The 41545-nt window shown below is 50.0% G+C and carries 36 protein-coding genes and 1 pseudogene; 17 read left to right on the top strand and 20 right to left on the bottom strand.

Going from position 1 to position 41545, the window contains the following annotated elements:
* Window positions 1–725: 725 nt before the first annotated feature.
* The 9 genes from AC1S52_RS27740 to AC1S52_RS27700 all read left to right on the top strand — a co-directional run bounded on the left by AC1S52_RS27740 (window position 726) and on the right by AC1S52_RS27700 (window position 7386).
* A complete protein-coding gene (locus AC1S52_RS27740; protein WP_482032283.1) occupies window positions 726–905 on the top strand; it encodes a hypothetical protein in 180 nt (59 codons plus the stop codon).
* Between the two features lie 34 nt (window positions 906–939).
* On the top strand, window positions 940–1833 hold the full coding sequence (locus AC1S52_RS27735) for an alpha/beta fold hydrolase (protein ID WP_482032282.1): 894 nt from the start codon (window positions 940–942) through the stop codon (window positions 1831–1833).
* A gap of 91 nt (window positions 1834–1924) precedes the next feature.
* The gene (locus tag AC1S52_RS27730) at window positions 1925–2551 is read left to right on the top strand and encodes a Tll0287-like domain-containing protein (protein WP_482032281.1); all 627 of its coding nucleotides are present in this window, start codon (window positions 1925–1927) and stop codon (window positions 2549–2551) included.
* A 75-nt stretch (window positions 2552–2626) separates the two neighbouring features.
* Entirely contained in the window at window positions 2627–3106 is a 480-nt protein-coding gene (locus AC1S52_RS27725) for a DUF3122 domain-containing protein (RefSeq protein WP_482032280.1), read from the top strand.
* A gap of 73 nt (window positions 3107–3179) precedes the next feature.
* On the top strand, window positions 3180–3662 hold the full coding sequence (locus AC1S52_RS27720) for a DUF4079 domain-containing protein (RefSeq protein ID WP_482032279.1): 483 nt from the start codon (window positions 3180–3182) through the stop codon (window positions 3660–3662).
* Window positions 3663–3840: 178 nt separating this feature from the next.
* Window positions 3841–4320, top strand: a complete 480-nt coding sequence (locus tag AC1S52_RS27715) for a Dps family protein (RefSeq protein WP_482032278.1) — start codon at window positions 3841–3843, stop codon at window positions 4318–4320.
* A gap of 166 nt (window positions 4321–4486) precedes the next feature.
* Window positions 4487–4990, top strand: coding sequence for a DsrE family protein (locus tag AC1S52_RS27710; RefSeq protein WP_482032277.1), 504 nt, complete (start codon window positions 4487–4489; stop codon window positions 4988–4990).
* A 265-nt stretch (window positions 4991–5255) separates the two neighbouring features.
* Complete coding sequence (locus AC1S52_RS27705) at window positions 5256–5810, top strand: hypothetical protein (RefSeq protein WP_482032276.1); 555 nt, start codon at window positions 5256–5258, stop codon at window positions 5808–5810.
* A gap of 88 nt (window positions 5811–5898) precedes the next feature.
* Complete coding sequence (locus AC1S52_RS27700) at window positions 5899–7386, top strand: MBL fold metallo-hydrolase (protein ID WP_482032275.1); 1488 nt, start codon at window positions 5899–5901, stop codon at window positions 7384–7386.
* Here the strand turns inward: AC1S52_RS27700 and AC1S52_RS27695 are convergent.
* The 3 genes from AC1S52_RS27695 to AC1S52_RS27685 all read right to left on the bottom strand — a co-directional run bounded on the left by AC1S52_RS27695 (window position 7376) and on the right by AC1S52_RS27685 (window position 11135).
* The gene (locus AC1S52_RS27695) at window positions 7376–9835 is read right to left on the bottom strand and encodes a hypothetical protein (RefSeq protein WP_482032274.1); all 2460 of its coding nucleotides are present in this window, start codon (window positions 9833–9835) and stop codon (window positions 7376–7378) included. The genes AC1S52_RS27700 and AC1S52_RS27695 overlap by 11 nt on opposite strands.
* A 106-nt stretch (window positions 9836–9941) precedes the next feature.
* Window positions 9942–10763, bottom strand: coding sequence for a hypothetical protein (locus AC1S52_RS27690; protein ID WP_482032273.1), 822 nt, complete (start codon window positions 10761–10763; stop codon window positions 9942–9944).
* Between the two features lie 78 nt (window positions 10764–10841).
* Window positions 10842–11135: a hypothetical protein gene (locus tag AC1S52_RS27685; protein ID WP_482032272.1), complete on the bottom strand. Its 294-nt coding sequence runs from the start codon at window positions 11133–11135 to the stop codon at window positions 10842–10844.
* Between the two features lie 358 nt (window positions 11136–11493).
* Between AC1S52_RS27685 and AC1S52_RS27680 the strand changes: the two genes are divergently transcribed.
* On the top strand, window positions 11494–12018 hold the full coding sequence (locus AC1S52_RS27680; RefSeq protein ID WP_482032271.1) for a GNAT family N-acetyltransferase: 525 nt from the start codon (window positions 11494–11496) through the stop codon (window positions 12016–12018).
* Window positions 12019–12092: 74 nt separating this feature from the next.
* On the opposite strand, the gene AC1S52_RS27675 is transcribed toward AC1S52_RS27680, so the two are convergent.
* From AC1S52_RS27675 to AC1S52_RS27650, 6 genes and pseudogenes are all read right to left on the bottom strand, one after another.
* Window positions 12093–12494 carry a rhodanese-like domain-containing protein gene (locus tag AC1S52_RS27675; protein WP_482032270.1) on the bottom strand — a complete coding sequence of 134 codons (402 nt, stop codon included), beginning with the start codon at window positions 12492–12494 and terminating at the stop codon, window positions 12093–12095.
* A complete protein-coding gene (locus AC1S52_RS27670; RefSeq protein WP_482032269.1) occupies window positions 12487–12657 on the bottom strand; it encodes a hypothetical protein in 171 nt (56 codons plus the stop codon). The genes AC1S52_RS27675 and AC1S52_RS27670 overlap by 8 nt, the downstream gene beginning before the upstream one ends.
* On the bottom strand, window positions 12657–13337 hold the full coding sequence (locus AC1S52_RS27665) for a class I SAM-dependent methyltransferase (RefSeq protein WP_482032268.1): 681 nt from the start codon (window positions 13335–13337) through the stop codon (window positions 12657–12659). The genes AC1S52_RS27670 and AC1S52_RS27665 overlap by 1 nt, the downstream gene beginning before the upstream one ends.
* A gap of 215 nt (window positions 13338–13552) precedes the next feature.
* Window positions 13553–14309 (bottom strand): IS1 family transposase gene (locus tag AC1S52_RS27660; RefSeq protein WP_482032267.1). Its coding sequence is split into 2 segments (ribosomal slippage): window positions 13553–14050 and window positions 14052–14309, totalling 756 coding nucleotides; the frame shifts between segments, so codons are not numbered across the junction.
* Between the two features lie 95 nt (window positions 14310–14404).
* Window positions 14405–14666, bottom strand: a pseudogene (locus AC1S52_RS27655) (IS1/IS1595 family N-terminal zinc-binding domain-containing protein); the annotation flags it as partial.
* Window positions 14667–14724: 58 nt separating this feature from the next.
* Window positions 14725–15822: a precorrin-8X methylmutase gene (locus AC1S52_RS27650; RefSeq protein ID WP_482032266.1), complete on the bottom strand. Its 1098-nt coding sequence runs from the start codon at window positions 15820–15822 to the stop codon at window positions 14725–14727.
* Window positions 15823–16010: 188 nt separating this feature from the next.
* On the opposite strand from AC1S52_RS27650, the gene AC1S52_RS27645 reads away from it, so the two are divergent.
* A complete protein-coding gene (locus AC1S52_RS27645) occupies window positions 16011–17972 on the top strand; it encodes a heavy metal translocating P-type ATPase (protein WP_482032265.1) in 1962 nt (653 codons plus the stop codon).
* Window positions 17973–18025: 53 nt separating this feature from the next.
* Here AC1S52_RS27645 and AC1S52_RS27640 read toward each other — a convergent pair whose 3' ends face one another.
* Window positions 18026–18229 (bottom strand): hypothetical protein, encoded by a 204-nt coding sequence (locus AC1S52_RS27640; RefSeq protein ID WP_482032264.1) that lies wholly within the window; start codon window positions 18227–18229, stop codon window positions 18026–18028.
* Window positions 18230–18267: 38 nt separating this feature from the next.
* Between AC1S52_RS27640 and AC1S52_RS27635 the strand changes: the two genes are divergently transcribed.
* Together AC1S52_RS27635 and AC1S52_RS27630 are read left to right on the top strand one after the other, a co-directional pair.
* Window positions 18268–20976 carry an FG-GAP repeat domain-containing protein gene (locus AC1S52_RS27635; protein WP_482032263.1) on the top strand — a complete coding sequence of 903 codons (2709 nt, stop codon included), beginning with the start codon at window positions 18268–18270 and terminating at the stop codon, window positions 20974–20976.
* A 293-nt stretch (window positions 20977–21269) separates the two neighbouring features.
* A complete protein-coding gene (locus AC1S52_RS27630; RefSeq protein ID WP_482032262.1) occupies window positions 21270–24935 on the top strand; it encodes a hypothetical protein in 3666 nt (1221 codons plus the stop codon).
* A 1-nt stretch (window position 24936) separates the two neighbouring features.
* Here the strand turns inward: AC1S52_RS27630 and AC1S52_RS27625 are convergent, their stop codons facing one another.
* Complete coding sequence (locus AC1S52_RS27625) at window positions 24937–25770, bottom strand: S8 family serine peptidase (protein ID WP_482032261.1); 834 nt, start codon at window positions 25768–25770, stop codon at window positions 24937–24939.
* A gap of 138 nt (window positions 25771–25908) precedes the next feature.
* Here AC1S52_RS27625 and AC1S52_RS27620 point away from each other — a divergent pair, with 138 nt between their 5' ends.
* Window positions 25909–29016: a two-partner secretion domain-containing protein gene (locus tag AC1S52_RS27620; RefSeq protein ID WP_482032260.1), complete on the top strand. Its 3108-nt coding sequence runs from the start codon at window positions 25909–25911 to the stop codon at window positions 29014–29016.
* Window positions 29017–29046: 30 nt separating this feature from the next.
* Here AC1S52_RS27620 and AC1S52_RS27615 read toward each other — a convergent pair whose 3' ends face one another.
* The 6 genes from AC1S52_RS27615 to AC1S52_RS27590 all read right to left on the bottom strand — a co-directional run bounded on the left by AC1S52_RS27615 (window position 29047) and on the right by AC1S52_RS27590 (window position 35374).
* Window positions 29047–29241: a choice-of-anchor Q domain-containing protein gene (locus tag AC1S52_RS27615; protein WP_482032259.1), complete on the bottom strand. Its 195-nt coding sequence runs from the start codon at window positions 29239–29241 to the stop codon at window positions 29047–29049.
* An 80-nt stretch (window positions 29242–29321) separates the two neighbouring features.
* Complete coding sequence (locus AC1S52_RS27610) at window positions 29322–29507, bottom strand: hypothetical protein (protein ID WP_482032258.1); 186 nt, start codon at window positions 29505–29507, stop codon at window positions 29322–29324.
* Window positions 29508–29621: 114 nt separating this feature from the next.
* A complete protein-coding gene (locus AC1S52_RS27605) occupies window positions 29622–30377 on the bottom strand; it encodes a DUF928 domain-containing protein (RefSeq protein ID WP_482032257.1) in 756 nt (251 codons plus the stop codon).
* A 48-nt stretch (window positions 30378–30425) separates the two neighbouring features.
* Window positions 30426–32831: a CHASE2 domain-containing protein gene (locus tag AC1S52_RS27600; protein ID WP_482032256.1), complete on the bottom strand. Its 2406-nt coding sequence runs from the start codon at window positions 32829–32831 to the stop codon at window positions 30426–30428.
* Between the two features lie 117 nt (window positions 32832–32948).
* Window positions 32949–34109, bottom strand: coding sequence for a DUF1822 family protein (locus AC1S52_RS27595; protein ID WP_482032255.1), 1161 nt, complete (start codon window positions 34107–34109; stop codon window positions 32949–32951).
* Window positions 34109–35374 carry a sigma-70 family RNA polymerase sigma factor gene (locus tag AC1S52_RS27590; protein ID WP_482032254.1) on the bottom strand — a complete coding sequence of 422 codons (1266 nt, stop codon included), beginning with the start codon at window positions 35372–35374 and terminating at the stop codon, window positions 34109–34111. The genes AC1S52_RS27595 and AC1S52_RS27590 overlap by 1 nt, the downstream gene beginning before the upstream one ends.
* Before the next feature lie 52 nt (window positions 35375–35426).
* On the opposite strand from AC1S52_RS27590, the gene AC1S52_RS27585 reads away from it, so the two are divergent.
* Window positions 35427–38039, top strand: a complete 2613-nt coding sequence (locus AC1S52_RS27585) for a CHAT domain-containing protein (RefSeq protein ID WP_482032253.1) — start codon at window positions 35427–35429, stop codon at window positions 38037–38039.
* A gap of 335 nt (window positions 38040–38374) precedes the next feature.
* Here the strand turns inward: AC1S52_RS27585 and AC1S52_RS27580 are convergent, their stop codons facing one another.
* Window positions 38375–38701, bottom strand: a complete 327-nt coding sequence (locus AC1S52_RS27580; protein ID WP_482032252.1) for a hypothetical protein — start codon at window positions 38699–38701, stop codon at window positions 38375–38377.
* Window positions 38702–38938: 237 nt separating this feature from the next.
* Here AC1S52_RS27580 and AC1S52_RS27575 point away from each other — a divergent pair, with 237 nt between their 5' ends.
* On the top strand, window positions 38939–39208 hold the full coding sequence (locus AC1S52_RS27575; protein ID WP_482032251.1) for a hypothetical protein: 270 nt from the start codon (window positions 38939–38941) through the stop codon (window positions 39206–39208).
* Between the two features lie 10 nt (window positions 39209–39218).
* Here AC1S52_RS27575 and cysK read toward each other — a convergent pair whose 3' ends face one another.
* On the bottom strand, window positions 39219–40193 hold the full coding sequence (gene cysK / locus AC1S52_RS27570; protein WP_482032250.1) for a cysteine synthase A: 975 nt from the start codon (window positions 40191–40193) through the stop codon (window positions 39219–39221).
* A 115-nt stretch (window positions 40194–40308) separates the two neighbouring features.
* Entirely contained in the window at window positions 40309–40656 is a 348-nt protein-coding gene (locus tag AC1S52_RS27565) for a hypothetical protein (protein ID WP_482032249.1), read from the bottom strand.
* Between the two features lie 112 nt (window positions 40657–40768).
* Here AC1S52_RS27565 and AC1S52_RS27560 point away from each other — a divergent pair.
* Window positions 40769–41535, top strand: a protein-coding gene (locus AC1S52_RS27560) for an IS1 family transposase (protein ID WP_482032248.1) whose coding sequence is annotated in 2 segments (ribosomal slippage) — window positions 40769–41203 and window positions 41206–41535 — 765 coding nt in all. Because the reading frame shifts where the segments join, the coding sequence is not laid out codon by codon here.
* The last annotated feature ends 10 nt before the right edge of the window (window positions 41536–41545 follow it).

Raw genomic sequence — 41545 nt, 5'->3', positions numbered from 1 at the left:
CGGCGACAGTCGCTGACTACCGATTTGACAATATTGGGAAACGACGATAGCATCAGACAGAATTTTTTATTTGATAGGGGTCAGAATACTATTTTCTGACCCCTTTTTTCTTGTCTTAAGCTTTCTTTCAACACTTCTGTGCTAAACCATTCTCTGAGGGGTGCGATCCGTGCTCTGCACAAGGCAAGCCAGCGCTTCCGAGATAATTGTTATGAGAAGAAGATGGGCGATCGCCTAGTGACTCGCTAGAGGATTGATTTAAACATCCTTTTAACTTGTTTGGTGAATCATCTATTTCTCTTACTTTTTGTATCGTAGTTAATCAATTCATCCAAGAATTCAACTAACAGGCTGTCACGACGGCAATAAAAACTAGAGCTATTAGTTTGGTTCAGGCAGTGTTCTTAGCCCCGCTAGGAATACGTCATTGCCCTACAAAACAAGGCTAAAGTAAATCACTACAGGCATTGCAGAGGATATAACAGATGAAGTTAACAAGAATTGTTGATTCGCTCTATTGGTGATCATGGCGATCACCATTTCAACAAATGACTAAAACTACTGTTTTTCCTGAACCTCTTCCTCAAGGAATAGTTAATTCAGAGATAACTCAAGTATGGTTATGGTGCAACTTAAACGCACCAAAGTTGTTAACTTATTTCAAGCTATCTTCTCTTTTTTAGCCGCAGTAAGTATCACAAACCATCTGAGAAGTCAGTATTCTTTTGCTGAATAACTACGCGATCGAGCCAGAAATGTACGTCAATGTTCCTGGCGATTTGCGAGAGCAAGCAGCCCAGGAAGTAGCAGAACATACCCATGAGATGCAGGATTTATCTGAGGATGAGAGCGGTAAATTGACCACAGAACATGATTGGCGGCACAAAGGTCCAGGCTTGATTTAGCGCACGCAAGATATTCAACCAGGATAGAGAACTGATGTTTATACCTCGCGGTTTTGGTGAATGCTCGATCACAACTAAACTGGGCAGAATGGTCTACTATACGGCTCAAGGAGAACCGTGGGATAAATGTAGATCAAAAGAAACATTAGTCTTCCTGCACGGCTTTGGTGGTGGTTCCTCTGCTTACGAATGGTCAAAAGTTTATCCAGCTTTTGCCGCAGAGTATCACGTCTTAGCCCCCGATTTGATTGGCTGGGGGCGATCGGATCATCCTGCCCGCAGCTACACAGCCGAAGATTACATCGCGATCGTCATAGAATTCATGGAGCAGACCTGTCCTGTTCCCACGACGGTCACTGCCTCAGCCTTGACGGCGGCATTCACCATTCGTGCCGCGATCGAACGCCCTGACTTATTCAAGTCATTAATTGTCACGACCGCTGCTGGTTTAGCTGAGTTTGGACAAGACTATCGCCGCAGCGGTTTTGCCCAGTTTGCTCAGTCTGTGAAGATACCATTCCTCAATCAACTACTTTACGGTACAGGCGTGGCAAACAGCTTTGGCATTCGTAGCTTTTTAGAGCAACGCCAGTTTGCGGATGCAGCGCGAGTTTATCCCGAAATTGTCGAAGCCTATCTGCAATCGGCTCAACGCCCCAATGCGGAGTACGCGGCACTTTCATTTGTGCGGGGAGATTTGTGCTTTGACTTGTCTCAATACATCACCAAGTTGACGGTTCCCACTGCCATGATTTGGGGCAAAGGCAGTGAGTTTACCAGCCCTGATATCGGTCGTAAACTGACTGAAATGAATCCTCAAGCCATTCGTCGCTTTTACTATCTGGACGATGTGGGATTTACGCCTCAGCTAGAGCAACCTGCGGTGACGATCGGGCTAATTCGCCAGATATTGCCCTTACTGGAGTAGAGGTTTAACTAGCCGGAGGTGACGATCGATCCTGAACTAGACCTGACATAACGTATTCCATTCAATCAACTTATTTCAGGAGTAAGAACCGATGCACAAGTTATCTCAGTATGTTCTAAGTCTTGTACTGATGATCAGTGTCAGTCTGCTGCTGCTCAGTTGGAGTCCGGCAAATGCTTCAGCCGCTCCAGTCATTCCTAATCCTAACGAGTTGGCGCAAGCTGTCGAAGACATTGAATCCCTGGATACCATGCGTACTGGGTTAGCCTCTTCCCTGGAAGGCAGTACCGAAGTACCCACGATGCAAACGATGAAAGAGGTTTGCCGTCCGGTCGGAATGCGAGCTATCCAGCTTAGCCAGGAGAATGGCTGGCAGGTCAAGCAGATTGCTAAGAAATATCGCAATCCAGATCACGCCCCAGGCAACTTGCACGACCAAATTGCGTTGGCAAAATTTAACCAAGAACCGGAGCTAGTTGGTTTTTGGGATCGAGAAACCCTGGATAAACAGATAGGAACACGCTACTACCGCCGCATTGATGTAGAAGCCAGTTGCCTTGCCTGTCATGGCTTGAAAGATCGTCGCCCGCAGTTTGTCAAAGATGGCTACCCTCAAGATTTAGCGTATAACTTCAACGTGGGAGACCTGCGCGGGATGTATGCCGTTTTCATTCCCGATGATATGCAAAAAGCAATTCAAAATGCTGTCAATGAATGATGATCCTAATTAATTCAAAGAGTCGTGCAAATGAAACCTGTTTTACGTTTTATCAGATCAACATTCATACTCGGAATGCTAGTCTGGGCGCTGACGATCAATCTGGCGATCGCTCCAGCTCAGGCTGCCATTCGTCAACTTGAAGAAGCACCGGGGCAGATGGTTTACCAGTCTCGCCAAACCCTCAAAGATCAGCAGGGCAGTAGTTGGCAAGCGATCGCCTTCAAACGCATTCGCCCCGATGATACATCCGTGATCTACTTGCGTCTCGTTGGGTTTCCAGGCACCGCAAACCTCGATCACTCGCAGCCGCTAACGCTCACCAACTCGATGGGCAAAACATTGACCGCTGCCGATGTATCCCACGATATGTTTACGGATCAAACCCAAATGGAACCTGATGTCGGACAGTATGATCTACAGCCGATCTTGATGCAGCTAGAGTTATCGATTCCGCTACGACTCACCCTTGCAACCCTCGACCAGTCAGAGATCACCCTGAATGTCTCTCCTGCTGTGGTTGAAGAATGGCGATCGCTGACTGGTCAAAAATAAGCACTCTATGGCTAGGCAGCCATAGAACGATAAAGCGATTTTAAGATATGCTAATACTTTGGAGATAATCATCATGAGTCCAGACAGTCTAGCCGCTCTCAAGCCCTATCTCAGCTTTTTCCACCCGATTACCATGTGGATCTTGTTGGCGGTTGCGCTCTATGTAATGTATCTGGGTGTGCAAGTTCGGCGGGCGCGGTTGGCAGACGGGGAACTCAAGAAAGAACTGGTAAAGGGTCGGTTTGCGATCCGCCACCACCAAATTGGCTCCATCCTCCTGGCACTGATGGTGATAGGGGCGATCGGCGGTATCACTGTGACCTACCTCAACAATGGCAAGATTGTGATTGGTCCCCACCTGTTTGCAGGGTTAGGAATGGTGGGGTTGGTTTCCACCTCTGCCGCGCTGGTTCCCTTTATGCAAAAGCATGACTGGGTTCGCAGCATCCACGTTTCGCTAAATCTAATTCTGTTGGGATTGTTTGGCTGGCAGGCTATAACCGGGGTGCAAATTGTGCAAAAGATTTTAAGTCAGATGATGCAGGCTCCTGCGTGACTATGATTCACAAAGACACCCTAGCGAATAGAATTCGCGGCTATACAAATCAAGCCCGCCTAAGCGGACTGAGGATTTTGAAACCCGCTCAGGCGGTTTTAGATTGTGTAGGTGCGGTTTTAACCGCCGCTCCCTCAAACGTAAGATACGCCCGTTCAATAATTTGGAGACCAACGGTATGCAGACCATGCCCATCAACATCGGAATTGAGGAAAAGGATCGTCGCGAGATTGCTCAAGGGCTTTCCAACCTACTGGCGGATACTTACACCCTGTACTTGAAGACCCATAACTTCCACTGGAATGTCATAGGACCGATGTTTCGGACATTGCATCTCATGTTTGAAGAGCAGTATAACGAGTTGGCTTTGGCAGTGGATCTAATCGCTGAACGCATTCGAGCGATCGGGTTTCCGGCTCCAGGCACTTACAAGGAATTTGCCAAGCTCTCTTCAATCAGCGAAGAGGATGGTGTTCCGAGTGCTGAAGACATGATCCGCAAGTTAGTGGAAGGTCAGGAAGCCGTTGTCCGCACAGCGCGATCGCTCTTCCTTGTGTTGGAAGGCTCGCATGACGAGCCAACCGCAGACTTGCTCACCCAACGCATGCAGGTTCATGAGAAGACGGCTTGGATGTTGAGAAGCTTACTGGCAGAGTAGCGCTGAATGCGCGATCGCCTAGCCTAAACCATAACTTTGACCACCCGTCTTTTGACAATCCTATTGCGAGGAGCTATTAAACACTCGTACAGATTCAGACTAAAAAACTGGAATCTGCATCAGTTCCAAAGCTTTGTTTATTCATCTGTGTTTGAGGTAAGCATCCGTGAAAAATATCCGGCTTGGTCTTGCATCTGGAGCAATTGCTGTTTTGAGTACTGTCCTGGTTCCTGTTTTAACCGATATTCCCAGGGCGTTTGCTCAGCATCGTGAGGCGATGCCCCAGTCCACCACAGTGGGTCAGGGCCAGACGATTGTGATGCACTTGAACCACAGCACGGATGATCTGCATGCTGCATTTATGGCACTAAAGTTAGGGACAAACTTGCGGAAGCAGGGCGCACAGGTGATGTTGGTGTTGACTCTGGAAGGAGTTCGTATTGCTGACAAAAATCAACCGCTTGATTTACGTTGGGGAAGCAATCCCATGACCCTTGCCGAACTCTATGAGCAGTTTGTTGCGGCTGGTGGCAAAGTGATGGTGTGTCCCATGTGTGCAGAAGCCGTTGGCATCGGTGCAGATGACTTACGTACAGGTGCCCAGTTAGCCCAGGGAAACCAGGATATTGCCAACCTGATTCTGGCTGCCGATAAAGTTGTAGATTTCTAGTCAGGTTTGATACTGCTGAGCGATCGCCTAAACCATAGCTTTGACCATCCGTCTTTTGACAATCCTGTTCAGACGTTATGCCGGTTATCGGTAGGAGTGCAACTGTAAAGCTGTCTGTAGGATGTGATCGCACTCAGGTTCAGCATTAGATAATATTAAAAAGCCTGTGTGATTCTCCAGCATCGTACTTGAGTAACTCGGTAAATGTCTGAGTCAAGTCTGAATACTGGCTAGATAGGCGAAAAGCCATTGGGGAGATAGATTGGTGAGTGATCCAGGCAATGAGAAAAAAGGCAATTTCTGGACGACCCTCCCTGGAATTCTAACTGGGTTAGCTGCACTGATTACCGCAACTGCGGGGTTCTTAGCAATTATAGATGGGAAGAATCCTCAGCCTAATGGCCAAGAGTCTCCGACCTCAAAGCCTTCCAATTCAGGGAACTTACCTTCGACAACTCTCTCTCCTGAATTCACTCAAACCCCTAATCCTGAAACTACTCCTGCTTCAGTAGCAGGCAACTGGGAGTGGGAAGGAGTTGGAGCCACGACTCTGCAACAGAATGGCAATGAAGTCACGGGTCTTGTGCGCTACTATGAGCCTCCTGTGCCTGGACTGACTGCCTCCCTGCAAGGCAACTTCAATCAGCGCGAATTGACGTTTGTCTGGTGGTTTACGCAAGGACCCAGTAGTCCACAAAATCCCCAAGGAGAGGGCACGCTGACTTTGAGTGCAGATGGTCGAACCCTCAATGGAATGTTTACCGATCGCGCCAAGGGTGCTGTTCGTTATCCCTGGACTCTGAAGCGCTTTTCCCCCTAAGCTCCCTGGAGAAAGATAGATCTTATTGCTATGGAGAAAATTTGCTGTTACTTAATCAGAAGTTACAATTGCCGAGAGAGGTATATCTATGTCAAACCAGCATAATCCTGAAGCATTGAGCGTAAAGCACATAGCCGCTTGCGCTCTCAATAAACGAATTCCTCTCTCATTGACAAACGACATCTACAATAATGGCAAACCGAATGAGCCTTCTCTCCGGAAGCAGTTGGAGTTTATTTACAATGAGTGGAAAAAGAAAACAATAGTGGATGCTCGTTGGTTAGGGGCTGCCGGTGTGGAGTTTTGTTTTGACGGCAAGGCTTTCTTGGTAGACCCTTACTTGACCAGAACCGTGACTTCTACTGACGCTGCAGTAGAGGGTTTGATTGATACCTTGGGAGAATTAGGTGACTCGGCGGCAGAGTGGGTAAGTGGCGAAATAGAGCGTGCGTTCGGTGGCAAGGCAGATAATATTTTTGAACGATTTGGGAAAAAGGCTAAGCGCTTTCTAGAAAAGACCATAGGGTTGCCAGCCAAAGATGCAGCAAAGTGGATACGTGAAAATCCAGGGGAAGCAGTAGGTGTATTAGTCGGATCTCCAGCCAGCCTATTAGACTTAGGGTTTGAATCAGGATACGCTGGAATAGCGCTGGGCTTAGATTGGGGAGAAGAATTATTAAGTGATGTCGGTATGGTCAATCCCGAAACCTATCTTTGGCCAGTTCAAAAATATGTTCAGCAATTGAAGCAAAGCAGAACACCAATCTACGCCATAATGGTCGGACATACCCACTGGGATCACTGTGCAGATGTTCCATTCCTCATGAAAGAGCACCAGGCACAGTTTCGTTCTATGCCCAAGGTATGGGGAACGGTCAGTATGAAAAACCTGCTGACACATTTTCATTATGATGGGGCCTCAATTTTTAGATTGGTCGAAATTGATGCTCCTTTGCTGGAAGGAACGACCTCTACCATCTACATAAATGAAGACAGAAGCAAGTCAGTGGAGATGACTCCCTACCTGGCGACTCACAATGATCCTGTAACCCTGACTGGCAATATCAGCGCTGACAAAAAGCCGGAACGGGTCAGGGAATACAAGCTGGGGGAGATGATCTCATTCAAACTGAAATTCCAGGATGGATGTAAGGTCACAACTATATATGTTGGTCCAGCTAGCAATCATCCTGCCTTAGCAACGGTCAAGAAAGATGCTGAAAAGATCGATGCAGCCTTTTTGTCTGTCACCGATTGGATCAAATTTAATCGGGATCCATCCGGAGAGCAGGCTGGGGTGAATCAAGTTTTAGAACATCTCGCCCCAGCCACTCTGTATCCGATCCACTTTGACGATGCTCTGGTTAAACTTCCCTCGCCCCCATTACGTGCATGGCGGGTACCCAAGGATATTCCCTATGGATTTTACTTTGGTTTGGGAGTGACCGGTTTAGGAGACGAGGACGCCAATAAAGAATTCAAGCGCTTTACGGATCAGATCTCACAGAAAGTCACGCTAAAAATACCAACGATGTTCACATCCTTTCCTGTCATGGGTCAAATAGTTAAGGATTAACAGCCTGAATCTCACGGCGGGGATTCATGATGTCCCGTGAATCCAGGATCAATCGCTCACCAACGAAAGGATTATAGATTTCCAGTCGTCCATTGCCTGGTGCCGTTGCATATTTCACACCTGTAAAGCGGAAGTTTTGATCTACCTCACTCACATCAATCAGTGGCATATTCTTTAGGAGATCAGGCTCCTGAAAATCAGTATGAACATCAGCTAACTCAATAGCTCTACCGCTGTGATCTCGTATCTCCATAATGGATTTATCCGAGTCTTTTGCACCAACTTTTTCGTCTAGTTTGAGTGTGTCTCCGCTCACTGCAAACTTGTACCAATAGTCATGAGTACCGCTATCATCCGTCAAGTTAGGAAAATGTGACTCTGGATTGAAGTCCTTAACTCTCTGAGCTAGGGCAGACACATTGCCAAACATATATCCAGGTACAATTTCCCAAAAACCTCTTCCATATTCACGCAGTTGACCTTCCTTCTTCTGCTTACTAACTTTAGCAAGGATGACATAGAATCCATGCCAATCCCTTAAGTCATAGATTATGAAGGGTGCTCTACCAATTTGGAAGGTAGCCTTTTTAGATTCTGGAAGAGCCTTCCATTCAGGAGGATATTCTTGTGGAAACTTCATCTTCTGTTTATCGCCACCATCGGGATCGTGCATATACCCATAGCTGAAGTTCTTATACGTCCATATATTCTTGCTCTGGAAGGTCCATTCCTTATTTCCACGCATAACGAGAATTTCATTGTGCATTCTCTCAAAGTCATCCCCATCATTACCCCAATCTCTTCCTATGTCACCTTTAGGAATCACAGTATACGGAACTGATATAAAGTGGTATTCTCTAGACGTTCTACTTAACTTCTCCCCAACTGTTATATCTTGAAAATAGTGAGTGTAATGCCCACCAGCTGAATTAAGAAAATCAGGAGTGCAAAAATAAAGTTCCGGCGACGAACTAAATATTCCATTTATATGCCGAGAATAACCCTCGCCTGCATCATCAAAATATATTTGCCAGTTGCTTATCATAGGATAGTGGTCTTTTGTGTAGATAGTGTTAATCCGGACCCAATACCCTTGATGCTTATTATGCAGAAAGTCGTCAAGCGAGTCCGGTAGAACGTAGTTTGTACGGCTCATCATCAGAGCAGTCCATAAGGCATAACCCCCTTGAATCCCCATGCTTCTAAAGTCATATCTACTTGTTGATTTTTCATTAGTTGCTGTGTTTATCTCATCATTAAATGCATAGGCTCCAGACATCATGCCAATCATGTCCATCATGTAGTCATTGCTACCAATGCCATATATGCGTCGATTGTCCCAATTGCGCCGCATTGGAGCTATCCGTTTACATTCAAAAGACTGAAATGTGAATTTAGTAATTAGGAATTCCATGGCGTTTTGAGCGGCTAGCTTTAATCTTTGACCACTATCTGTTTGGCATAAGGCATTGGCACCTATGTACAGATTCAGGATAACGCGCATTGACAAAGACTCATAGGGCCGTGCATTCTCTTCAAACATACCATTGTGAAGAACTCGCCCTAATGCCTGGAACAAGAGGTTCTCTACTTTTCCACCTTCATTCTTGTAATGTCCAGGATTCTGGCTGTATAGTCTTTCAATACGTCGATCAAAACGAGGATGACTTCGATTATTCTTGGCAAGTAAGTTGCCGACCCAATACACATACTGATTGATTAAGTACTTCCATGAGTGAATCATTAGTACATGGTTTTCAGTTTCAGGGGCATGAACGCTGAGGCCAGTGTCATAGACTCTATTTAATCCTTGTCCTGACCATGTTGCAACTGCGTCATTAGTTGGGTTTCCAGCGTCACAGCTACATCCCCCTTTCCCCTTTTGACAGATTATTGACCACACCATATCCTTAGTCAGAAGGTCAGCATCATCCACAAAAGTAAAAAGAATGGTCGCCAGAAGAGTTAAAACCATATCATAGTCACGCTTAGATCCCAAGGTTAAGGCTCCAATTTCCATTTCGGTGTCAGTTCCAATTTCTTGATAGGAAGTAATCGTTTGTAGATACTTGCTTACTTGATCGAGAAACTGATCGCGACCTCCCATCTTTCCGCAAATAACGGCATCGAATTTAGCGATTCCTTTACTCTGCAATTTCAGTAGATAAAATCCAGATCCTATGTAGCTCAAGGCAAAGTTTCGGGGTTTTTTCTCTTCCCATAGATACACTGACAGGTCTGCACCCTTGTGATGAAATTGCCAGATATGCGCCAAGGCAATATTATCCATCCGCTCCCATCTTTTCTGAACTAGATCTAACGATTTTTTGAGTGATATTGGGGCATGTTTAGGGTCTTGAATGCCGAGGATATCTTTTTTCACAGAAACGGGAAAAGACTTGTCACTGCAAGTAGTCCGAATTGCCAGAGGGCGTATATTTAAAGTCATCTTACTTCTCCACAAATGACTAAAAAAGTCGCTAAAATCTCTCGATAGTCGATCCCGAATCTATTACTGAAGGTGGATTTTTTATTGAAATCGTTCAGAGGTCGTTCTACTGCAACGCGATCAAAATAGGAACCAACCCTTGTCCTTCCTTAAGTGGGCGTAGCGCTTTTCCAATTACAGTTCCAAAAGCTTTGGTAGAATCAGTGGCTTTCATCGCATGACCAAGAGTTGGAGAAGTTGTCAATAAATCGCCAACTTCAATGGGGGCATATTGGGCATCAACTTTGCAGTAAACTTTACCCATCAATGCCACCGGCATTCGGTTGTTCTGTCCTGGCTGCCGATCCAACACCATCCCTGGCTTAAGATCACCAGCACCAGAAATCACACCTGCCACTTTCTTATCATAGGCATCGCTGCTGGGACGTAATCCTCCTGCTTCATCAATAACCATCACCGTTCCAGGTTCAACGGCTTCAGAAACTGCAATATCAAAATCTTCAGCACAGTCAGCATTCAACAGGGCAATATCTCCTTTATTCCCATCAAGCTGAATAGTTTGTTTGCCGCTGGAATTATTGACGAAGACATCACCAGCAAAGAAAAATCTAGAATTTTTTCCGTCCAGACACATCGTGACTGATGAACCATTACCTGCAAAGATGCGACCTGAATCTCCAGCAAGTTGAATAGTTTGCTGCTCCTGCCTACTGCCTAAGTGGTTTCCTAGATAAATACGTCCAACGTTACCATCTAGCCGAACAGAGTTCTGAAGTTGTTCACTTCTTGCTGTGACCTCACGACCTGTGACAGACTGAGCAAAGACAATTCCTTCTACGGCATCTAATTCAATCGTTGATTTTAGGGCAGCAGCATCTTTCTTAATCTGAATTTTTCCTGTGAAAGTTGGAGAGTCTTGTCCAGGCATCTTATTTACCTCCTTGATTTATTGAACACACTTCTCATGCATTGTGCATGAAAACTTCTATTCCACTGTCAGAGATGCCTAGGCAACCCAACCAAGGGTTTCTGGAACATGCGATCCGTCAGAGGAATAGGTTCCTCCATCTGCTAAAATAACGACCTCATCAAGCCGGATTTCAGATCCAGTTTTGGTGACATTACAAATTCTCAGTTCTGGCGTTTCGGGTCCTTTGTAGGTTTGTGTCATTGGCAGGACAATGACCGTTGACATCTCTGTCTCAAAAGGTGGATCGAAGGCGACTTTCTTCCAAGCCTCTGCAGTCCGGTCTTCACTTAGCATTAAACTGCCAAACCGCATCCCAATTTCTGGCATCATCCTTCCACCTCCTTCACCGTTATGGTTGGCAGAGTATGGAGAAACTAGCTTTCCTCTTAGCTTCGACCCTTGTCGGAACTATCCGATTTTTCCAGCTCAATTACAATCCAATTATCTCTTATCAGATCGGGCAGAAGTTGTTACGTTTGAAAAGTTTATTCTTTTAGCGCCAACACTCTTTGGTCATGTAACAGTTCATCGCTTTAAAGGAAGTTAAACTAAGGCTCAGGCTACGATAAATCGAGCCCGTCGCGCAGCATAACCAATCGCTGAACCGGAACCGAGCAAAGGTTATCTGTGGAGTGGCAAAGGTTATCGCCGTCTAGTTAGCTCAATCGTTAGCATTCTTGGAAACTCCGTGAAGATTCGAGAAGCTACAGCAGTCGATTCCGAACCGATCAGGAATTTACATCTTGACGCTTTTGGCAAAGAGGAAGGCCCTACTGTATCAGGGCTGGCGATTGATTTGTTAACAGATGAGACCGCAAAACCTTTGCTTGCCTTGATTGCCGAAAACAGAACAGATATTGTTGGTAGCATCATATTCAGCACCGTAGAGGTGAAAGGCAGCGAGGGGATAGTCGCCTATATTCTCGCGCCGCTGGCGGTAGCAAGCGCCTTTCAGAGAAGGGGGGTGGGGCGTGCACTTATCGAGTGCGGACTGCAAATGCTGAAAGATAGAGGCACCGACCTAGTGTTTGCTCTAGGAGATCCGAGGTATTACAGCCGGTATGGCTTTACCCATAATCACCATGTCTCTCCGCCCTACGAACTGCCATATCGCGAGGCATGGATGGCGATCTCGCTGAAGGGTAATGCGCTTGAGTCGGCAAGTGGTCAGATCCTATGCGCTCGCTCACTTAATGCTCCAGAGCACTGGTGAAAATTGCTAACGCTGCGGTTGCAGCGGCTTGACGAGCGATTAGTAAGCGGTCAGCAAGCAGGTTAAGGAAATGATTACTGAGCGATCGCCTCTCCTGCGGTTTTCCAGCCTGCAAAACTCGGCGGAAACCCCCGAACATTGTCGTAGCCTAACAAGTGCAATGTCATCACTCCCATTGCCGATCGATAACCCGTTGAACAGTACAACACGACAGGGTGATCGGTGGGAATTTGATTTAAATTGTGAGCCATCTGCTGGAGCGGGATATTAGTTGCACCAGGGATATGACCAGACCGATACTCAGAGGGCGATCGCACATCAACTAATAACGGTTGACGGTTTGCTATCAGATTTTTCAACGCTTCGACGTTGCTGATCGTGTAATATCCCGATGGCATCGACATCAGATACTCATTTACGGCTGATTCCAATCTGGGAAACCCTTGTGGATCTGATAGAACCTTAGTGTCAGTCATTGCGGCTGATGCAGGGAGATTTGCCGCCATGATCGGGTTTTGCCCAACACCGGACAAAAGACAAACCCATAGGGCGAATCCCAGCAATATCGTCTGAATTGACTTCTTGAATAGCATAGATTTCTCCCGAAATGGGTATTTCTGAATTATCCCACCTTCTCATCATCCCTCCCTCTGTCGGCGGGTCGCAATTCCAGCAATATGAGAGCTGACAATCGGAATAGATAGCCAAAATGATTCATAATTCACAGACTCAAAGCCTGCTGCTTCAAGATACATCCAAGTTTCCCGGTTTGGGTGACAGTGATCAAACACCGTCTTCCAGACTGGAGTAATCCCTTCTTGAACCGTGCGAGTGCAGGTGCCATCGGTCGCGGCAACGTGTTCGATGAAGACAAACGTGCCACCCGGTTTGAGAACTCGTTGAATGTCCTTCAAAGTAGCATCAGTGTCAGTTACAGAACAAAGGACATAGGTACTGACCACAGTGTCAACGCTGGCATTTTCAACAGGCAATGTCTCAGCCCGTTCTCCGTGCAGTTTAATATTTTTGAGTCCGTGACGATCTGCTTCTTGATGAATGTAGGGGTGCATAAAGGGGTTAGGTTCCACCCCAATCCAGTCGATGTCGATTGGGTAATAGGAGAGATTTGCGCCTGCACCGGGGCCAATTTCCAACACTCTGCCCTGCAAGTTGCTCAGCAGCGATCGCTTCAGTTCTGCCATCGTGGCATAGTCTTGACAATCGTTCAGCTTGATCGCCTCATCATTAGCATGGTTGGCTTTTGCCATGCCCCAGGCAAGTAACCGTTGATGCCAACTTTGCAGGCTTGATCCGTTCATAAGTTTGCTCACAATAAGTAGAGACTATTCCCAATTTGTTCAACTTGTAATGTTTTTTACCTATTTTCCCCATGCTAGCTTTGCTCAGTATCCCTAAGCATCCAGCCTCCTTATTATTGCTACCTTTTTCAATCGAGTTCTGACAGGAATGGCGATCGCAAAAATAATGCATTCCCTCTAAGCTCGTGGTAGTGTTTCAGATGTGTTGTTTCAGGTTAAATGAGTAAACCAAATTCCAGTCGGTTGATCAATAGCCCAATCACCACATCATGCATCAGCACTGACTTGGAAAAGCAAATTGTTTTGCGAACCAGTCGCTTAATCCGAGTCCGTAAGGTTAGATGCTTGCGCTCAATCCTCTGGGTATTGCGTTTACCAATTGTATGGAGAGCAGGTTCTAAATGCCGTTCATAAGCGCCCCAACCATCGGTGTAGAACTGCATAATGCCAAAGGGTTCTAACAACGCTTTGAGTTCAAGGAAAGCTTGACCTTCGTGGGATGCTAACACATACGCCAACACTTTTCTCGTCCCGTGGTCAATCGCTAACCACAACCATCGTTGCTGATGCTTTGATTGCACATAGCTCCACATTTCATCCATCTCTGCCTCTACCTCTAAATCCTCTGCCCGACAAAGCCGGACAATGGTTTGATAAGGTTCAAGTTCGACTAGAACTGCTTCATTGACTGCTTGCAGATGCGGGTCTTTTTTTTAACTCCTCAATCACTGTCGTCGGGCTAATGCCCAGCACACGAGCCGTATCCCGAATGCCACTGCCATTGATCGCCATGTCACTAATTTGTCGCTTCACATCCGGCAAATAGCCTTGGTAACTATACTCTCGAATGAAGCTGCTCCGACTGCACGCTGGATTTTGGCAACGATAGCGTTGCTTGCCTGCGGCGGTAGTCCCATGCTTAATCACCTCAATTCCATCACAATCAGGACAATGAATCGGTTCCAACACCATCGATCCACCCCACAAGATAGCCTGCTGTTCTCAGCACAGCTTATCTTAAATGAAAACAACACGTCTAGAACATTACCTGCGGGGTTATTAAATCCAGGATCATAGGCATCCGGCAAAGGTTGCCCCCCTTGCTCAACCCAATCGATCACCGTTGTGGGATGCATTGCCTTAACCCGTTCGATCGCTCGAAACCCTGAACCATTAACACCCATTTTGAGGCATTTCATCTGGGTATCCTTGCGGAGGGTCATAGAGGTCAATCAATTGGCGAGCACAATCAACACAGATGTGATTTTGCTTACCTCTTTTCTTCCCATTTGTACGGATATGAGTGGAGACGCATTCAGGACATTGCATGAAAATTCCCCTAATTCATACCTGTATTCTGCAACGCCCAAAAATATCGTAACGGTTCTTAAGTTGCCAGATAGCAATGACAGTCAGGCTTGGCAATGAGCGATTCAGCTAACGCATTCAGTGCTGTAGCTGCCAGCAGTCCTCCACCCAATGCACCGTCGATCGTGATAAACGGCACCCCCGATCGCATCAGTTGTCGTTTGGCAGTCGGCGCATGGCTAAAACCGATCGGCATCCCGATCACCAGGGCAGGCTGAATGGCTTGCTGCTGAATCGCCTGACACACGGCTAGCAAAATTGAGGGTGCGTAGCCAATGACCAGAATGCACCCCCCTGGACATTGGCTTAACCGTTCTATCCAAGTGTGTTGTTGCCAGAATGCTGCCTCTGCATCCCGTGCCGTTGTGATATGAGGGTCATCGATCAGGGTGATGGTCTCACATCCCAAATGGCGTAGCCGAGGTTGATCCAGAGCGGCTGTCACGACAGGCACATCTGCAACAATCGAACAGCTTGCTTTCAGGGCTTCTCGGCTGGCGGCGATCGCTCCTTTCCCCACTTGCACAAACGGCACCAGACTCACATCGCCACATGCCAGCAACAACTGAGAGAGCAGATCTACCTCAATCTCAGAGCGATCGCTCAAGTCTGGCAATAACCCTTGCAGCGATTCCTGAAATGATTCGGGGTGAGTGTGAACGTCGGCATCAATTCCATTCCACAGGTCTTCAAACTGATTCAGGTGAGTTTGAGTCTGCACCTCTAGCTGTTTCAAGCTTGCCAGCACCTCTGCCTGAGTGGCTTGACAGGCGCGATCTCGTCCCAACAGTCGTTCGAGGGCGGATGCCGTCTGGCGTAATTGGGTGATTTGCTGAATCACCGTTTGATACTGTCGATGTAGTTGCGTTAGTAGCGTGGTTGGCGCATCATCACCTGCATCCGTTTCCAGCAGTTTTTGAATATGAGCCAACTGAAACCCCTGCTGTTTCAGGGCAACAATGCGCTTCAGTCGTTGCACATCTGAATCGGTATAGAGCCGATAGTTTCCGGGCGATCGCGCCGGTTGCGGCAGCAAACCCAACTGGTGGTAATGGCGTACCATCCGAGGCGTAATTCCACTGCCAACGGCATCGGTGAGTTCTTTGATGGTCCTCATGGGAGTGGGGAGTGGGGAGTGGAAGGAACGTGTCCACAGGGTCGTTGGGTAGAGAAAATCATCGGGTAGTTTTTCCCAGACCACCTTATAGGCTGAGGTTTGCGGTTGTGGTGGAAGGCATGGCGATCTCGTCCAGGGAGTTCATTTCTTTCCTACTGTATCGCATCCACCACTTGACATTAACATCAATGTCAAGGTTTAACCTGGAAACAGTGTTTTGGATAGTGCCCATGCTCTACCCTGCTCGTCTGACGCGATTCGCTACGGATCATCCGGAGGCGATCGCCGCATTGCTCTGTGGCACCCTGGTACTCCTGGGCTGGAGTGCTTTGCAGTTGCATTGGGTGGGGTTGGCACTGGTGCTCCTGCCTGCTGCCTATGTCATTGGTGGTTTTGCAAGTGCTCGTGAAGGATTGACCACATTACTCCAGGAAAAAGAACTGGATGTGGATCTGTTGATGATTGTGGCAGCCCTGGGAGCCGCTTTCCTGGGACTCTGGCGACGGGAATACTATTTGATTGTGGATGGAGCCGTGCTGATCCTGATTTTTGCCATCAGTGGGGCGTTGGAAGGCTATGCCATGCAGCGAACGGAGCGTAGCATTCGCAGTCTGATGAGTCTGACAACGGATGCGGCAAGAATTGTGGTCGATGGGCAGGAACAATTAATACCCGTTGCAGAACTACGGATCGGCGATCGCATTCGGGTCAAACCAGGAGAATTGATGCCAACGGATGCGGTGATTTTGGAGGGAGAGACGGCTCTCAATGAAGCCGCGATTACTGGCGAATCTCTTCCCGTTGAGAAGACGATCGGAGATGAGGTATTTGCGGGAACCTTAAATGGCTATGGAGCCTTACTGCTGAAGGTACATCAACCGCCCGAAAGCAGCTTGCTGCAACGTATTATTCGCGTTGTAGAGCAGGCACAGACCGAGAAGCCAAAATCGCAGCAATTCATTGAACGCTTTGAGCGGGGCTATGCCCGTGTGGTGGTTTTGGTGGGGATTCTGCTGGCAATTCTGCCGCCTTTTCTTTGGGAATGGAGCTGGGAAACGACTATCTACCGGGCATTAATCTTTCTGGTTGTTGCGTCGCCTTGCGCTCTGGTAGCAGCCATTATGCCCACGCTATTATCTGGCATTGCCAATGGAGCACGCCAGGGCATTTTATTTAAAAGTGGTGCCCAGTTGGAATTGATTGGCAGGGTCAGAGTGATCGCCTTTGACAAAACGGGAACCTTGACCACTGGAAAACCCCAGGTTTACAAAGTTATTCCAGCAAACGGATACATAGAGGCAGAGGTTCTAGACCTTGCCGCTGCATTAGAGACCTATTCAGAGCACCCCATCGGACAAGCTATTTGCCAGTATGCCACTCAAGTATTACCCACAACCCATCTATGCTTGACCTCTGTACAGGCACAGCCAGGACGGGGAATTACCGGATTAAAAGGAAACACTCCCGTTTGCGTTGGGAAAGCAGCTTTTGTTCAATCCACAGTTCAAACAGTGCCACCAAATTTGTTGTTAATGACAAATCACTTGGAACAGGATGGCAAAACCGTGGTTTGGGTAGCTGAAGCTGGCGAGGTATTGGGATTAATTGCGATCGCCGATACCATTCGACCGGAAGCAATCGCTGCGATCGCTCAACTAAAACGAATGGGAATTGAAGCGATCATTATGCTTACAGGTGACAATCAGCAAACTGCAAACAGTGTGGCTCAGACCATTGGCATCGATCAAGTCTATGCAGAATTGCTACCAAAGGAGAAGCTTCAGATTATTCAACAACTCCAGCAGCAATATAAAACGGTTGCAATGGTTGGAGATGGAATTAATGATGCGCCTGCACTGGCTCAAGCTACGGTTGGCATCGCTATGGGAGTCGCTGGAAGTGATGTCGCTCTAGAAACCGCAGATATTGTGTTGATGACCGATCGCCTGGAAAAAATTGCAACAGCGATTCATTTGGGACAGCGTTCTCAAACCGTGGTTAGACAAAATATTACTTTTGCACTCAGTTTTATCCTGCTCCTGATCACAACCAATTTTATCGGCAATATCACATTACCCCTGGGGGTGATTGGACATGAAGGCTCGACCGTCTTGGTGATTTTGAGTGGATTGCGGTTATTAAGAGGATGACCAACCTGTTGCATCACGTAGATAGTTTCAAGATGCGATATTGCACCTCCTGATCAAAAATCCTGCAACCATTCAATTAAATGATCACCGACGCGCAACGCATTGGCGATGATGGGAGCGAACCGACGAAAGCCGATGACAGCCAGCCAGCTCAAATCAATGAGGTGTATTGCCTTTGGGGGGCGCAATGACTTAATGAGTTTTGGTTGCGATCCGTTTAAGGCGATCGCTGCATAAGTTCTAAAACTGTCCCGCATGGATGAGTGTCAACTTTCATTCATGTGGAACCGCAAATATGTCTACTACACTTCAGGTTAATCCTCCCCTGAACGATCAGTCGGGTTGGGATCAAGAACCCTATTTTTCTACGATTCAGTTGGCTGACATCAATGGAGACAAGAAAGCTGAGTTAGTGGCTCGGGGTGTCGCTGGCATTCGAGTTTGGCAATTTGACCAACAGTGGCAGGAACATGGCTCCGTGCTGCCCCTGAGTGATGCGGCGGGTTGGAATGGCAAACCCTACTATGCCACGATTCAGTTTGCTGACGTGGATGGCGATGGCAAAGCCGAACTGATTGCCCGCAGCGTTGCCGGATTACAAATCTGGAAATTTGAGCAGGGTTGGCAAGTCGTTGGCACAACGTTAACCGATCTGAGTGACAGTTCGGGTTGGAATCAGGAACCGTACTACTCCACGATTCAATTCGCCGATCTGGATGGGGATGGCAAAGCGGAATTGATTGCCCGTGGAATTGCAGGTGTGATGGTGTGGAAATTTGCCCCCAGCGGCTGGCAAAAATTGCCGGGTGTCCTGCCTCTGAGTGATGCCGATCGCTGGAATGAGAAGCCTTACTATTCCACGATGCAATGTGCGGATGTAGATGGCGATGGTAAAGCCGAACTGATCGCCCGCACGGGTTCAGGGGTGAGAGTGTGGAAATTTGACCAGGGCTGGCAAGTGATTGGCACCATGCTGACTGATCTGAGTGATAGTGCGGGCTGGAATCAGGAACCGTACTACTCGACGATGCAATGTGCCGATATTGATGGCGATGGCAAAGCAGAATTGATTGCCCGTGGTAGCGCGGGTGTGCGGTTGTGGAAATTTGACTCCAGCGGCTGGCAACCGTTGGGTGCCGTCCTGCCCCTGAATGATGCGAGTGGCTGGAATCAACCCCAGTATTACTCTACGCTGCGAGCGATCGATGTGAACGGGGACGGCAAAGCGGAACTGATCGCCCGTGGCAGCGCGGGTATCCTGGTCTGGACGTGGAAACAGGATAGCTGGCAATCGTTTGAGACTTTGCCTGCGCTGAATGATGCGGCGGGCTGGAATCGGAAGCAGTATTATTCCACGCTGCAATTCGCCAATATTGATGGGAATGGCAAACTAGCGGTCGTGGCGCGTGGCTCGGCGGGCATTCATACCCATTTCATCCGTGGGGCAAAGAATGGCGCATTTAATGCCGAAGTGCAGGATACAAGCAATGCCTTGACTGATTTTGATCTGTGTCTGGCGATCGCCCAACAAGCCATCAACTCGCAAATGAAGTTTGCCTGGAAAGCCTGGAAAGTAAGGAAAAACATAGGCAGGACGATCGAGATCTTTAAGCCCGTGAAAACAGAAACTGGCACGAAACCCTCCAAATATGGCTTGAGTGTGGTGCTGGCGGAACCGCATCTCGACTTGAGTGTGCAGAATGTCAAACTGGGACAGGTCAAAGTGACACTAACGCTCACCTCTGGCACGGTGAAATATCTGGATGAAGCCACGGAAGAGGCAGCGACCTATCCGGTTTCCAACTGGAAGATTTCCTTTGTCACGGATCTGAGCAAGAAAACAGTAGACACCAAGATTCTGGCGGCGATCGATGCGGTTTCAGCCGAAGCCGCCCAAACCCTGATTCAACAATCGGGGCTACCAGAATCGGTGTTTTCCATTGAGTTTCTCTTCTTGAAATTGACCAACGTCAACTGTTTGTTATTAGACAACAAAAATGTTGAGATTCCGGCGGATGTGCCCGATGCCGCCAAAGAGCGGGCGCTGAGTTCCCTCAATGCCTTGCTGCAAGGTGAAATGGGTGAGTTTATGCTCGGTACGGTCGTCCGACGTAACAAAGATCAGGCAACGCCCACCTTTGCCATGACGGATTTTGTTTTTGGTGTTCATGCCAATTCAGAGGTGGCGGAAGCCAGCACCCTCAACTATTTGGGCATGGTTTCCCAACATCCCTTGCCAGCCAATCTCGATACGGCTCGGATCAAATTAGCCGATGCCTGGGTGCAACCAGAGCAATTAGATGGCACTGACAGTATGGTTTCGGGCGTGATGGCAATTAGTAAAGCTGTGTTCATGGATCAATATCTGATTCCCAAGTTCACCAAGCTGATTGGCAAAGCTCCCATCTCGAAGCAGTTGAGTTGGACATTCTTTGATGACTCTGACAACAAGTGGGAAGAGAACGATATCATCAAACGCAAATGGAGTAAGGGTCGAGATTGGGCACTGACACTGGCGATCGTCCCTGGTAAGAACCAAATTCAGATTAGTGGACGAGTTGCCAGCTACTTCAACATGGATGGGCACGATTATGTGACAGATTCTCGTACCGAGTGGATTCATGTGGCTGGGCATCAAAACTTTTCGGGTTCGATCCAATTTGCGGGCAAGGGCAGTGCCACAGATTTTGAACTCGCTGCCACTGTCACGAATGAATTTGCCGGATTGGTGGTCGATAAACGGGAAACCAAGGGCGGCGCGAAGGTCTTGACATCATTTCAGAAAGCATTCAATGGGTCAACCTTTGAAGAGGGCTTGAAGAACGGTCAACAGGAAGATGTGAACAACATTAGTGCCTGGTTGGATCAGGTGCTCAAGAATGTGGGACTTGACTTGAGTCAGCACGCCTTTATCCCACCGGGAGGCGGAGTGTTTACGTTCCAAAATCCTCGTTTCTCTAAAGCTGGCGATCTTCTCTTTGATGTGATCTACCAGGCTCCCTAGTGGCGCTGCTGAATGCAGCTATGGACTGCCCTCATCCCCAACCCTTCTCCCCAGGGAGAAGGGCGCTACAACTCTTGTTCCCTCTCCCTCAGGAGAGGGCTAGGCTGACGGCTGCAAAGGGCTGGAGCACAAAAATCATCCTTCTATTCAGCAACGCCTCCCTAGTGTCGTAGCAATCGGATTTCTCGTTGAGATGCTCGATGAAACTGCGCCAGCCCAAAGCAGAAATCCGATTTCTTTACCCAGTTCTTTAACCGCTCTAATTCAGTTCTTTATCACTTATCCCAACAATCATGAAAACTCCAAATGTTGCTAGTCTTGCCGCGATCGCGACCGATGGTCGCCCTGTTCGATTCACCGTTGGCACCGATGTGATTGATCACTACGAATCGTCTCAAACCTTTGGACGGCAGGATTTAGCCGATCCCGATGCCCACGGACGGTTTCAACGCCGGATGATCGCCATTCCCGATCTCAAACAGCCGGTCGTGACTCCCATGATTCTCACCATCAGCAGCAATCATGAACTATCTCTCGTGCGACAAACTGAAGCTGTCAGTAGTGGCTGGCAACGAATTGATCTCAGCCCTGGCTTCAGTCGCTTTGTGGGCAATGATCCGCAAGTACAAGCGATCGGGGCTGGCTGGACAGAGGACGATCTCATCACGCTGGCAGTAGCTATCGATGATGGCTCCGGTCAGTCTCGCAGTCGGCTTTTGGTGGCATACAACCTGAGCAGCCGCGAAACCGATTGGGAACACATTGCCTGGATCGATTGTGGCACCCGTGAGCATATCCGCATCGAAGGAATTCGAGTCTTAGCGGAAGGCACAACCCCCAGCGATCGCATCTGGACCATCGTCGTCGCCGGCGATCGGGGACCAAACGATATGCTGTATCTCCTCCGCAGCACGAACAAACAAACCTTTGCCACAGCATTTGTGTTTAACCCCGTGGTCACCTTCCAGACGCTGTTTGATTTTGAAGTGGGGGTGCATCCCATCTATGGCGGTGGCATTCACCAACTTGGCATAAGTGGGGGAGCGCGGGTGCTGGCGTTTCGTCCCTTTCCGGAGTACGATGCCAAGGGCAAACCCCTAACCAATCCCCCTGTGGTCGTTTTACCCTGCCCGGCGGGTGCCACGGTATTAGAGTCAGCCATGACCCGTGAGGACGGCTCGGATTTGTATATTGCGGGGCAGGGGATTCAACTGATCACCGCGATCGAACTCGATAATGCCGAGAAAGCTGAGGTGGTGCAAGTGGTGAGTGCCGAAGCCGCGCCCAATGTGGAAGATATTGTGGTTGGCGATCGCGCCAATGGTCGGGCTGTGGTGTGGGCTTTACTGCAAACGGGTGATCTCAATGTAGTGCAGCGGAATGCTGAAAACGCCTGGCAATCCCCCCTGACTCTACGTCGAAATGTGCAGGCGATCGCACCCGTTGCGGGCGATCGGTTCACCCACACTTCCGTACTGGTGATCTACAACGACTTTCGGGCTGGCTTCGTGCTGCAAGATGCCCCCTCCGGTGTCTGGCAGGAAGCGCCTCTCCTGGTAGACAACCCCTCTGAAATGACCCGTGTCACCTGCTACGGCACGATGATCCGAGTGCTGGATGAATCTGGCGTTCCCCGTCCGAATGTCAGGGTGAACGTATCAGCATCAGTGCTGTCGAGTGTTCGGCTCAACAAAGCAGCGGTCTTCATTGGTCCGGCGATTGTCGCCACAACTGAAACTGATGAGAATGGCTGTGTGTCACTGCTCGATCGCGTCCAGTCCCTAACTCCAGCCGTCTACCGTTGTGCGATCGAGGGCGTTGAGGGTGCGTTTGATATCAATCCCGCTGCATCCATGCATCAACGCTTTGAATCATTGACCACCGATGAGTTACTCCATGCCAGCATCCGCACCCCCAGCGGTAATCAGCCTTTGTTGCCAGCGGAGTTGCTCACGGCTGCCAATCGCCCACAGATCGAAGCCATGACCACGGTGCTCAGAGAAGCCGCCAGTCTTACCCGTTCCACCACTGGAGTCGTGCAAGGAGTGCGCCAGGTCAAGGTCAAAGATGTGTACAGTTCAGCCCTGCGCCCAGAGACAATGCCTGATGGCTACCGTTGGGGCATTCAAGTCAATGCATCCGGCGTTCATTTAGCAGACGACAGCGTGTTTAACCGATTGCTCAACGCCAGCAACAGTGCTTCTCGATTCTTTACGAATCTGGGCAACAATATCATGGATTTCTTTGAAGGATTACCCAGTCGCATTGCGAGTGGTTTGGCAGTCGTGGTGCAAAAAGCAAAAGAGAAGTTTGAGGTGATTTGCGAGATCTATGGCAAAGTCAAGCGCTTTGTTCTAACCAAGTTGGAAGAAGCCGGATCACTCTTCAAATGGCTGTGGGAACAGATTAAAGTGGCGGCTGAGAAAGTGTGGGAGTTTGTCAAATTTGCCTTCGATTGGGATGATATCTTGCTGGTGCGAGAGGCGATGGTGAATTGTACCGATGATGTGTTTGATAACATCATGGACTCGGTCGATGATCTCAAAAAACCAGTGAAAGATGGCTTTGATCAGGCATTGAAGCAAATTCGATCGTGGCATGATGCTGCCCCGATCTCGGATAAGAAGCGGAAACCTTCCAGTGTCGGCAAAAAGTTGATCAGCGCCTTGGGGGATATTCCATCGCCGCACCAGAAGATCATGGAGCAGGTGACGGGCAGCGCCGCCTTTACCTGGGTCAGTGACAAACTCAAAGACCTGATGGCGGAACTGATTCAGTTTGAAGGGGCGAATCCCCTGGATACTGCGGGGGATGCGATCACCGCTTTTACCGAGAATTTGCTCAGCGATCAGGTGAGTAACCTGTTGAATTGCTGGGATCAGATTCAAACTAATCTGATGGATATTTTCGACCATCAAATGCCCTCACTTTCCGATTTCAGCGTCGATACCTTGAAGGAATTGGTGGTGATGGTGGGAGCGACGGCACTGGAGGGCATGCTGACCGGATTGCGCGACTTGATTTTGCGATCGCTCGATCTACTGCGTGATTTCATCCGCGTGGTGCGCGATGTGATGTTCCTGAAGGTGCGCTTCCCAGCGTTGGAAAAGTTGATTAAACTGATCGCGCCCGGATCGAACATCAACACTTCCTTCAGCCTGATCGACGGCATCATGTTGCTGGCTTCTATTCCCGCCACTGTGACCTACAAAATCATGTTTGGCGAAGCCCCACTGCAACCAGGAGAAGCGATCGTGTTGCCGATGCGGGGGTTGGTCGCGCAGGACTCCTCCGATCTCAAGCGACGAGCCTCCTTGATCGCCGGTTTGGTGACTGCCTATTGCGCTCCAATCTACACCAATTACTGCACGATCAAAGCGGCGTTAGAACTGGGTAAAACCGGCTCCGCTATTCCATCCTATGGACCATTCGGACAACTGTTTAACATCGGTATCGCTGGCTTGGGCTTTTTCCAGGAACTATCCGGTAGCCTGGGCAGCAGCAAAGGACACGCGATCGATAGTACCGAACTGGCAGTTGTTTCAGTGGCTGGATTGCATCTGATGAACCAAGTTGTTCTGGTTGTGCCCAAAGGACTCAATAAGGCAGGAAAAACGACTACCGAAACGATGGCTAAATTTGACAAGGTGTGTGCTGTGATCGAAGCGTGTTGCTACACCTCTCAGTTGATCTTGAAAACGATCATCTTTGGTTTTATCACGGATCAAACTCGGCGATCGGAAACACCCCAGTATCATCTGCTCAACTCCTTCACCTGGACCAAGCAGGTCTTCGATCGATCAGGTTTAGCGCTAATCTCGTCCTCGCGTTTGATTAAAGACCCCAAAACCAAATTGATTGTGTTAGGGATTGGCTCGGAGGGACGACGGTTAGCGTTCTTGCTCGACTTTGTTCGCGCCATGAGTGCTGGAGAGTTAAAGGTAACGCTGGAGGGCTAGTTTACACGGACAGCGATCGCACCAGTTGATCCACATCCGTAATTGACCAGACTAGACCGCTTTTCTCGACCATCGGTTGGGAGAAGCGGTTTAGTCTTTGCAGCAACTCATCGACCGTGGCATTAGGATAGGTCGCTTTTAAGCAAAGCAGGCATCCCGCCACTCGCGCCGCTGCTCCACTGGTTTCCGCTGGCTGATCGGGTTCGACCAGGAGTGTCGTGCTGCATCCAGTCGCCAAACTGGGATGTAATCGCTGACTGGTTGCCGCAAATTGCCAGCCCTCAGCCCGTCGTTGGACTGCTCCCACACTTACGACCTCCCGCAAAATCGCTGGATATGCCATGCCCTGGGGATGGAAATGCCGCTGTTCCGGATACCAGTTGCCCGCTGCCGCCACCGTGGGAATACCTGCCGCCCGTAACTGAGCGATCGCCCGTTGCAACGGACTGTCCCGGTAAGGCTCATCCGTTCGTTGATGACTGGTATCCGCCAGAGCCGCACACACCACGCCAATGGTGAATTCCTGTTGATGTGCCCCAATCCAGGCAAAGGCATCATCCAAGACACTCATCCGGCGCATCAGTCCCCGTCGATCCATGAGTTTGATGGGCAAGATCCGAGCCTTGGGCGCAAGGGCAAGAATCGCTTGGGCGATCGCGGTTCCGTGTCCCGCCCCATCCGTCACATCATCGCTTGCCCCTTCCCGACTAAAATTCACCCCCGGCAACACCACGCGATCGCCAAACTCAGCCGCATTCACCCCCGTATCAACTAGCGCCACGACCCCCTCAGCAGAACTTGCGCCATTGCTACCAAAAGTGGTTGGGTTGTCCATAGGTTTTAAGGATCGTAGGTCACGATCAACAATTTAGCCTGCGATCGCCCTTCTCGTTACGGATGGGATCAGGGCAGAAATTTCTGTGAATTTAGATAGGAGTATACTGAACACACTCTTGCTCCAGATGAGATGCCAATGCAGATGACTTTTCGCGATCGAATGGGGTTAGCTTTCGTCAGTAGTTGGATTGTTTGGGGCGGCGGGGTTTTTCCTTGCCAATGGGATTGGAAGAATCAGACTGCGATCGCCCAAATCATCCCCGATTCATCTTTGGGTGCCGCACAATCTACCCTTACACCGGGGGGCGTTATTGGTGGTGGTGCGGTGCGTGGCGCTAATTTGTTCCATAGCTTCTCAACGTTCAATATTCCCAATGGCGCAAGCGTTTATTTTGCCAATCCGGCTGGCGTTGAGCGCATCTTCAGTCGCGTCACCGGTACGACTCGCTCAACTCTTTTGGGCACGTTGGGGGTCTTAGGCAGTGCCGATCTCTTTTTTCTCAACCCCAATGGCATTCTTTTTGGTCCTAATGCGCGCCTGGATGTTCGCGGTTCCTTTATCGCCAGCACCGCCAACAGCCTGATCTTTGATAATGGGTTTGCCTTCAGTGCCACCAATCCCCAGGCTCCGTCACTCTTAGCCGTGAATGTGCCGCTGGGCTTGCAGTATGGCAGCACGCCACCCGGTAGCCTTCTGTCACAGGGCATTTTAGCGGTGAATCAGGGGCAGAGCTTGGTTCTGGCGGGTGGAGAGCTTACCCTCAATCGCAGCGTTGTGGGAGTGCGATCGGGGCGCGGCGGACGGGTTGAACTGGGAGCTGTTGCGGGTGCTGGTACGATCGGTTTGAGCCAAGCCGGGGGACAGATTCGTCTCAGTTTCCCCGATACGCTAGCCCGTGCAGATGTCACAATCGCCAACGGTTCAGTTGTGGAAACATGGGCGCAAAACGGGGGTAGCATCACGATCCATGCTCAAAACGTCACTCTAGCAGGCGGTAGTCGTTTAACCGCTGGGATCGCCAGGGGTTTGGGAACCGTGGATAGTCAGGCAGGGGATATTACCCTTGATGCGATCGACACAATTCGCGCGGATGGCAGCAGAACTGAAATTCTCAATACCGTTTACTTTAATGCTCTGGGGCGTGCTGGCAATGTTATCCTCACCGCGCGATCGCTGGTGCTTTCGGGTGGGGTGCAAGTTGGTACAGCAGTCTTTGGGCAGGGGCAGGGAGGCAACCTGATTGTTAATGCCTCCGATCGTGTCGTTGTGGAGAGTTTGCCTTCCAGTGGCGATACCAGCAGTCTATTCAATACCGTGGCTCCTCGATCAATTGGCAATGGTGGTGATACCGTCATCACCACTGACTCATTGCTTATCAATAGTGGTGGACGGATCATCTCTAGCAGCTTTGGGCAAGGCGATGCCGGACGCATCACGATTAGAGCAGATACGGTGGCACTGGATGGGAGCGGCGCACAACGGGATTTTCCCAGTGCTGTGGTCAGTCAGGTGGCGACCCCAGGCATCGGTAATGGCGGCAACATTGAGATTACTGCCAACACCTTTTCCCTGACCAATGGTGCCCAACTGGCGGCAAGCTCCTTTGGGCGCGGCACCGCCGGAACGGTGCGGGTTACAGTGCAAGGGGCTGCGACGATCTCTGGAGAGAGTCGTAATGGTAATCCCAGTGGTATCTTCAGCAGTTTGGAGAATACTGCAATTGGGCGTGGGGGCGATATTGAGATTCAAGCAGGTTCACTGTTGATTGCCAATCAGGGTGCAGGACTGTTTGCCAGTACGATCGGTCGCGGTGATTCGGGGCAGATTCGCGTGCTAACGGCGGCTGACATTGAGGTGAGCCGGGGTGGTAGAGTTCTGGCAACCGTGGAGCCAGGAGCCGTGGGAAATGCTCAAGGGATTACGCTTCAGGGGCGATCGCTCTTGGTCAACAGTGGGGGTCAGATCAGCACGAACACCTTTGGGCAGGGCAATGCTGGCACGATTCGGATTGCTACAACAGAAGCAGTCATGCTGGCTGGCGAGGGTAGTGTGCTTGGCTCTCGCAGTGGTGGCATTAGTTCCAATGCGCGGTCAGCGGTGCGTCAGGATATCATTGGTTCCGGCGGTAATATTGTGATCACAACCAACCAGTTTCAGGTGCGCGATCGCGCCTTCATTGATGCTCAAACCCAGACAAATGCTAGCGGTGGCACCATTACTGTCAATGCCAATACCGCTCTGGTTAATAGCGGCGGACAGTTCCGTACCACTACGTTTGGTAGCGGTCAGTCGGGCAATATTGTTTTAAATGTGGTCGATTATCTAGCGCTTATGGGGTCTGACACTGGACTCTTTGCCAACACAGCCATCGGCTCAACAGGCAACGGCGGCAATATTTTGATCGACCCAAGGAGCGTTATGCTTGGCGATCGATCCCGTATCTCAGTGGATAGTCAGGGACGCGGTGAAGGTGGAAATATTCAAATTCAAGCAGATAGACTCACCTTAGATAATCAAGCCGCCATCTCTGCTGAAACCGTTAGTAATACAGGTGGCAACATTAATTTGAGCATTCGTGACATCTTACTATTACGTCAAGGGAGTACCATTTCGACCACGGCTGGCACAGCTCAAGGCAATGGAGATGGTGGCAACATTCGCCTCAATGCCGGATTCATTGTTGCCGTTCCGACTGAAAATAGTGATATTACGGCGAATGCTTTTAGCGGGCGGGGTGGTAATATTGCGATCGCCACCCAGGGCATCTTTGGCATTGCCTTTCGTTCCGCCGTCACGCCCTTGAGCGACATCACTGCCAGTTCTGAATTTGGTCTAGCTGGAAATGTTTCCATCAGTACCCTAGGGATTGATCCCGTGCAATCCGCGATCGAACTCCCAACAAACTTTAGTCAACCACCCCTCGCTCAAGGATGCCGTGCTACCAGCCGCGCCAGCAGCTTCAAAAATACCGGACAGGGAGGGGTGCCCAGCAATCCCGTTGATCCGATCGTCGCCGATGCCATCTGGCAAGATTTAGCACCGATCGAGGCAGCAGGGGAGCAAGGGAGTAAAGGAGCAGGGATGACAGACGAATTCCAAAATCGCAAATCGCAAATCGAACCGATCGTCGAAACGCAAGGTTGGATAGTATCACCCGATGGTAGCGTGATCCTAATCGCCAGTGCTCCATCCGGATCGCCTGATGCCGTCGGCAGTCCAGCGATCCACTGTATGCCTGAATGAGCCAGCCCATCATTCGCAGCCTAACACCCGTTATTGAATCAGGACGTTACGCCCAAGTTCACCGATATCGACGATCGGGTTGCGTTGCGTGCCGCGTTGGTCGGTCTTGGGGGTGCGATCGCTGGGGTCGGCTCCGGCAATGGCTGGACTGTTAGGCAAAAGGGCATGAGTCCAGGTAAAACCGCCGTTATCGGCTAACGGTGCGAGTTGTGGATCTATGGGCAAGTTTGCTGTCTCCACTAAGTGACTGCGGCTGAATCCCGATGCGCCAGGGTTGTTCTCAATCACATTACTCCCAGCCTCGATCACAGTCCCTGAGACATCAGCATGGATCTCTCCAAACCACCATTGTGGGGGGTATCCACGTTACGGGCGACGATCGTATTTTGCAACTCCAGTCGTTTAGTACCCACAAAAATGCCGCCCCCATTCCCTACCCGCGTATTTTGACTATCGGCGATGTTGAAGGCGATCGTGCTGTTTTTCGGCATAGGCAAAGTTCAAGCCAGCAAACAGCATCATGGAACTTCTTTCAGAACGGAGGGTAGGGAATTGACTTCCGATATGCTGTTATGCGGGGCAACCCATGAACTTATGCAACGGCATCAGTTTGCCAAAGGCATTGCTGCCAGATCCTGTAATCCTACTTGTTGCAGCAAACTCTTCCACAGGGTTGAGAGTTGGGCTTGTTGAGGATTCAGGCGATATTGCACCGCTAAAGTATCCAGGGCTTCATGCCAGATCCCATTTGCGGCATAGAATTTTGCCCGTTCTAGCGGCGACAGCGCCATTAACTGGTTTTCCTGCTGGGGTGTTAAGCTCACTCGTTGAATGATGCCCTGAACAAACACCGCATCCGCAGGTTTGGCATTACACGCCAGGGTGAAGGTCCACAGGTAGAGTTTATCTTTGGCGAGTGGCGAAGCCGTTGGGGGCACCGAGAGCCGCACCAGTCCTGATTTCACATCAGCGGATTTAAGCGTTGTTTTGTAGGTGTAATCGGCTTGCGAGTCTTCCGCATCGAGCAGCGCAAATTCGATCGAGGCTTCCCGCGTGAGCGGTTCGGGGATGTAGAGCCAGAACGTGGGATGGGCACTCACCGTATTGGCAAACACGATCGCTTGTGGGTTGGGCACCAATGCCGCCAAAGGACGATAGCGATCGCAGGGACCTTTGCGGCTGGCTCCTCCGCGCCGTCTGCCTGAGGGGGAGCCGCGATCGGGTGGCTTTGGATCATTGAACACAATTTGGGAAGACTCCAACGATTGAGCCATGCCAGGGTTTGCCCCACTCAATGGAGTCGTTAACGTTAGACTTACACTGAGAATTATGGTTGTCCCTAAAAACGTAATTTTTTTCATGAATCACCATTGAAATTGATTTGTTCAAAGAGACAGAAAAGATTCGTTTCAGACTTTCTCTTTTATCAGCAGAATACCAGATGTTGCAATCAGAGACAGTCCAGCCGGAATCCAGGGCACCCAGCCACCCTGAATGAGTAATATCAGGCTAGAGGCAGTGAGCAGCCCGATTGCAATCGCCAGAATCAATCCTTGATAGACGCGCGATCTCACCCAATAGACGATCATGCCTCCCACGATTGCCCAGCCCACAATCCACACCGTTTCACCCAACCAGTGCCAGGTCCAGATGAGCCGACGCTGATCCAACACAGCACTAATTAATTGACTGGTCATGTGTGCCTGCACCACAACCCCCGGTACGTTCTCATTCGGATCGAGGCTAAATGGAGTTGCCCATTGATCACTACTGCTGGTTGCAGTGACTCCGATCAGTACCAGGCGATCGCGGATTGCCTCCGGATTCACCTGACCTTGCAAGAGTTGGGTGAGCGAAATTTGAGGCGCGATCGCCAGAGCCGATCGCACTGTGCGGTAGTTCAACAGAATTTGATCGCCACGCGCATCTAAAAGCTGATATCCGCCCGTTCGAGCTTCTAACCGCTGCACCTCCGTTGCTCCCAGTTGCAAATGTCCGGCTGGATTAAAGCGCGGCTTGATCGCTTCTACCTCTAGATAGCGAAAGGCTAGACGAGCACTGAACGCATAAGGAGTCGTACAGGGCGACGCTGGATCGGGCAACTGAGTGAGCAATTGCCGTCGGACGGCACCATCCGAATCGGTGAGAAAATCACTAAAGCCAATTTGGGCTTCGGGAAGTTCGGGTGGGGGCGCAATACCGGAGGGATCAAACTGAGCATCACGGCTCTTGCAAATTGCCACCAACCGCGGCGTTTGTTGCAGTTGGATGGTCAATCCTGGGGTTTGAGCACTGACGGGAAAATCTCGATAGATGTCTAGCCCGATCGCCCGTGGTTGGTAGCGATTCAAGGTTTTCAACAGTTGCTCCAGGGTTTGATCCGCTAAAGAACCCCGTCGTTGCGTCGAGTCCTGCGCTTGCAGATCGGCTTCATCAATGGTGACAATCAACAACCGGGAATCGGGCAACTCGGCGGGGCGCAACAGCAACAGGCGATCGAACCCCCACAGTTCCAGGGGTTGCAGCCAACCAAGAAAGCGCCAGCCTAAGATCACGCTGGCGACAGCAACACTGGTGAGCAGCCAGAAAGCACCAGGAAAAACAGCCGACAGCGGACGTTGGATATTGAACGGCGGATGGCTTGCCACTTCTGCACTAACGGTCTCGCCCGTTCCCAGCAGGTCTTGCCAACGGGGGGGCAGTTCGGCAGGATTTTGACAAATCACTGGCAGCCAGGTAGCGCAGAGGTAATCGCTTTCTAAGGCTTGGAGTTGTTCGCGGGCGGCTCGAACCGCGAGATAAAATGTCTGTCCACTGGCAAAGGCAACCAGGAAATGCTTGAGAAAGGCTTGCGCCACTCGATCGGGAATCGGTTCACGCATCACAATCACCTGGGGAATCTGTAAATCTGCCAGATCCCAGGCTAAACCGAGTCCATCGCAGGAGTTGAAGATGGCGAGTTTTAAGCCTCGCTCGATCGCTTTCTTCAGGGCAAACTTGAGTTGTGCCAGGGTGAGTTGCTCGGTGGCATTGATTGAAATCGTTCCAGTTCCCTGACTGGAGCTATGTCCGGCAAAGAAGAGGATATCCCAACCGGGTTGCCAAAGCTGATGCTGAATTTCCTCTAACGTGGGTTCAACGAGAAAGGATAATTGAGTCTGGGGTAACTGGGCTAATAGTTGCTTATCGGTTTCAATCTCAATGCCACGACTATCGCCCAAAATGACGAGTATGCGTACCTGATTAGAGGTATTAGGCTGATTCGTTTTCAGCGATCGGGTATATTCTGGTAGGCTCAATCCTAATTCTGCGCGGGGGTAGTCTTCAAACAGTTGCCACAAATGCCAGGGGAGGTGCAACACGGAACGATCAGTGGCGGTAATGATGACGCGGATTTCATCCGTGATGCTCAGGCGAGTCCGGAGTTGGCGATCGATGGGACGAAATGCCTCCGTATTCAGCCATTGGTTGAGTTGCGTCTGAAGTTCCTGACACAGATTTGTGAAAGTGGATTCGGAAACATCGGCAATAAAGGTATCATCTGCGTCCAGTTCAAAGTCATTGCTTAACTGATTTCTGGGCAAGTGCGGCGATGCATCTAATTCGGGTGTGCGTCGCCAGCCTCGACGGGCATACAGAGCCGTATAAAGGTTTTGCCAGCGCCCATAGAGTGCGTCTAACTCAGGGGCTGCGGGTAAGCTGCCCGTCAATTGCATGGGGGCGAGACTGTCTTTCAACCAAAGTTGGACGGTTACCAGCGGAAACCCCTGCTGACAATCACCCCGACCGAGATTGAGGACAACCAGTTGACTCACCCTTTTCACCCCACTAGTACAGCAAAACGAAAGTTTTGTCAGGGGTGAAAGGGTTCCACCCCTTCTTGAGGGCGAAGCCCCCAAACCCCCATGTTGCAAAATTTAGTGCTTGCAACACTAGGACAAGATCGTCTCGGTCAGGCTGAGATCGCCGATGCTGATGTGCAACCGTAACTCTCGACCCGCCGCACATTTGAAGGGACGCAGTTGGAGATAGTGACTTTCGGCACTGGCATTGGCAGACTGAATCACCTCATCCGCGATCGTTTTTAGCTCCAGTTGTAACTGAGCTGGCAGATAATCAACTCCAAGGGCAGGAAATACCTGAATCGCTATGCGGCGGCGAGTATCCGGTTCTAACTCCACCGTTAGCACCAGACGTAGAGGGAGCATTTCTGCATCTAAGGCAATCGACTTAACCCGGCTAATTCCTGGGGCAGACGGGGTTGGTTGTTGGCGTAACCCTACTGCCAATGGATCGATTTGAAAGGCGGCTTCCACGGTTTGCCAACCTGTTTCAAAGATATCTTGCAACCACTGACCTAACTGAATGGGGGAATGGGTTGGATGAGCGGGAACCTGACGCGACTCCGCCAACTGCCGTAACCAAAGCTCTTGCGAAAGCAACCCCAACCATTCTGGAGTCGAAACTTCCAGACGGGGCAGTGCGATCGCTGGATCACTCAATTGTTGCAGCAGGTTTCCCACCTGTGCCGCCGTCATGCCGGGTAAGGGGGCAACATCGGAGCGGGTGAGTTCTAATGGCAAGCGTTGCATCACCCCAAACACGACCAGATCCTGGATGACTTCACTACCATCCAGGCTATAGGTGCGATCTCCGGGATCGTAAACCCCCAGAGTTTTGATGGTTTGATGGGTACTGTATCCCCACACCTGAAGCGCTTGCGTTTCGATGTCCACTTCCACAGCCAGGTAATAATCCCCCACCCAATCGGGATGGTCAACCCATTCTTGCGGAACGCGCAATTCGTCTTGATCCATCGCCTCACTGGGAATACAAATGAGACGAGTGGTTCCCAGCCTGACAGCACTCCCATTCACGAGGGTCCACAACCCAGGAATCGCGGGAAAGGCGATCTCAGGAGCCTGATCAAATCGCTCCTCCAGCCATTCCAGGACAGTATCTAAACAAATCTGATTCAAAAAAGACTGCCAGCGCAACCCCGGTACGGCGATCGCCTGACAGTCCTGCCATCTCTGCTGCAACCGGGTGGGGGAAATCTCCAACCATGTCCGGGTCGTTTCTAATCCAATCATTAGGAAGCCTCCTTGGGAGCGTGGTTGGCGGGTTGATATTGCGCCTCTAGCCACTCCTCTAACAGTACACTCATGGCTTTTACTGCGGTCGAGGTCGGCGTAATATGCAGGGATTCCTGGCTCCAATGGGCGATCGCCAACAGCAATTGTTCTTTGATACGACTCAGGCGGCGCGAAACTGTATATTGCTTCAAATCCAACTGTTTGGCGATTTCTTGCTGAGTTTGCTGCTGGACATAGTAGCGCCTGAGTAAGTCTTGCATGGATGCGTCGAGTTGGGCGATTTCGCCCGTCAGCACTTGATAAATTTGGGTTTGCTGCCTGTGGCGTGCCTGCAATTCTTCCTGAATTAACAGGGCGGTCAGCGGGGAAGCCTCAGTGTCAGCGGCGATCGAGTCTTGGAGTTCGTCCGTGCGGTCAGCCTGCAACAGGTTCAACGATGTTGTCGGAGGATGCAGGTAGTGGCGGGCATATTTGGCACATTGAGTCAGCCATTGTTCTAGTTGGGTGGGAGTGGCAGCACTGGCGGATGCCGGACGTTGTTGGTTATAGCGATCGGTAATGGCTTGCCAGGTGGTGCGATCAGGCGTTGTCAGCGATCGAGTTGCTGCAATGGTCGTTGGGGCACTATGCAGCTTAAAACAATTCCATGCCAGGACATACGCTGCGATCGTGTCGCCTGATAATCCAGCCTGTTGCAAGCCATCAATGAATCGCTTCTGGCTCAACTTCCGCAATAAACCCCAATCGGAGCGGCTATCGGCTTCGCGTTGGTGTCGTAATGCATCTCGGATCGCATGACTAAAACACAAGTTGGCATAGGTCTTCAGATTCGCTCCATACTCAGGCGTGTATCCTTGAATGACTTTTGGAAGTACGACGATCGCCATCTGAAAATAGTCTGCCAGATGGAATTGCTGACTCAATAACGCCGTATTGGAATGATGCGCTACCCAGTAACAGGTTTCCTGCAAATAGGCGGCAAGATGATGGAGCGGGAACTGCTGCACCGTTGGAGAAGTTGCCTTGGCTTCATTGGATTTCACCGGGGAAATGGCTGCCTGCTGCGATCGCCACTGCTGCTGCCAATAAATCACCCAAAAGGTTTCTCCCGAATCTGGTGGCGTTTCTGCAAGGGGATAGGCTGCTAGCACCTGGGTCATGCTGCGCTTCAGGCGGGCATCGATCGCCCAATGGCTAAAGTGATCATGGGCAAACTGCACAAATGTTGTGAATCGTTCCAAAAGTGTCCGGCGCGGAAGCATACCTGTTATCTATAAACAGCGGGGGCAGAATCGTAGACAGGAACAGCAGCGGATGAAAAAGACCTCAACGTTACATCAATTCATTGCAAACTGGGCTTGGTTAGCGGTTAGTGTAGCTCTTTTCGGAGTTGCCTGCACCCGTGCCGGTTGGCAGGCTCACGCCCAAACGCCCAGTCTCAATGCCGCCAGCCCAACCGCTGCCACCGCCCTTGCCCAACTGCAACAGGGACGTGATTTTTACCAGCAAGAGCAATTTGCTCAAGCCCAAACAGTTTGGCAGCAAGCAGCCCAAGCCTTTCAACAGCAAGGCGATCGCCCCCATCAAGCCCTCGCCCTCAGCTATCTTGCCTTGACTTACCACCAACTTGGCAATTTGCAAGCGGCTCAAAATGCTATATCTACAAGTCTAGAACTGCTCGAAGCATCTGCCTCCAGCCCTCCAGCTTCGCGGCTTCTGGCTCAAGCTCTCAACACCTTGGGCAGCCTGCAACACGCCCAGGGACAAACCGAAGTCGCCTTAGCCACCTGGCAACGAGCCGCTTCCCTGTATGCCAAAGTTGGAGATGAACCGCGCCGTATCGGTAATTTAATCAACCAGGCTCAGGCACAGCAAGCCTTGGGACTGTTCCTCCGAGCGCAGCGATCGCTGACGGAAATCGAGCAGCAACTCCAGCAGCAACCCGATCCTGCCCTGAAATCTTTGGGATTAAGAAGTTTGGGCAACGCATTGCTGTTATTGGGCGATAGTGCTGCGGCTGAACGAGTCTTGCAGCAGAGTTTGGGATGGGTGGATCAATCCGCCTCTGCGCCTGCGGCGAACCTAGAAAAAAGCGCCATTCTCCTCAGCTTAGGGAATACTGCCCGCGCTCAAAAGCAGATTCCAGCAGCCCTGCGCTGGTATCAACAGGCAGCCGCAACTCCATCCTTACTGCGGCGATCGCAAGCCCAACTCAACCAACTGAGCCTCCTGGTTGAATCCGGTCAAATGGCAGATGCCCAGGCTTTAATCTCAACCCTTCAAACTCAGCTTGAGCAATTATCCGCAAGTCGTGCCGCCATCTACGCTCGGATTCACTTTGCTCAAACCCTATTTTCTGCGGCAAACACATCGCGGCAATCTGCCCGCTATCCCCTGATTGCCCAAACCCTGGCAACCGCCATCCAGCAGGCGAATCAGCTTGATGATTTACGCGCCAAGTCTTATGCCACAGGTTATTTAGGTATGGTGTACGAGCGCACCGGGCAATGGACTCAGGCGCGATCGCTGACCCAGCAAGCGATGCTGATGGCTCAATCCATCAACGCGCCCGATATTGCCTACCGCTGGCAATGGCAACTGGGGCGGATTCTTAAGGCAGAACAGCAGCCCGCTGCGGCGTTACAAACCTATGAGGCAGCGTTTAAAACCTTGCAAACCCTGCGCGGCAATTTGGTCGCCACGAGTGCAGATGTGCAATTTTCGTTTCGCGAAAGTGTCGAGCCAGTCTATCGAGAGTACGTGGATTTATTGCTGCAAACGGCAGCAGATTCCCAGGACAAGCCCTTCATTCAAGCCCAGTTAGAACAAGCCCGACTCGTGATTGAATCGTTGCGGGTCGCAGAACTGGATAACTTCTTCCGCACTGCCTGTTTAGAAGAGCAGACCACCCCGCTAGAGGCGATTCAGCAAACCGATGCCGCCGTGATTTACCCCATCATTCTGGGCGATCGCCTCGAAATTATCCTCAAATTGCCCGATCGACCATTACGCCGCTTTAGCACTCCCGTCTCCCAAGCCCAACTCGAAACCACGCTGAACCAATTTCGCACAACCCTGGAAAAACCATTCACGACTCCCGAAGGACGGCAACTGGGACAACAACTATTCGATTGGCTGATTGCCCCACTCCAACCCGAACTAGAGCCAGCCTCGATCAAAACTCTGGTGTTTGTTCTGGATGGATCACTGCGCAACATTCCGATCGCTGCCCTCCGCGATCGAGATCAATATCTGATCGAGTGGTATAACATCGCCCTTTCTCCCAGCCTCCGCCTGCTTAATCCCCAACCCCTACAGCAACGTGGCTTCAAGACGCTGGCAGCAGGTCTAACCGAAGAGCGGCATGGCTTCAGCGCTTTATCTTTCGTCAATTCAGAACTCAAAAAAATTCAATCTCAAGTCACAAGTCGCATATTGCTAAATCAAACCTTTACGACGACTGAGCTACAAACGCAAATGAATCAACTCCCCTACCCGATCGTGCATCTAGCAACTCATGGACAGTTTAGCTCAAATGCAGCAGAGACATTTATTCTTGCCTGGGATCGACCCATTAAAGTCAACGAATTAAGCTCCATTCTTAAACAACGAGAGGACTTCAGTGAAATTCCAATTGAACTTCTAGTATTAAGTGCTTGCGAAACCATTCAAGGCGACCAACGGGCAGCACTCGGTTTGGCAGGAGTTGCTGTGCAGGCAGGCGCACGCAGCACTCTGGCAACTCTCTGGAGCGTCGATGATGAATCGAGTTCGCAATTGATTGGGCAATTCTATCAGCAACTGATAACGGGTCGGTTTTCAAAAGCAGAAGCGTTACGGCAAGCCCAACTCGCCCTACTGCGCCACCCCCAATTTCGCCATCCCCGCTACTGGGCACCCTATGTGCTGTTAGGAAATTGGCTATAGAAGACTCCGATCGCTTTACTGCCATGCAGGATGCACTCTCCAAAAGGCTTCAGTTTTACAGATCCCTACTAGACCAGGGCGCATCGGTTGATCTTAACTTTACGTTCCAACGCTTGAATACCCGTCATTTGATCAATGGAAATAGTGCGTTCTTCCAAGTGATGTTTATTTGTAGTGTATGACTAAAGGGGAGTGAAGTTCAAAGATGAAACTTGTACCGACCAACAACCAGATTCACATGCCAGCCAAAAACGCCGCGTAGAGCCTATCCGAAAACCTTTAAAGTGGGAGAAGCCAGTAGGAAGGACATTTGAGGGATTAGTTTAGGATGAACTTTACAGAAATTGCTCCTGCTTATCGGTTGCCCAATGCCGTGAGGTCGCGATCGCCGCCTGTTCAGGTGTTTGTTCCGCTGGCACCCGACCACCGGGAAAATCTAACGTCACCTGTCCAATTCCAGGACGGTAGCTGGGGGATGGAAGTAAGATGCAATTGCCTTGGATCGGTAGAACAATCACTGAATTTGCTTTCTCAATCCGCCAGTATTCCAAGATTTCGCCCCGGTGGTCTTGCAGGTGTTCACCGATCAGTGTCATCCAGCGCGAGTGGAGTTCCAGGAATCGATCGCAGGTTTGCCAGTCTTTTTTTGATTGATCAGTCATTACATCACAGGCTAGAGCAACTTTCTTAAGTTTCTTTAAAGTTAACTACATTTCATCTGTCTGTAAAATAGGATACAAAATAGATAGGAATTTCTATTCTGTCCCTTCTAATTCTGGAATAAACAAGCAACCTCGGCTCGCAGGCTGATTCGAGTCGTCTCTTCAATTCCTTTCAATCCTTAGATTTTCCATTCGTATTGGAAGGTCAAATTTTGATATGAAAATCGAGGTTTAAAAATGAATCCGATCGCAGAAATTTTATTAGAACAAGTCGCTTTTGCTCAAGAAGTCGGTTGTCAAATTCTGGCACTCAGCGGTTTAAATAAAGATGGTGTAATTTATGCTTTTGCAACATCCGATACTTTGGTAATCAACTGTAAGGACTATGCAACCACTTGGCGGTTTGACGAAGAGCACTGTAGGTTACAAACGACGATCGCTCAGATCAAGTCTTCCATCCAAATGATTGTTGTCGAAAAGGCAGGAAAAACGTTGTATTGCTGGTAAGCTAGGCGATTCAATTTCCGACGGCTTCAAGACGTGGGAGTCCTAGAGGCTCACCTTGATGCCACATGGCTGTACTGAGATAGCGTTCTCCAGCGCTGGCTTGGATAATCACAATGCGTTGATTCTGATAGTGCGATCGCTGCCCAATTTGCAACCCTGCATAGACCGCTGCGCCCGTTGAAGTGCCGCTCATGATGCCTTCTACTTGCGCCAATTGTCGTCCTGTCTCGTAAGCTTGCGCTTCGGTAACGGTGACAATTTCATCAATCAGATCCACTCGCAAGACATCCGGTATAAAACCTGCGCCAATGCCTTGTAAATTATGTTCACCCGCAGGTTTGCCACTCAGCACGGCACTGTTTTCGGGTTCGACCGCAACAATTTGGAGATGGAGATTTTGCTGTTTGAGATAGCGTCCAGCGCCTGTGATGGTGCCGCCCGTCCCTACACCCACGACCAATACGGCGAGTTGTCCATCGGTGTCCTGCCAAATTTCAGGTCCAGTGGTGTCGTAATGGATTTTGGGATTGGCAGGATTGCTGAACTGATGGGGCGAAAAGGCGTGGGGCAGGGTTGTCAGTAGCTGATTCGCATGGGCGATCGCCCCTTGCATATTATCGGCGGCGGGAGTCAAGATGATCTCTGCTCCATACGCCTGCACGATTTGCCGTCGTTCCCGGCTCATATTGTCTGGCATCGTCAAAATCAGGCGATAGCCCTTGGCGGCACACACCATGGCTAATCCAATGCCAGTATTCCCAGAGGTTGCTTCCACGATCGTTGAAATTCCGGGTTGAATCAGCCCGACTCGTTCTGCTTCAAGCATCATGCTGACGGCGATCCGATCTTTCACAGACTTCGCCGGATTCATGCCTTCTAGCTTCAGCACAATTTCGGCAACGCAGCCAAACTGCTGGGGTAAGCGTTGCAGCTTGACTAACGGTGTGCAACCAGTGATTTCAGTAATGTCGGAGTAGATGAACATATCTGATTCTAAATTAGTTTGTGTTTTGTAACTGAAGTTTAGACTAACGGCAGGGGAAATAGCCCAAACCGCAGCAGGGATTGAGCAACGCCGAAGCCATTAAGGAAGAAAGAGATTAAGCAGACTTATTGGCACCCGCTTTGGGTTTAGTGAAGCGTTTTTTAACGGTAGGATAACGTCGTCCTCTGAGACTGACCGGAGTCACTGAGGTTAAGCAAACATTCATATTGGGCATCAGCAAACCTAGCTCTCCTCCAGCAATGGCTAATCCTACTAAAACCATGATGTAAGTCGGCGAAAGGCTGATGACGAGGTAGCCAACTGCCATTGTCAGAAATGCGATCGCGTAAATGCCCATAAATGACAATCGCGCCTTGATTTGCTTGTAAGCAATTGCGCTGGCTGCACTGAATAAGGTCGCGAGGGCGATCGCCAATCCGCTCTGCGATGCGGTTGCATTCACCAGTTGCTTCAGATAAAACGGCGGTAGTGCCCTTTTGTAAAGGGTAGAGAAAATTAGAGTCGCTATGATAGATCAGCCCTGATTGTGCAACTACTCCCAGCCTTAATCCATCATGAAGCCGTATCTCCTCTGTCCGACCTGTGGTTCCGATGACATCATGAAAAACGGCACCACCCGTCGAGGTAAACAGAACTACAAGTGCCGCGATTGTGGTCGTCAGTTTGTGGAGAATCCTCAATGGAAACCGAAAGACAAAGACACCTGTGCGTTGATTGATCGCCTGTTGCTCGAACGCATTCCACTCGCAGGCATTGCCCGAGTGCTGCACTTGTCCGAGAGTTGGTTGCAACAGTACGTGAATGAGTGCTACAGCGAGGTTCCTCAGAAAGCCGAGGTGGTGGACAAACCAACAACTCGACTGGTGGCGCAGATGGATGAGTTGTGGTCATTTGTGGATGAAAAGGGCAATAAACAGTGGGTCTGGCTGGCGATGGATAGAGCCAGTCGTGAAATTATCGGGTGTCATGTGGGAGACCGTTCTACTGAATCGGCCCACAGCAATTGTGGCAGTCACTGCCCCGCCTTTACCGCCAATATGCGCGCATCTACACTGACCATTGGGAAGCCTATGGGAGTGTACTGCCCAGCAAACGGCATTTTGCGGTGGATAAAGATTCGGGTTTAACGAGTCATATTGAGCGATTGAATAACACGTTGCGTCAGCGCATCTCCCGGTTAGTGCGACGGAGTTTGTCATTTTCTAAGAAGCTCGAAAATCACATTGGTGCGATTTGGAACTTCATCCATCACTACAACCAGAAGATTCGAGAGAAATTACAACGCGAGCAGATGACTGATTTTTCCCTATCCTTTACCTAATGGCACTACC

This window comes from Kovacikia sp. CALU 1929 (assembly GCF_056784235.1).
Note: the sequence above shows the minus strand (reverse complement) of the source record. Positions and strands in the feature narration are given on the sequence as shown.

What these genes read in the sequence shown, in the direction of transcription:
- AC1S52_RS27685 (WP_482032272.1), bottom strand. Translation starts at nt 11,135, where the DNA reads ATGATGCCAGAAATTGGGATGCGGTTTGGCAGTTTAATGCTAAGTGAA.
- AC1S52_RS27715 (WP_482032278.1), top strand. Translation starts at nt 3,841, where the DNA reads ATGCAGACCATGCCCATCAACATCGGAATTGAGGAAAAGGATCGTCGC.
- AC1S52_RS27595 (WP_482032255.1), bottom strand. Translation starts at nt 34,109, where the DNA reads ATGATTGGATTAGAAACGACCCGGACATGGTTGGAGATTTCCCCCACC.
- AC1S52_RS27605 (WP_482032257.1), bottom strand. Translation starts at nt 30,377, where the DNA reads ATGAAAAAAATTACGTTTTTAGGGACAACCATAATTCTCAGTGTAAGT.
- AC1S52_RS27640 (WP_482032264.1), bottom strand. Translation starts at nt 18,229, where the DNA reads ATGCGGGACAGTTTTAGAACTTATGCAGCGATCGCCTTAAACGGATCG.
- AC1S52_RS27720 (WP_482032279.1), top strand. Translation starts at nt 3,180, where the DNA reads ATGAGTCCAGACAGTCTAGCCGCTCTCAAGCCCTATCTCAGCTTTTTC.
- AC1S52_RS27585 (WP_482032253.1), top strand. Translation starts at nt 35,427, where the DNA reads ATGAAAAAGACCTCAACGTTACATCAATTCATTGCAAACTGGGCTTGG.
- AC1S52_RS27650 (WP_482032266.1), bottom strand. Translation starts at nt 15,822, where the DNA reads ATGAGGACCATCAAAGAACTCACCGATGCCGTTGGCAGTGGAATTACG.
- AC1S52_RS27670 (WP_482032269.1), bottom strand. Translation starts at nt 12,657, where the DNA reads ATGAGAAGGTGGGATAATTCAGAAATACCCATTTCGGGAGAAATCTAT.
- AC1S52_RS27675 (WP_482032270.1), bottom strand. Translation starts at nt 12,494, where the DNA reads ATGACTGACACTAAGGTTCTATCAGATCCACAAGGGTTTCCCAGATTG.
- AC1S52_RS27580 (WP_482032252.1), bottom strand. Translation starts at nt 38,701, where the DNA reads ATGACTGATCAATCAAAAAAAGACTGGCAAACCTGCGATCGATTCCTG.
- AC1S52_RS27635 (WP_482032263.1), top strand. Translation starts at nt 18,268, where the DNA reads ATGTCTACTACACTTCAGGTTAATCCTCCCCTGAACGATCAGTCGGGT.
- AC1S52_RS27610 (WP_482032258.1), bottom strand. Translation starts at nt 29,507, where the DNA reads ATGCCGAAAAACAGCACGATCGCCTTCAACATCGCCGATAGTCAAAAT.
- AC1S52_RS27695 (WP_482032274.1), bottom strand. Translation starts at nt 9,835, where the DNA reads ATGACTTTAAATATACGCCCTCTGGCAATTCGGACTACTTGCAGTGAC.
- cysK (WP_482032250.1), bottom strand. Translation starts at nt 40,193, where the DNA reads ATGTTCATCTACTCCGACATTACTGAAATCACTGGTTGCACACCGTTA.
- AC1S52_RS27620 (WP_482032260.1), top strand. Translation starts at nt 25,909, where the DNA reads ATGCAGATGACTTTTCGCGATCGAATGGGGTTAGCTTTCGTCAGTAGT.
- AC1S52_RS27590 (WP_482032254.1), bottom strand. Translation starts at nt 35,374, where the DNA reads ATGCTTCCGCGCCGGACACTTTTGGAACGATTCACAACATTTGTGCAG.
- AC1S52_RS27690 (WP_482032273.1), bottom strand. Translation starts at nt 10,763, where the DNA reads ATGCCTGGACAAGACTCTCCAACTTTCACAGGAAAAATTCAGATTAAG.
- AC1S52_RS27725 (WP_482032280.1), top strand. Translation starts at nt 2,627, where the DNA reads ATGCTAGTCTGGGCGCTGACGATCAATCTGGCGATCGCTCCAGCTCAG.
- AC1S52_RS27575 (WP_482032251.1), top strand. Translation starts at nt 38,939, where the DNA reads ATGAATCCGATCGCAGAAATTTTATTAGAACAAGTCGCTTTTGCTCAA.
- AC1S52_RS27630 (WP_482032262.1), top strand. Translation starts at nt 21,270, where the DNA reads ATGAAAACTCCAAATGTTGCTAGTCTTGCCGCGATCGCGACCGATGGT.
- AC1S52_RS27665 (WP_482032268.1), bottom strand. Translation starts at nt 13,337, where the DNA reads ATGAACGGATCAAGCCTGCAAAGTTGGCATCAACGGTTACTTGCCTGG.
- AC1S52_RS27645 (WP_482032265.1), top strand. Translation starts at nt 16,011, where the DNA reads ATGTCAAGGTTTAACCTGGAAACAGTGTTTTGGATAGTGCCCATGCTC.
- AC1S52_RS27700 (WP_482032275.1), top strand. Translation starts at nt 5,899, where the DNA reads ATGTCAAACCAGCATAATCCTGAAGCATTGAGCGTAAAGCACATAGCC.
- AC1S52_RS27730 (WP_482032281.1), top strand. Translation starts at nt 1,925, where the DNA reads ATGCACAAGTTATCTCAGTATGTTCTAAGTCTTGTACTGATGATCAGT.
- AC1S52_RS27735 (WP_482032282.1), top strand. Translation starts at nt 940, where the DNA reads ATGTTTATACCTCGCGGTTTTGGTGAATGCTCGATCACAACTAAACTG.
- AC1S52_RS27625 (WP_482032261.1), bottom strand. Translation starts at nt 25,770, where the DNA reads ATGGACAACCCAACCACTTTTGGTAGCAATGGCGCAAGTTCTGCTGAG.